We start from the raw sequence: 55381 nt of genomic DNA, 5'->3' as shown, positions 1-55381 counted from the left end.
GCAGTTCAAGTTGGTTTTGAAAACAAACGCGAAAAGCTTTCTAACAAACCTGAAAAGGGCCATGTTGAAAAAGCAAATACTACTCCTAAGCGCTTCATTCGCGAATTCCGCGGAACGGATCTTACTGAATATGAGATCGGTCAAGAAGTCAATGTTAGTATTTTCGCTGAAGGCGATTTAGTAGATGTATCAGGAATTTCAAAAGGTAAAGGTTTCCAAGGCTCTATCAAGCGTCATGGACAATCTCGCGGACCTATGTCTCATGGTTCTCGTTACCACCGTCGCCCAGGTTCAATGGGTCCTGTAGCTCCAAACCGCGTATTCAAAGGTAAACTATTACCAGGACGTATGGGTGGAGAACAAATTACTGTTCAAAACTTAGCTATCGTTAAAGTTGATGTTGAACGCAACCTACTATTGATCAAAGGTAATGTACCTGGTGCTAGAAAAGCATTGATCAAAGTTAAAACTGCTGTTAAAGCAAAGTAATTTCTGAGAAAGGAGGAGCAATAGAATGCCAAAAGTTACATTGTTCAACCAAACAGGTTCACAAGTTGGAGACATCGAACTAAATGAATCCATCTTTGGTATCGAACCTAATAATCATGTATTATTTGAAGCAATCATCATGCAACGAGCTTCCTTACGTCAAGGAACTCATAAAGTTAAAAACCGTTCTGAAGTTGCAGGCGGTGGACGTAAACCTTGGAAACAAAAAGGAACTGGACGTGCGCGTCAAGGTTCTATCCGTTCTCCACAATGGCGTGGCGGTGGCGTTGTTTTTGGACCTACTCCAAGATCTTACGCTTACAAGCTACCTAAAAAGGTACGTCGTTTAGCTATTAAATCTGCATTGTCTGCAAAGGCATTGGAAGAGAACATTTTGGTACTTGAAAGCTTGTCTTTCGAAGCTCCAAAAACAAAAGAATTTGTAGCAGTACTTAAAAATCTTTCTGTTGATACTAAAACGTTAGTTGTTACTGACGGTTTAGATGAGAAAGTTGCTCTTTCTGCACGTAACATCCCTGGTGTTACTGTAGTTGAAGCTGTTGGTCTTAACGTTCTTGATGTTGTTTCACACAACAAATTGATCTTGACTAAATCAGCTGTCGAAAAAGTAGAGGAGGTGCTTGCATAATGGATGCACGCGATATCATTAAGCGCCCCGTAATCACTGAACGCTCTTCAGACGTAATGGCTGAAAAGAAATATACTTTTGAAGTTGATGTTAGAGCTAACAAAACTCAAGTTAAAGATGCTGTTCAAGAAATTTTCGGCGTTAAAGTTGAGAAAGTAAACATCATGAACTACAAAGGTAAATTTAAACGTATGGGCAAACATGCAGGCTATACTAACAAGCGCCGTAAAGCTATTGTTAAATTAACTGCTGACAGCAAAGAAATCGAGCTATTCGAAGCTTAATTCATTAGAGAAGGAGGGAAATACAAATGGCGATTAAGAAGTATAAACCTACCTCTAACGGTCGACGTAATATGACAACTTCGGATTTTGCTGAGATCACTACAGACAAACCGGAAAAATCATTACTTGCTCCTTTACACAGCAAAGGCGGCCGTAATAACCAAGGTAAGTTAACAGTTCGTCATCAAGGTGGCGGCCACAAGCGTCAATACCGTATCATCGATTTCAAACGGAATAAAGATGGTATACCAGGACGCGTTGCTACTATTGAGTACGATCCAAATCGTTCTGCAAACATTGCATTAATTAATTACGTTGATGGAGAAAAACGTTATATCCTAGCTCCGAAAAACCTAGAAGTAGGTTTGGAAATTATGTCAGGTCCAGAAGCTGACATTAAAGTGGGTAACGCTCTTCCTCTTATTAACATCCCAGTTGGTACAGTAATTCATAACATCGAACTTAAACCAGGAAAAGGTGGACAATTAGTCCGTTCAGCAGGAACATCTGCTCAAGTCCTTGGTAAAGAAGGTCGTTATGTACTTGTACGTTTAAACTCAGGTGAGGTTCGTATGATTCTTGCAACTTGCCGTGCTACTATCGGTCAAGTTGGTAATGAACAACATGAACTTATCAACATTGGTAAAGCTGGCCGTAACCGTTGGTTAGGTAAACGCCCAACAGTTCGTGGATCAGTAATGAACCCGAATGATCACCCACACGGTGGTGGTGAAGGTAAATCACCAATCGGACGTAAATCACCAATGTCTCCATGGGGTAAACCTACTCTTGGATTCAAAACTCGTAAGAAGAAAAATAAATCCGATAAATTTATCGTACGTCGTCGTAAAAAATAACGGGATTGAGCTACGGTTCATATATAGAACCGTAGAACAGTCACGAAGGGAGGTACTCGCATGGGTCGTAGCTTAAAAAAAGGGCCTTTTGTTGATGATCATTTATTGGTAAAAGTTGAAAAATTAAATGAAGCTGACAAGAAACAGGTAGTAAAAACTTGGTCTCGTCGCTCAACAATCTTCCCGCAATTCATCGGACACACAATCGCCGTTTATGACGGTCGTAAGCATGTGCCGGTTTATGTAACAGAAGATATGGTAGGTCACAAACTAGGCGAATTCGCGCCTACACGCACTTATAAAGGTCACGCAAGTGATGACAAGAAAACAAGACGTTAATGAGAGGAGGGCATCTCATGCAAGCTAAAGCTGTCGCTAAAACAGTTCGTATTGCTCCTCGTAAAGTGCGTTTAGTCGCAGATTTAATTCGAGGAAAACAAGTAGGTGAAGCAGTAGCGATTCTTCGCTTAACACCAAAATCTGCTTCTCCAGTCGTAGAAAAAATTCTGAAATCTGCTATCGCAAATGCAGAACACAACTACGAAATGGATATTAATAACCTAGTCGTTTCAGAGGCATACGTTAACGAAGGACCAACATTAAAACGTTTCCGTCCTCGCGCTCAAGGTCGTGCGAGTGCAATAAACAAACGTACTAGTCATATTACAATCGTTGTATCAGAAAAGAAGGAGGGGTAATCTGTGGGTCAAAAGGTAAATCCTATCGGTATGCGTATCGGGATCATTCGTGATTGGGAATCCAAATGGTACGCTGATAAAGACTACGCTACTCTTTTGCATGAAGACATTAAAGTTCGTGAATATATTGCGAAACGCTTAAATGATGCTTCTGTATCCAAGGTTGAAATCGAACGTGCTGCTAACCGCATCAATGTATCAGTTCACACTGCTAAACCAGGAATGGTTATCGGTAAGGGCGGTACTGAAGTCGAAGCACTACGTAAAGCTTTGAACCAGCTAACTGGCAAAAGAGTTCATATCAATATCATTGAAATTAAAAGAGCAGATCTTGACGCAAAATTGGTTGCTGAAAACATCGCTCGTCAATTAGAAAACCGTGTTTCATTCCGTCGTGCTCAAAAACAAGCTATTCAACGCACTATGCGTTCTGGCGCAAAAGGAATCAAAACACAAGTTTCTGGTCGTCTTGGCGGTGCTGATATTGCTCGTGCTGAACATTACAGCGAAGGAACAGTTCCACTTCACACACTTCGTGCTGACATAGATTATGCTCATGCTGAAGCAGATACTACTTACGGTAAGCTAGGCGTGAAAGTTTGGATCTACCGTGGAGAAGTTCTTCCTACTAAGAAGAAATCTGAGGAAGGAGGAAAATAATATGTTATTGCCAAAACGCGTAAAATACCGTCGTGAACACCGCGGTAAAATGAGAGGGATGGCTAAGGGCGGCACTGAAGTTCATTTCGGAGAATTTGGACTTCAAGCTCAAGAAGCTTCCTGGATCACGAACCGCCAAATCGAAGCAGCTCGTATTGCGATGACTCGTTATATGAAACGTGGAGGAAAAGTTTGGATCAAAATCTTCCCAAGCAAACCTTACACAGCTAAGCCGCTTGAAGTACGGATGGGTTCCGGTAAAGGTGCTCCTGAAGGTTGGGTAGCAGTAGTTAAACCGGGCAAAGTATTGTTTGAAATCTCTGGTGTATCTGAAGAGGTGGCAAGAGAAGCATTGCGCCTTGCAGCACACAAACTTCCAATCAAATGTAAGTTTGTAAAAAGAGAGGAAATTGGTGGTGAAACAAATGAAAGCTAATGAAATCAAAGATCTAACCACTGCTGAAATTGAACAAAAACTAAAATCTCTTAAAGAAGAACTATTTAATCTTCGTTTCCAGTTAGCTACTGGACAACTTGAAAATACAGCTCGCATCCGTGAAGTTCGCAAATCGATTGCTCGTATGAAAACAGTTGTTCGTCAAAGAGAGATCGGTGTCACTAATCGATAATGAATGGAGGTTTGCAGAATGAGCGAACGCAACCAACGCAAAATCTACACTGGACGCGTAGTATCCGACAAAATGGATAAAACAGTAACAGTTGTCGTAGAAACCTATAAAAAGCATTCTTTATACGGTAAACGCGTGAAATACTCTAAAAAGTTAAAAGCTCATGACGAGCTAAACGAAGCTAAAGCAGGCGACGTAGTACGTATCATGGAAACTCGTCCACTTTCAGCTACAAAACGCTTCCGTCTTGTAGAAGTAGTAGAAAAAGCAGTAATCATTTAATATAGTTCGGATTAAGCTAATTCCGAAGGGAGGTACCGTACATGATTCAACAAGAATCTCGTTTAAAAGTCGCTGACAATTCAGGTGCTCGTGAAGTGCTAACAATTAAAGTCCTAGGTGGTTCTGGCCGTAAAACTGCAAACATCGGTGATGTCATCGTTTGTACAGTTAAACAGGCAACACCAGGAGGCGTTGTTAAAAAAGGTGAAGTCGTTAAGGCTGTTGTTGTCCGTACAAAACGTGGTATGCGTCGTCCTGACGGTTCTTACATTCGTTTTGATGAAAACGCATGTGTAATTATCCGTGACGATAAGAGCCCACGTGGAACTCGTATTTTTGGACCTGTTGCTCGTGAATTACGTGACAATAGTTTCATGAAGATCGTTTCTCTAGCTCCAGAAGTTCTATAATATGTAAAATTTGTATAAAGCCTTTCAAGGAGGTGCCAAGCTAATGCATGTTAAAAAAGGTGACAAAGTCGTAGTCATCTCTGGTAAGGACAAAGGCAAACAAGGAACAATTCTTTCTGCATATCCGAAACAAAATCGTGTACTTGTTGAAGGAATTAACATCGTGAAAAAGCATTCCAAGCCATCTCAACTTAATCCACAAGGTGGAATTATCAGCAGAGAAGCTGCTATTCACGTATCCAATGTAATGCCACTTGATCCTAAATCAGGTAAACCGACTCGTGTTGGATATAAGATTGAAAATGGTAAAAAAGTACGCGTAGCTAAAATATCAGGTGAAACTTTAGATAAATAAGTCATAAATGAAGGGAGGTACACTAAGCAATGAGCCGCCTTAAAGAAAAATTAAAAAGTGAAATTACACCATCATTGATGGGCAAATTCAACTATCAATCAGTAATGCAAGTACCAAACATTGAGAAAATCGTTATTAACATGGGTGTGGGTGACGCAGTATCTAACTCGAAAGCTTTAGATACAGCTGTTGAAGAACTTACATTGATCACTGGTCAAAAACCTGTTATAACAAAAGCAAAAAAATCAATCGCAGGCTTCCGTTTGCGTGAAGGTATGCCTATCGGAGCGAAAGTTACATTACGTGGAGAACGTATGTATCAATTCCTTGATAAGCTAGTATCTGTATCTTTACCGCGTGTACGTGATTTCCGTGGCGTTTCAAAGAAATCTTTTGACGGACGTGGGAACTATACATTAGGCGTTAAAGAACAACTTATCTTCCCTGAGATTGATTACGATAAAGTGAGCAAAGTTCGTGGTATGGACATCGTTATCGTAACGACTGCCAACACTGACGAAGAAGCTCGTGAACTACTTACTCAAGTTGGAATGCCGTTCCAAAAGTAATCTCTAAATAAAGGGAGGCGAAATCGTGGCTAAAAAGTCTATGATCGTAAAGCAAAAACGCGAACAAAAGTTTAAAGTACAAGAATATACACGTTGCGAACGTTGCGGACGTCCACATTCTGTATTACGTAAATTTAAACTTTGTCGTATTTGTTTCCGCGAACTTGCATATAAAGGACAAATTCCTGGCGTTAAAAAAGCTAGCTGGTAAAACCCGAGTTTGGGAAGGAGGTAAAATATAATGGTCATGACAGATCCTATTGCAGATATGCTTACTCGCATCCGTAATGCGAATATGGTTCGTCACGAAAAACTGGAAGTTCCTGCTTCAAAGATCAAAAAGGAAATTGCTGAGATCTTAAAAAGTGAAGGCTTCGTACGTGACTTTGAATTAATCGAAGACAACAAACAAGGTATCATCCGTATCTTCTTAAAATACGGTGCAAACAACGAACGTGTTATCACTGGTCTAAAACGTATCAGCAAACCTGGTTTGCGTGTATATGCAAAAACTGGAGAGGTACCACGCGTTCTTAACGGTTTAGGTATCGCAATTGTTTCTACTTCTCACGGAGTTTTAACAGACAAGGAAGCTCGCTCTAAACAAGTTGGCGGAGAAGTTTTAGCATACGTTTGGTAATACATTTTCACAAGAATGGAGGTGCACATTATGTCTCGTATAGGTAAAAAACCTATTGAAATCCCTGCAGGCGTTACAGTTACTGTTACTGGAAGTGAAGTAACTGTTAAAGGACCTAAAGGTGAATTAACTAGATCATTCAATCCTGACCTTTCAATCGTTGTTGAAGAGAACGTGTTAACTGTTACACGTCCGTCTGACGAGAAGAATCACCGTTCTTTACACGGTACTACTCGCGCACTTATCTCTAACATGGTTGAAGGTGTATCAACAGGATTTGTAAAATCACTTGAACTTATTGGGGTTGGGTACCGCGCACAAAAGCAAGGTACTAAGCTTATCCTTAACGTTGGATATTCCCACCCTGTAGAAATAGAGCCAGAAGCTGGCGTTGAAGTCGAAGTTCCTTCTAATACAAAAGTAATCATCAAAGGTGCAAACAAAGAACGTGTAGGAGCTCTAGCAGCTAATATCCGTGATGTTCGCCCACCTGAACCGTATAAAGGTAAAGGGATTCGTTACGAAGGCGAATTCGTTCGTCGTAAAGAAGGTAAAACCGGTAAGTAATGCCGCATAAGTAAACGAAAGGAGTGACGTAAATGATTACGAAGCTTGATAAAAATGCTACTCGTCAGAAAAGACATGCGCGTGTACGTGCTAAGCTTTCTGGAACGGAAGCTCGTCCTCGTTTAAATGTGTTCCGTTCAAACAAACACATTTACGCACAATTAATTGACGATGCAAAAGGCGTAACATTAGCAAGTGCTTCAACTCTTGATAAAGAGATCAGTATCGAAGCTAGTAGCAATGCTGAAGCAGCTCAAAAAGTTGGCGAACTTATTGCGAAACGTGCTGTTGAAAAAGGTTTCAAAGCTGTGGTATTTGACCGCGGTGGTTACCTCTTCCATGGTCGTGTTAAAGCATTGGCTGACGCTGCTCGTGAAAACGGCTTAGAATTTTAATGGATAAGGAGGGACATAACAGATGCGTAGCATTGATCCTAATAAATTAGAACTTGAAGAACGCGTAGTTACAGTAAATCGTGTAGCTAAAGTTGTTAAAGGCGGACGTCGTTTCCGTTTCACTGCACTAGTTGTTGTTGGTGATAAAAATGGTCATGTTGGATTTGGTACTGGTAAAGCTCAAGAAGTTCCGGATGCTATCCGTAAAGCTATTGAGGATGCTAAGAAAAATCTAATTACTGTACCAATGGTTGGAACTACTATTCCTCACCTTGTGAACGGTCGCTATGGCGCAGGTCACATTCTATTGAAACCAGCTTCTGAAGGTACAGGAGTAATTGCTGGTGGTCCTGTTCGTGCGGTACTTGAATTAGGCGGAGTAAGTGATATCTTGTCTAAATCACTAGGTACTAATACACCTATTAATATGGTTCGCGCAACAATTGAAGGATTGAAGCAATTGAAACGTGCTGAAGACGTAGCTAAGTTACGTGGGAAATCAGTACAAGAACTGTTAGGATAAGGAGGGAAATCGAATTATGGCTAATAAATTAGAAATTACCCTCACTCGCAGCTTGATTGGTCGTCCTGAAGATCAACGTGTTACAGTTAACACTTTGGGTTTACGCAAAATGCATCAAACGGTTATTCAAGAAGATAACCCTGCGATTCGCGGTATGATTACCAAAGTATCTCATCTTGTTACTGTAAAAGAACAATAAAATAATTTTTAACTTAACAAGGAGGTGCCAACATGAAACTTCATGAGTTAAAAGCTGCAGAAGGTTCTCGTAAAGAACGTAAACGTAAAGGTCGCGGTATTGGATCTGGTAACGGTAAAACAGCAGGTAAAGGACACAAAGGACAAAACGCTCGCTCCGGCGGCGGTGTGCGTCTTGGATTTGAAGGGGGTCAAACTCCTCTATTCAGACGTTTGCCTAAACGTGGATTTACCAACATCAACCGTAAAGACTATGCTATCGTGAATCTTGATACGTTAAATCTTTTCGAAGACGGTACTGAAGTAACACCAGCTCTTTTACTAGAGACTGGAGTTGTAAGTAAAGAAAAAGCAGGAATCAAAATTCTTGCAAAAGGAAGCATTGAGAAAAAGCTTACTGTTAAAGCTCACAAATTCTCTTCTACTGCTAAAGAAGCTATCGAAGCTGCTGGCGGTAAAACAGAGGTGATCTAATGTTTCGCACGATCTCCAATTTTATGCGCGTGGGTGAAATAAGGAATAAGATTATTTTTACCCTTCTAATGTTAATCGTCTATCGCATCGGTACATTTATACCTGTACCGCATGTGAATGCCGATTTTCTCGCTGAACAGGACCAGCTGAGCGTCATCGGTCTTTTAAATACCTTTGGCGGCGGAGCACTGCAAAACTTTTCCATATTAGCGATGGGTATCATGCCATACATCACGGCATCTATCATCGTTCAACTATTACAGATGGATGTTGTTCCTAAGTTCACTGAATGGTCTAAACAAGGAGAAGCAGGGCGCCGTAAATTAGCTCAATTCACTCGTTACTTCACTATTATCCTAGGATTTATCCAAGCTGTGGGTATGTCTTATGGGTTCAATAATATGTCAGGTGGCCAGTTGATTGAAAATCCTGGAATTGCAACATACTTGCTTATTGCGACTGTCTTAACGGCAGGAACAGCTTTTCTTTTGTGGTTAGGGGAGCTGATCACTGCTAAGGGTGTGGGTAATGGGATTTCCATCATAATCTTTGCTGGTATCGTAGCTAGTTTGCCTAATACGGCAAATCAGATTTACGCCCAACAATTCGAAAATGCTGGGGATCAATTATTCTTACGAATCATAACGATTATCCTCATTATTTTAGCAGTATTAGCAATCGTGGTTGCTGTTATCTTCATTCAGCAGGCATTACGTAAAATTCCTATACAGTATGCGAAACGTGCTGCGGTAGGTCGTACACAAATGGGTGGCCAGTCTACTCATTTACCATTGAAAGTAAATGCTGCGGGGGTTATTCCGGTAATCTTTGCAATGGCATTTATCATTACTCCCACTACAATCGCTTCTTTCTTTGGAAAGAACAGCGTGACTAGTTGGATTTCAACAAATCTTGATTACACCAAGCCAATTGGGATGATCATATATGTTGCTCTTATCATTGCTTTTGCGTATTTTTATGCATTCATTCAGGTTAATCCTGAACAAATGGCTGAGAATTTGAAAAAGCAAGGTGGCTATGTGCCGGGGATTCGTCCAGGTAAGAGTACACAAGAATATTTAACACGTGTTTTATACCGTTTGACGTTTGTAGGCTCTATATTTTTAGCCATCATTGCCGTTTTACCGGTATTTTTCATTAAGCTTGCTGATTTACCTCAATCTGCACAGATTGGTGGTACCAGTTTGCTAATCGTAGTGGGGGTTGCCCTTGATACGATGAAGCAGCTGGAATCACAACTTGTGAAGAGACACTATAAAGGCTTTATAAAGTAATGAGTTTTGGGAACGGCTTGTTCCCTTTACCCATTATAGAGTTTGAGGGGGAAGAAAATTGAATCTAGTGTTAATGGGTCTGCCGGGTGCTGGTAAGGGCACTCAAGCTGAACAAATCGTAGAAAAATATAATATCCCTCATATCTCTACTGGAGATATGTTCCGAACAGCTATAAAAGATGGAACAGAATTAGGTCTAAAGGCAAAATCATTCATGGACAAAGGCGAATTGGTACCTGATGAAGTTACCATTGGCATTGTACGTGAACGTTTAAGCAAGGAAGACTGCCTAAAAGGATTTTTGCTTGATGGTTTTCCACGTACTGTGGCGCAGGCAGAGGCACTTGAAAGCATTCTTACTGATTTAGATCGAAAAATGAATTTTGTCATTAATATCGATGTTGATAAAAGCATCTTAATGGAAAGATTGACAGGACGTCGTATTTGCAAATCATGTGGTGCGACATATCATCTTGTTTTCAATCCGCCTGTTAAAGATGATGTATGCGACCGCTGCGGCGGAGAATTATATCAACGTGCCGACGATAATGCAGAAACGGTTCAAAATCGCTTAGATGTGAATTTGAAACAAACCAAGCCACTTCTTGATTTCTACGGAGACAAAGGATACTTGGTTAACATTGACGGACAGCAAGATATTAATAAGGTATTTGAAAATATCGATGTGTTGCTTGGTGCTTTACAAAATTAATCATTCGTATTGATTTATGAAATTCATACCATTTTTATAACTTACTAGTTAAACTTGGTGCATTCCTATATTACAAAGGGTATAATGGATTTCGCGAGAGCATTCGCACATTTATTAATCAGGTTCTTGTACTTGGTATTCCCTGAATTGGGCGATTACTTTTTAAGTGATCTTCATGGACATATCCGGTCGGCAAAATTGATGAAGAAATGCAGTGACTCTATTGGGATTCCTAAAGAGTCGTGATATAGAGGGTTGAAAGAAGCTATGTCAGGCGTGCGCCTTTCAAACATCTCCCATGCTATTCAAACCTATGTCGAGACTAATTGCTTCTCTATTTCGAGAGTATGTCGGTCACGGAATCGGTCAAGACTTACATGAGGACCCATAAAATCCTCATTTCGGTCCAACTGATAAAGGTCCTCAGTTTAAGCCTGGTTCTACAAAATGGTGAATACTTGATGCAGAATTGTAAGACTTATGAGGATAATTGGACTGTAGTAATGTTGACGGAAAGATGTGTACCTTTAATAGGTTCACGCATAGAGAAGGGAGAATCACTTTAATGGCGAAAGATGATGTAATTGAAGTAGAAGGCACAGTACAAGAGACTTTGCCAAATGCAATGTTTAAGGTAGAATTAGAAAATGGTCATACTGTTTTAGCTCATGTATCCGGTAAAATTCGTATGCACTTTATTCGCATTTTGCCTGGAGATAAAGTTACGGTTGAGCTTTCCCCGTATGATCTAACTCGCGGCAGAATCACATACCGGTTCAAATAATCCGGTTACGCTCCGATCTGTATAAGGAGGTTAGATAGCAATGAAAGTCAGACCATCAGTCAAACCAATCTGCGAAAAGTGTAAAGTTATCCGCAGAAAAGGTAAAGTTATGGTTATTTGCGAAAACCCTAAACATAAACAAAAACAAGGCTAAATAGAAGGAGGTGCACTCAAGCATGGCACGTATTGCTGGAGTAGATATTCCCCGTGACAAACGGATTGTTATCTCATTAACATATATATATGGTATTGGAAAACAAACTGCGATTAAGATTCTTGCAGAAGCAGGCATTTCTGAAGAAACTCGCGTTCGTGACTTAACGGAAGACGAATTAAACAAAATTCGTGATATCATTGACAAGCTTAAAGTAGAAGGCGACCTTCGTCGTGAAATCTCCCTAAACATCAAACGTTTAATGGAAATCGGTTCTTACCGTGGTTTACGTCACCGTCGTGGTCTTCCTGTTCGCGGTCAAAATACAAAAAACAATGCTCGTACGCGTAAAGGACCTCGTCGTACTGTAGCTAACAAGAAAAAATAATTAGTAAAGGAGGTTACTTTTCATGGCACGTAAAACTAATACACGTAAACGTCGTGTGAAAAAGAATATAGAAACTGGTATTGCACATATTCGTTCAACATTCAATAACACTATCGTTACGATCACTGACTCTCATGGTAATGCTATTTCTTGGTCAAGTGCTGGAGCTCTAGGATTCCGTGGATCTCGTAAATCCACTCCATTTGCTGCACAAATGGCTGCTGAAACAGCTGCTAAAACATCAATTGAACATGGTATGAAAACTCTTGAAGTTACAGTTAAAGGACCTGGTGCTGGACGTGAGGCTGCTATTCGTGCACTTCAAGCTGCTGGCCTAGAAGTAACTGCAATTAAAGATGTAACTCCAGTTCCACATAACGGATGCCGTCCACCAAAACGTCGCCGTGTTTAATTTTTCTGTATAGATTTTGTATTCCTGTCAATAATGGGATATAATACTGAGTTTGCGTTCTTACAGAGGATTAATTTTCAGTTGTTGCGCACAGCGGGAACGTATACATGGGGAATTTCGGTTTAAGTGACTTGGTTTACTTGCCGGGGTTTTGACGTTTTGAAGGAGGGTTTATTGATGATCGAAATAGAAAAACCAAAAATCGAAACGGTTGAAATCAACGACGATACCAAATACGGTAAATTCGTCGTAGAGCCACTAGAGCGTGGGTATGGTACTACATTGGGTAACTCCTTACGTCGTATCCTTTTATCCTCACTCCCAGGTGCTGCTGTCACAGCTATACAAATTGATGGAGTGCTACATGAGTTCTCAACAATTGAAGGCGTCGTGGAAGATGTAACATCTATCATTCTTAATGTGAAAAAACTAGCTCTTAAGATTTACTCTGATGAAGAGAAGACGCTGGAAATTGACGTTCAAGGTGACGGAGTCATCACGGCTGCTGATATCACTCATGATAGTGATGTAGAAATTCTTAATCCGGATTTATATATTGCTACAATTGGTAAAAACGGTCATATGCGTATGCGTTTATCTGCACGTCGCGGCCGCGGCTACACTCCTGCTGTTCAAAACAAGAGAGAAGACCAGCCAATTGGTGTAATTCCAATCGATGCTCTTTACACTCCAGTTTCACGCGTATCTTTCCAAGTTGAAAATACACGTGTTGGACAGTTGTCTAACTTTGACAAGTTAACGTTCGATGTTTGGACTGATGGCAGTACTGGTCCGCAAGAAGCGGTAGCACTTGGAGCTAAGATTTTAACAGAGCATTTAAATATCTTTGTTGGTTTAACCGATGAAGCTCAAAATGCTGAAATCATGGTTGAAAAAGAAGAAGATCAAAAAGAAAAAGTTCTTGAGATGACGATCGAAGAATTAGATCTTTCTGTTCGTTCTTACAACTGCTTGAAACGTGCTGGAATCAATACCGTTCAAGAGCTAGCTCATAAAACGGAAGAAGATATGATGAAAGTACGTAATCTAGGTCGTAAATCACTTGAAGAAGTGAAAGCGAAACTAGAAGAATTAGGCTTAGGTCTTCGTAAAGACGACTGATAACATGGCGGAATCAATCCATTATGTTGTGAGCCTTGTTTTAGACACACAATATAGAACTTCAACAAAGGAGGGAATCTCTAATGGGTTACAGAAAGTTAGGACGCACTAGCGCACAACGTAAAGCATTACTTCGTGATTTAGCTACGGATCTTATTATCCATGAGCGTATTGAAACTACTGAAGCACGTGCAAAAGAATTACGTTCTGTAGTAGATAAAATGATCACTCTTGGTAAACGTGGTGACTTGCATGCACGCCGTCAAGCTGCATCATTCATCCGTAACGAAATCGCTGACGCTGAGAATGGCACAGATGCCCTTCAAAAACTATTCAGTGACGTGGCTCCACGTTATGAAGAACGTCAAGGTGGATACACTCGTATCATGAAAGTTGGTCCACGCCGCGGTGACGGTGCACCAGTCGTGGTTATTGAATTAGTTTAATAACAACGATGAAAAAGGGCGGGACAAATGAATATACTCACTTGTTCTATGCCCTTTTTCTTTTTTTAAATAGAAATTCTGTCATTTAGAAATTCGCATTGAGTGTTACGATGGCTGGCGGAACCTGTATTATGCAGGGAGCCTTCACGTCTAGCTCAAGCATCCCTTCCCGCTTTTGATAAGCGATTATAAGATAACCTGTTTTTCGTAACAGGCCCGCTGTTAGCTGCTCTTAATTTACCGAAAATTCTTTCGGTGGAAGGGGTGCAGCGTTTTTTTATATTTTCAGAAGGAAAAACTACTATATTTATATTGAGTGAGCAGAGTTTAGATTAGACGAGTGCAGTCGAGGATGAGGAGGGCCACATAGTGAAGAAGCTGGTTTCTTTAAATAATATTGTTTTTAAATATGAGGGTCAGTCTCGAAACGCCTTGGATGATGTTTCTTTTGATATTCATCAGGGGGAGTGGCTTGCGATTGTCGGGCATAATGGTTCTGGCAAGTCGACATTAGCGAAGTTATTGAATGGTCTTCAGTTCGCTAACTCAGGTACCATTACTATTAATGATCAACTTTTGACTGAAAAATCTGTTTGGGATGTACGCCAGAGAATTGGCATGGTTTTTCAAAACCCAGATAATCAATTTGTAGGCACTACAGTTCAGGATGATGTGGCTTTTGGTTTAGAAAACGCCGGTGTTTCTCAGCAGGTTATGGTGGAGCGTGTTCATGGTGCGTTAAATAAGGTTAAAATGAATGCCTTTCTTAATCAAGAGCCGCACCATCTATCCGGCGGTCAAAAGCAAAGAGTGGCCATAGCAGGTGTAATAGCCTTGCAGCCAGACATAATCATCTTAGATGAAGCAACCTCCATGCTTGACCCAAGAGGCCGTGAAGAAGTGCTTGAAACAGTTAGGGAATTAAAACTGGAAAACGAGATTACTGTCATATCAATCACCCATGATCTTGAGGAAGCTGCGAAAGCTGATCGAATGATAGTAATGAACCAAGGTCGGTTATATCGTGAAGGACCGCCTCAGGATATTTTTGAGTTAGAGGAAGAATTGATTGCTCTTGGTCTGGATATTCCTTTTTCAGTGAAACTAACCAAGGAGTTACAAAAAAATGGTGTTCGTGTAGTTGATGGGCATTTGACAGAGGAAGAGTTGGTGAAGGATTTATGCGAATTACACTCGATGATGTAGAATACCGCTATCAGGTGAATACTCCTTTTGAACATCTAGCCCTTCATGATGTCAATATTTCAATGGAGCCGGGAACCTATACCGCAATCATCGGGCATACAGGGTCCGGGAAATCCACGCTACTGCAGCATTTGAATGCTCTATTAAAACCGACGAAGGGTCGGGTCTTCATTGGGGATCGGACGATTGAGGCCGGAAAAAAAGAGAAGGCGTTGCGGCCAATTAGACAAAAGGTCGGTATTGTTTTTCAGTTTCCGGAACATCAGCTATTTGATGAAACGGTTGAAAAGGATATATGTTTCGGACCCATGAATTTTGGCGTTTCTGAAATCGATGCTAAGAAACTGGCCAGGAAAGCCATCGCGCAAGTCGGATTGAATGAGGAAATTCTTGAAAAATCCCCATTCGATTTATCCGGCGGACAAATGCGACGGGTTGCCATCGCTGGTGTACTTGCCATGGAGCCGGAAGTATTGGTACTTGATGAGCCCACAGCGGGACTGGATCCGCGAGGACGCAAAGAAATCATGGATATGTTTTATGATTTGCATAAAGCAAGAGGCATTTCAATGATTCTGGTGACACATAGCATGGAGGATGCAGCCAAGTACGCGGATGACATAATTATCATGCATAAAGGTACGGTGTTCAAAAAAGGAACCCCCCAGGAAATTTTCTCAGAGCCGGAACAATTAATGGAGCTTGGTCTGGATGTTCCTGATACGGTCCGTTTTCAGCTAAAGCTCCAGAAGGAACTTGGTGTACGATTTGATCATCCATGTCTTAATATCGGTGATTTAGCGGTAGAAATAGATAAAGCCATGAAACGGGGGAACCGCTGATGCTGGATAAAATGATTATCGGGCGTTATGTCCCTGCAAATTCACTGATGCACAAGATGGACCCAAGGGCTAAATTGCTCCTCGTTTTCCTGTTTGTTTGTGTCATCTTTTTGGCGAATAATGTCGTTTCTTACGGTTTGCTTGCTGTATTCACCATCCTATTGATCAGTCTTTCCAAAATACCGCTTCGCTACCTTTATAATGGGTTAAAACCAATCTTTTTCTTGATCGTATTTACATTCCTTCTCCATATATTGTTTACGAAAGAAGGGGAATTGCTTTTTGAATACGGTTGGTTTGAAATCTATGAAGGCGGTCTGATTCAAGGTCTTTTCATATCCGTTAGATTTACTTTACTAATCCTTGTTACGTCACTTTTAACTTTGACAACTTCACCGATATCCATTACAGATGGCATGGAAGAGCTTTTGGGGCCCTTGAAAAAGTGGAAGATGCCTGTACACGAACTGGCATTGATGATGTCCATTGCCCTTCGATTCATTCCAACGCTAATGGAGGAAACGGAAAAAATCATGAAGGCCCAAACTGCAAGGGGCGTTGATTTTTCATCTGGCCCGATAAAGGACAGGGTTAAATCGATTGTACCGCTGCTTGTTCCTTTATTTGTTAGTTCATTCAAACGGGCGGAAGAATTGGCAACTGCCATGGAATCTAGAGGATACCGTGGCGGGGAAGGCCGCACGAAATATCGCAAATTGGACTGGAAGACGAGTGATAGCCTTTTGATGGTCTCAATAGGTGTTCTAACGGTCATGTTATTTTTATTACGTTCATAATAAGGAAGAGAACTATGCCAAAATATAAATGTGTGATCGCTTATGACGGCAAGGATTTTGCTGGTTATCAGGTGCAGCCTGAGAAACGCACCATACAAAGTGAATTCGAGGCAGTCTTGGCCCAAATGCATAAAGGCACAATTATAAAAGTGACTGCTTCAGGCAGGACAGATTCAGGGGTCCATGCAAAGGGGCAGGTACTTCATTTTGAATCGCCCCTTACATTTCCTACGGAAAATTGGGTAAAGGCGTTCAGCGCCCTCCTTCCGACCGATATCATCGTTCTGGAAGTTGAAATCGTACCTGACGATTTTCATGCGAGGTTCCATACGACTGGGAAAGAGTACCGTTATATCATAGCCCGCTCGAAACTACGGGATCCGTTCCAACGAAATTACGCCTATCATTATCCCTACCCATTAGATGGGGAGGCGATGAGGGAAGCAATCTCCTATTTGTTAGGGACACATGACTTTACAAGTTTTTGTTCGGCAAAAACGGAAGTGGTCGATAAAGTTCGAACGATACAAGAAATGGATTTTGAAGAGAGCGATGGTTTCATGGTTTTCCGCTTCGTTGGCGAAGGTTTTTTGTATAATATGGTGCGTATCTTGGTTGGGACGCTCCTGGATGTCGGCAGCGGCAAGATGTCACCCCGGGATATGATCGGGATATTGGAAAAAAAGGACCGCAGTTATGCAGGAAAAACAGCACCAGCCCAAGGCTTGTATTTATGGAAAGTATTTTACAAATAAAAATATTTTCGAAGTGATTCCAGTTTTTTTACAAATGGGAAACGGGATGAAGTCAGTAATGGAGCGGTTTGACGCTATACAGACCTTTTCATGGAGTTGCAGAGAGTGTTTTATAGACAACTTATCCTAGTGTAACATTCCCTTGACAATGAATCTGGGAGAAGTTAATATAATATGGTATGTATTTTAATCCCACGATAAGCCCCGGAAGTTTATTGTGATTGAAAATAAATATAAAAAATTAAAAAGTTTTTTAGGAGGTTAACCATGCGTACGACATTTATGGCGAAAGCTAATGAAGTAGAACGTAAATGGTATGTGATTGACGCTGAAGGCAAAACTTTGGGTCGCCTTTCTACTGAAGTAGCATCCATTCTACGTGGTAAACATAAACCAACTTTTACACCGAACATTGACACTGGTGATCATGTAATTCTTATCAATGTTGAAAAAATCCATTTGACTGGTAAAAAATTGACTGACAAAATTTATTACCGTCACACTATGCATCCAGGCGGTCTTAAAACTAGAACTGCTCTTGAAATGCGTACAAACTACCCTGAGAGAATGCTTGAACTTGCTATCAAAGGTATGCTTCCAAAGAATTCTCTTGGTCGTCAAATCTACAAAAAATTACACGTATACGCTGGAGCTGAGCACCCACACGCTGCTCAACAACCAGAAGTATACGAATTACGCGGATAATTACTAAGGAGGTTACTATCTTGGCACAAGTTCAATATTATGGTACTGGTCGCCGTAAGAGCTCAGTAGCTCGTGTACGTTTAGTACCAGGCGAAGGTCGCATCGTTATTAACGGTCGTGACATCAATGAATATATTCCTTTCGCAGCATTACGTGAAGTTGTTAACCAACCACTAGTTGCAACAGAAACTACTGGAAATTACGACGTTCTAGTAAACGTTAGCGGTGGTGGATACACTGGTCAAGCTGGAGCAATCCGTCACGGTATCGCTCGTGCATTGCTTCAAGTTGATCCAGAATACCGTCCATCTCTTAAAACTGCTGGTTTACTTACTCGTGACCCACGTATGAAAGAACGTAAAAAATACGGTCTTAAAGGCGCACGTCGTGCACCTCAGTTCTCAAAACGTTAATTCTATTACCGTTTCAAAGGCTCTCAACCATTTTGGTTGGGGGTCTTTTTTTTGTTCGGAAAAAGATTTTGATCACCTCATGCTCCGTGAACCTTTGAAAATTGGCAGCTTTTTGCGTATAGCAACTGTTATAGGTTCAAGAATAAAGTTACCATTCAGTGATGAATTGTGTGGAACTGAAAGATAATAAAAAAACAAAGCATATCTGAGATATCCCAGATATGCTTTGTTTTAAATATGTGATTCACTTTCGTTTTTTTTGATTGCGGCTTTTTTAGGCATGAAGCATGTAAAAATTAACGCCACAAAAGATAAGATTAACATAAAAACATAGGCATCACTTGAGCCAAAGATAGAAGCTAATGCCTCTAGTTGTATAGCTGAAATGTTTGCATTTTGCATTGATAGCTCTGAGGCATGTAAAGTTGCTTGCATTGTATACACTGTGATGACGACTGCTGTGCCAATAGCACCTGACAATTGGCGAATGGTATTATTAACGGCTGAACCATGGGAACCCAATTCTCTTGGTAAAGCATTTAACCCAGCAGTATTTAAAGGCATGGTAATAAAGCTTAATCCAATTCGTAAAATAATGGTACGAACCATTAAATAGATATAGGTTGTGGATTCGTTTATATCAATGACTCCCCACATCGAAACAATGATAAATAGTAAACCTGTAATAAAGAGTGGTTTAGCACCGTATTTATCATACATTTTACCTGTGATGGGGGATAAGAAGGCATTAATGACAGCTCCAGGTAATAACAGTAAACCTGCTTCAAATGCTGTAAAACCTCGTCCATTCTGCAAGTAAATTGGTAAAAGTATTAAATCGGCATACATAATCATTGTAATTAGTACATTGATGAATGATGTGAGAGTGAAAATTTTATACTTAAATACGGATAAATTTAATAATGGATCATTGGATTTCATTTGACGTATACAGAATAGAGTCGTCACTATTATTCCGGCGATAATTGTAGTAAGGACAACGAGATTATCCCATCCTTTGCTTCCTGCGCTACTAAATCCAAATAAAATACAGCCAAAACCAATCGTTGATAAAATGACACTTGTGATATCTAACTTTGCTTTTGTTGTCTCTGCAACATTCATTAAATATTTGAATGCTAGAACAATGACGATTAATATAAAAGGGGTTAACCCAATAAATAGCCATCTCCATGAAATATACTCAATGATAAAACCAGATAATGTAGGAGCGATGGCTGGAGCAAAAATCATCGCAAATCCAATTGTCCCCATAACACTTCCACGCTTTTCGCTAGGATATAAATACAAAATAACTGTCATCATTAGAGGCATAATAATCCCGGCACCAATTGCTTGAATCATTCTTCCCGTTAACAGCATGCCAAAATTCATCGCACATGCACAAAGTACAGATCCAATGAACAAAAAGAACATCGAGCTAATAAATAGCTGCCTTGTTGTATACCGTTTCATTAAAAAAGCCGTAATCGGCACTAAAACACCGTTTACTAGCATAAAGCCTGTTGATAACCATTGTACAGTTGCAGCCGTTACATGAAATACGTCCATTAATCCACTCAATGCAACATTTAATAAAGTCTGATTTAATGTTGATAAAAAACAGCCAGCAATCAATACAATTAATAAAACTTTTTTATTTCCTTCTGTTATGTCCATTTCTTTCGACAACCCCTTTATTTTCGACTTGCATTCTCAACATTGTGTCGATAAAATCGATGGTAACAAAAATAGGTGTTCCTTACCATGAACAGTTTTCTTGAAGATGTTCACTAATCGACATAGAAAATATATGCTGTTGTGAAAGTCAGGAAAAAATCTATAAAGGAGTTTAAAATGTCTATATCTAAAAAAGAAGATCCTCGTACAATTCGGTCAAGGGAAATGTTTAAAAATGCGGTCATTGCTCTCTTATGCGAGGATCCCGCAATTTCAAATTTAACGGTTCAGAAAATCGCAGCCAAAGCAGGATTAAATCGGACAACATTCTACTTACATTATCAAGATATTCAAGATTTACTAAAGCAAATCACCGATGAGATTTTAAATGAGCTTTCTGATAAAATTGTTGCTTTAATACATGCAAAAGATTTATCAGAAAAACAACAGCTAACACAATTGCTTGATTATTTATATATCCATCGAAATTATTTACTTATTTTATTTAAAACGAATCAGTTCGAGGACCAATTGTTTTCATTATTAAAGCAATTAGTAGAAATAAGAAGGAAGAATACCAAGAAGGATTTACCTGCTGATTATGTTGACATTGATATTAAAACTGCCTCATTGGTAGGCATTATAATATGGTGGTTAAGAAATGGGCTTCATTTTAGTTCAGATTATATTGCCAATCAAATTTATTTGATGTACAGAGTGCAATGATTCTAAATTCGTTTGTATGAACCTTGAATTTCATTAAGGTCGCAGTTTCGTTCAATAATTTGGTTGGGTGTGTGTTTTTATGCCCAGCAAAAGATTTGACCACATTTCCAGCATCGGATGCAAATGAAACGCCGCGGAGACGTTGGTGACAGTTGAGTTCCATTTGTTTACACATGAGTTTATTTGTGTAAAACAGAATTTTTTGTAAAATCCATATTTATTAAGTTTCCGATTAGGAGTATGATAATACTTAAAAAAAGAAAGAGGACTTCATATGAATTCAACATACTCACCGATTGAAACAACTAAAACAAAAGCCTTGGTCATCAATGCGCTATTCATTGCATTAACCCTTGTAGCGACAATGTTCATCAACATCAAGCTCCCAATAATGGGTAACGGAGGCCTAATCCATCTGGGTAACGTTCCCCTTTTTATAGCAGCTTTGGTATATGGCAAAAAAACAGGAGCGATAGCAGGCGCCTTCGGTATGGCCTTCTTCGATCTTTTCTCTGGTTGGGCAGCATGGGCACCGTTTACATTCGTCATCGTGGGAGCTATGGGCTTTCTAGCCGGCCTTATATCCGAAAAGGTACCGGGCAAAAGAGAATTAGTATACACTATCGCCGTTGCCGTTGCATTGATTATAAAAATCGTCGGCTACTATTTTGTTGAAGTTATTCTTTATGGTAACTGGATACAGCCATTTGGCTCCATCCCCGGAAACGTAATGCAGGTCGTGATAGCCGGTATAATTGTAGTGCCGCTTGCTGGACGATTAAAGAAAAGAGCTGGACAGATATAAAGTGAAACAAATATAGGAAGTCATTTCAATCTTTGAGTTGCACCACCGATTAAATGTTGTACTGCGCTCTGAATTTCAGGCAGTTAAAAAAGACATCCTGTTAAGTAAGCGGGCATTAAATGACTTTTGTTATATCATGTTAGAAAAGGACATCCGTTTACCATGGATGTCCTTTTTATCTTATAGATCACAAAGCTTGAAGGTGTCATATAGGATGGCTGCTAATTTAAGGATAAACACGACATGAATAATTAGTATTGAACAAAGTCCAAAGAGACATGCGCAGGGAGCGACCCAAGTCGGCATGGTCAGCCTCGGGTAGCAGCCTGAGTGGCGGGTTACGGGGGGGAATTGCAAGTTTTCCAGGACCATTATAACCCTTACAGGAGACTTTTATCATCCGAAATGTGTAGTCAGCACTTTAACAGGTTTCTTATAGAAGATAGCATATCGCATATCGATAGGCCTTTTTCAATTACCAGCCATTCCTATCCTCATTATTTTTTGCCAATGGAATAAATGAATGGTTTAAAATAGAACGCAAAAACTAAATTATGTCTTGGGAAATAATTTTGGGAAATGGGGAATCGCCCCGGAGGTGAAATATGGCTGTGATATTAGGTTTACAGGAGATGCAAAGGGAAAGGCAATTGAAGTTCGAACGTAGATTGCTCAGGGAACTTTCCATCGAGGATATGAAGGGAAGGATTCAGCGTTACTTCGGACAGGATTTGATGGATGTTTTGGAGGAAGGCTACTTTGATGTTGCTATCGAGGCTTATTTATTAGGAGCGAACTATAGTAAGTTTGGCTATTATGGTGAGTCGGAAGAAGATGTAAGGTCCAGGAGCTGGAAGGAAGAGAAGTTTTTGGTCGATACTCTTTTTAACTTTATTTTATATTGGCGGGAAGTTACAGTGAATAACGCTTTCGATGAAGGTTTGTTTTATTGCTGTGAAGGGTTTGTGGGGGATTGGTGGCTGGACGGCTTTAAGACTGGAGAAAAACGATATAAAATGAAACTGCATTAAGAAGGCAAAAATCCCATTCCTTGTTCTAATTCCATGGTTTGTCCCATACTTTTAAGTAGAGAGATCATGGAAGGGGAACGGTCATGCGCAGAAAGCTGAAATATACAGGAATCGCTATGGGATTGTTTGTCCTTTTTTTAATTGTGACTTTTAAATTTGTTGAAGATGATTCATGGGACTCCTGGAACCTTCCGTTGGCAGGTAAGGTCATCATTCTGGATGCAGGTCACGGAGGAATGGATGGCGGGGCAAATGTACAAGAGGTAATGGAAAAGGAAATTGCCCTTTCCGTTTCATTAAAGGTCAGGGACTATTTACAGGAACAGGGTGCCCTTGTCATCATGACCCGTGAGAAGGATGAGGATTTGGCACAGGGAAATACAAAGGGGATCCGCCAGCGAAAACAGGAGGACTTACGGAATCGGGTTGAAATGATCAATGATTCGGAAGCGGACTTATTCTTAAGCATTCATTTGAACTCTTTTCCATCAGCTTCATCGAAAGGTGCACAGACTTTTTATACAAGCAGGTTCGAGGAAAATGAACAGGTGGCAAAATTCATTCAGACTGAAATCATTAGAAACCTGGAAAATACAAAGCGTGATGCAAAAACGATTAATAATGTGTATTTGATGAATAATGCTAAGAAACCTGGAGCACTTGTGGAAATTGGCTTTCTTTCCAATTCTGAGGAAAGGGAACGCCTTATCAGTGATAAGTATCAAGAAAAGGTTGCCAGTTCGATATATATGGGTATTTTACGGTACTTTACAGAGGAAAAACTATCTGATGAAGAGTGATGTCTGGGTCTTGTAAGGTACAAGGCCTTTTTATTATGGGAAAATAATCTGGTTTCGCATGCAGGGTAGATAATAAGCTTTCTTTTCGTAATATGTTATACTGAAAAATGGGAAAATAAAATTCAAAGGGGTGCTCGACTTGTTAACAGAAGAGAAAGTGCTGAATTTATTAAAGGATCTTAAAGACCCTTTTCTACATAAAAACCTTGAAGAGACAAATGGAATTATAGAAATCAAAATAAAACCTGAAAAGAATCATGTAAGCGTTAAACTTGCGATTGCGAAAACGGGGTCTGCCGAACAAATGCAAATGCAATCGGAAGTTGTGGACTTGCTGAAAACGAACGGAGCGGAATCGGTAGGCATTCGTTTCACGGAACTTTCAGAAGAGGAGTTAGCTAAGCATCGTGAAAGCATTCCTCAGGATGAAGCGGACCAAGGTTTGCTTGGGCCTAACAGCAAGACACAATTCATCGCGATCGCCAGTGGTAAAGGCGGAGTGGGAAAATCTACGATTTCAGTTAATTTCGCTACTTCACTTGCTCGTTTGGGTAAAAAGGTCGGACTGGTTGATGCCGATATTTATGGATTCAGCGTACCTGATATGATGGGGATAACAAAAAGACCGGTTGTTCGCGGGGAAAAAATCATTCCTGTAGAACGCTTTGGCGTCCAAGTTATCTCCATGGGCTTTTTTGTAGAGGATAACGCGCCGATCATCTGGAGAGGACCGATGCTGGGTAAAATGCTTAACAGTTTCTTTAATGAAGTGGAATGGGGAGATTTGGACTATTTGGTCCTTGACTTACCGCCGGGTACAGGCGATGTTGCTTTGGACGTTCATACGATGCTCCCTTCATGTAAAGAAATCATCGTTACGACACCGCATCCGACTGCAGCCTTCGTTGCTGCAAGAGCTGGTGCCATGGCCATCAAGACTGAACACGAAGTCATTGGTGTCATAGAGAATATGTCATTCTTCGAAAGTAAAACGACTGGTGAAAAAGAATATGTATTCGGAAAAGGTGGCGGCGCGAAGCTGGCAGAAGAGCTTCGGACAGAAGTTTTAGGTCAACTTCCCCTGCAACAGCCAGATTGGAATGAAGAGGACTTTGCTCCATCGATTTACGCAGCGGACCATAGACTTGGCAGGATTTACGAGGACATTGCTAAAAAGGTCATTGAAAAACTACAATAAAATGAAGGCTGATTCCAATTGGAATCAGCCTTCATTTTATTCTTTTTCCTTTTTCTCCTTGTTTTCCTTCTCTACCGCTTTAGTGGCTGCTTTATCCAATCTCTCTTGCATTTTCGCTTGAACGAGAGGACTCTCCATTGTTTCGATGATCAGCTCTTTATAGACGGCCCGCATTTCCTTGGTTTTTAATAATTTATTCATTTCTTTTTCCATATCCGGTTCTTTCATTATTTCCATGAGCATTCCACGATACTGAGGATCAGCAGTTAAGTCCTTCAATACCTTTTTATGTTCATCTTCTAATGCTTTAGCATAAGCGGAGGCAAATTCAGGATCATTAAATGTCTTTTTCCAAAATTCCTTCCCTTTATCGGAAGTGACCATATCTTCAATGGATTTCTTAATGACATCGGAATCCATAATAAGTTCAGCTTTCGTTTTATCATCAGCAATGATATCCTGTATGGCTTTTTTTCCATCATCTGTCTTCAAGATATCAACGACCATTTTCTTTGTCTCTTCATACTCCATTTTTTCTGCGCCTGTTCCATTTTGTGCACAACCGGAACAAACGAGTAAGAATGACGTGAAAAGCAAAGCAACTCCCACTCTCATACGCAGGGCCCCTTTCATCCTTCATATTGTTAATATGGTTCCAATCGGCGATATTATTCCTTGGTGGAATAAGTGGATTTTTCCAAATTTGGTTGGTACAATTAAGGAAATGAAATAGAAATGTATGGAGGAAAACAATGAACAGCCGTAATTTAGTTAAATTGTTTTTAACAACATTGCTTATAGGTGGCGTAACCGGCGGAGTTGTAGGGTTCTTGGCTCGATGGAGTGAGTTTAAGCCTTATTTTTCTTCTTTTGAAGTCAGTGCCATCCTATCAACTTTTATTTGGTTATTCGGTGTTGGATTAATTTTCAGTGTCATAAGCCAAGCCGGCTTTTTTGCCTATTTAACGATACATCGTTTTGGTCTAGGGATATTTAAAAGCGCTTCCTTATGGAATGCCGTTCAGCTTGTACTCATTCTTTTTGTTGTATTCGATCTTGTTTACCTGCGATATCTTAGCTTTGGTTCAGGCGAGGGGATAAGTTCCTACATCGTGTTAGCATTGGTTGTATTGGCCGCAGGGCTTGTTACAGCTTATTTCAAAATGAAACAAACGAATAAACAGTCGTTTATACCGGCCTTATTTTTCATGGTCGTGGTCACGGTTTTGGAGTGGATACCTGTCCTAAGTGCCAATGATGAAAGCTGGCTTTACTTCATGCTGTTTCCGTTGCTAGTCTGCAATGCTTATCAATTATTGGTCCTGAGCAAATTGATTGAACGGTCACAAAAGGAATTGGCCAGTAAAAGAGGGCGTAAGCAAACTCCAGCAAAGGGCAAGATGAAGGCCGGTGAATTAGGTAAAGGCAGCTAGCCTATATGTAAGTCGGGCCATACATAGGGAAGTCAAAACATAAAAACTGCGTACTAAATGTTCATGGAGAACATTAGTACGCAGTTTTTTCATTCAGCGGATTTCCTCACTGCTTGCTGATGAATTGGAAATCATTTCTGAAACGTTAACGAAGTTTAAACTTTTTGATCGAAGTTCACTTATTAACTCTGGCAATGCCTTATTCGTTTGTTTTGCTGAGTCTGAAGCATGTAATAAGATGATATCACCCTTTTGGGCCTTGGTGATGTTCTGAACGATCCGTTCCACACCCGGATTGGTCCAATCCTTTGAATCGATGCTCCAATGGACAACGGTGTATCCGAATTTCTCGCTGATCTTTAAGAGGCGTTTATCAAAGTGACCGGTGGGAGCGCGTAAAAGTTCTATATTCTTTACGTTAAGCTTTTTAAATGCTTCCTGGGCTTTAGAAATATCCCGGATGATTTCTTGATCTTCCATTTCGGAATAATCCTTATAATCGTAACCAAGGATGCCGATTTCATATCCTTCTTTCACAATTTCGGCTACTATATCCGGATGACGTTCAGCCCAAGATCCCGAAAGGAAAAAAGTGGCGGATTTAATCTTTTCCTTTTTTAATGTCTCTATTATCGGAGCGGCTTTCTCATCACCCCAGCCAATATTGAACGTGATCGCAACATTCTTTTCCCCTTTATAAACCGCTTTCGGCCCATCCTCTGTAGAAAAAACGGGGGCATGAAGAATGTTTTGTACAAAAAGGAACCAAGCGGTAAAAAGTGCCGTAAGTAAAATTAACGAATAATATTTGATGTTCTTGGCTCGAAGCACCATGAAAAATTTCATTAATCCATCCCCTTGTCCATAAGACTCTTGTCTTCAAATTTATGCGCGAGGATTATTGTTATGCAAAAAAATCAGTTGAAAATTCATAAAATTGATGGGAATGGGGAAAGCTGTCTGGTGGAGGTGTGAACCATGTTGGGTTTATTGATTAATGACAAAGAAAAGATGGAATTGGAGTACCTTTTAAAAAGAGAGATGGATGAAATATTATTCGATTTACAGGATGACAGAATTGACCACTTAGTCAAAAGGGCAATAAACGAGAAATATAACATTCTTTTCAGTCTGTTTAAAAGGGTGAGCACCGAGGAGGAATGCCTAATGTATATGAGGGGAAAAACGGATTTATCCAAGTGGAATCAGTCATGATATTAAAAAGTGAATTATATTCAAAAAATCTATTGACTATTGATTTATACGCTGGTATATTATAAAAGTTGCTGCAACATAAAAGCTTTTGAAAAAGAATGAAAAAAACTTTTTTAAAAAAGTTATTGACGAAGCGGTAATAAGATGTTAAGATATTAAAGTCGCTAAGAGAGACGGCGAACAAATTGCTCTTTGAAAACTGAACAAAACAAAGCGCCAACGTTAAATTTTAAGTGAGCACACACTATTAAAAAAGCAAATGAGCAAGTCAAACATTTCTTCGGAGAGTTTGATCCTGGCTCAGGACGAACGCTGGCGGCGTGCCTAATACATGCAAGTCGAGCGAATCGATGGGAGCTTGCTCCCTGAGATTAGCGGCGGACGGGTGAGTAACACGTGGGCAACCTGCCTATAAGACTGGGATAACTTCGGGAAACCGGAGCTAATACCGGATACGTTCTTTTCTCGCATGAGAGAAGATGGAAAGACGGTTTACGCTGTCACTTATAGATGGGCCCGCGGCGCATTAGCTAGTTGGTGAGGTAATGGCTCACCAAGGCGACGATGCGTAGCCGACCTGAGAGGGTGATCGGCCACACTGGGACTGAGACACGGCCCAGACTCCTACGGGAGGCAGCAGTAGGGAATCTTCCGCAATGGACGAAAGTCTGACGGAGCAACGCCGCGTGAACGAAGAAGGCCTTCGGGTCGTAAAGTTCTGTTGTTAGGGAAGAACAAGTACCAGAGTAACTGCTGGTACCTTGACGGTACCTAACCAGAAAGCCACGGCTAACTACGTGCCAGCAGCCGCGGTAATACGTAGGTGGCAAGCGTTGTCCGGAATTATTGGGCGTAAAGCGCGCGCAGGTGGTTCCTTAAGTCTGATGTGAAAGCCCACGGCTCAACCGTGGAGGGTCATTGGAAACTGGGGAACTTGAGTGCAGAAGAGGAAAGTGGAATTCCAAGTGTAGCGGTGAAATGCGTAGAGATTTGGAGGAACACCAGTGGCGAAGGCGACTTTCTGGTCTGTAACTGACACTGAGGCGCGAAAGCGTGGGGAGCAAACAGGATTAGATACCCTGGTAGTCCACGCCGTAAACGATGAGTGCTAAGTGTTAGAGGGTTTCCGCCCTTTAGTGCTGCAGCTAACGCATTAAGCACTCCGCCTGGGGAGTACGGCCGCAAGGCTGAAACTCAAAGGAATTGACGGGGGCCCGCACAAGCGGTGGAGCATGTGGTTTAATTCGAAGCAACGCGAAGAACCTTACCAGGTCTTGACATCCTCTGACAACCCTAGAGATAGGGCTTTCCCCTTCGGGGGACAGAGTGACAGGTGGTGCATGGTTGTCGTCAGCTCGTGTCGTGAGATGTTGGGTTAAGTCCCGCAACGAGCGCAACCCTTGATCTTAGTTGCCAGCATTCAGTTGGGCACTCTAAGGTGACTGCCGGTGACAAACCGGAGGAAGGTGGGGATGACGTCAAATCATCATGCCCCTTATGACCTGGGCTACACACGTGCTACAATGGATGGTACAAAGGGCTGCAAACCTGCGAAGGTAAGCGAATCCCATAAAGCCATTCTCAGTTCGGATTGTAGGCTGCAACTCGCCTACATGAAGCCGGAATCGCTAGTAATCGCGGATCAGCATGCCGCGGTGAATACGTTCCCGGGCCTTGTACACACCGCCCGTCACACCACGAGAGTTTGTAACACCCGAAGTCGGTGAGGTAACCTTTATGGAGCCAGCCGCCTAAGGTGGGACAGATGATTGGGGTGAAGTCGTAACAAGGTAGCCGTATCGGAAGGTGCGGCTGGATCACCTCCTTTCTAAGGATAATTACGAGAGCGCTTTTGTTTTGTTCAGTTTTGAATGAGTAATTCATTCAAATAAGAAAGACAAGCATCACGATGTGATGGATTCTTTCTGCTTTGTTCCTTGAAAACTAGATAATAGATAGAAGGCAATTAATTTTTTTCAAAGCATCTGTAAGATCTTTTTTAACGGTTAAGTTAGAAAGGGCGCACGGTGGATGCCTTGGCACTAGGAGCCGATGAAGGACGGGACTAACACCGATATGCTTCGGGGAGCTGTAAGTAAGCTTTGATCCGGAGATTTCCGAATGGGGAAACCCACTGTTCGTAATGGAACAGTATCTTTACCTGAATACATAGGGTACTGAAGGCAGACCCGGGGAACTGAAACATCTAAGTACCCGGAGGAAGAGAAAGCAAATGCGATTTCCTGAGTAGCGGCGAGCGAAACGGAATTAGCCCAAACCAAGAGGCTTGCCTCTTGGGGTTGTAGGACACTCAACATGGAGTTACAAAGGAACGGGGTAAATGAAGCGATCTGGAAAGGTCCGTCAAAGAAGGTAAAAACCCTGTAGTTGAAACTTCGTTCCCTCCTGAGTGGATCCTGAGTACGGCGGGACACGAGAAATCCCGTCGGAAGCAGGGAGGACCATCTCCCAAGGCTAAATACTCCCTAGTGACCGATAGTGAACCAGTACCGTGAGGGAAAGGTGAAAAGCACCCCGGAAGGGGAGTGAAATAGATCCTGAAACCGTGTGCCTACAAGTAGTCAAAGCCCGTTAATGGGTAATGGCGTGCCTTTTGTAGAATGAACCGGCGAGTTACGATTTCATGCGAGGTTAAGTTGATAAGACGGAGCCGCAGCGAAAGCGAGTCTGAATAGGGCGAATGAGTATGAGGTCGTAGACCCGAAACCAGGTGATCTACCCATGTCCAGGGTGAAGTTCAGGTAACACTGAATGGAGGCCCGAACCCACGCACGTTGAAAAGTGCGGGGATGAGGTGTGGGTAGCGGAGAAATTCCAATCGAACCTGGAGATAGCTGGTTCTCTCCGAAATAGCTTTAGGGCTAGCCTCAAGATGAGAGTATTGGAGGTAGAGCACTGATTGGACTAGGGGCCCCCAACGGGTTACCGAATTCAGTCAAACTCCGAATGCCAAATACTTATTCTTGGGAGTCAGACTGCGAGTGATAAGATCCGTAGTCGAAAGGGAAACAGCCCAGACCACCAGCTAAGGTCCCAAAGTATACGTTAAGTGGAAAAGGATGTGGAGTTGCTTAGACAACCAGGATGTTGGCTCAGAAGCAGCCACCATTTAAAGAGTGCGTAATAGCTCACTGGTCGAGTGACTCCGCGCCGAAAATGTACCGGGGCTAAACGTATCACCGAAGCTGTGGATTGACACCGTATGGTGTCGATGGTAGGAGAGCGTTCTAAGGGCGTTGAAGTCAGACCGGAAGGACTGGTGGAGCGCTTAGAAGTGAGAATGCCGGTATGAGTAGCGAAAGAAGGGTGAGAATCCCTTCCACCGAATGCCTAAGGTTTCCTGAGGAAGGCTCGTCCGCTCAGGGTTAGTCGGGACCTAAGCCGAGGCCGAAAGGCGTAGGCGATGGACAACAGGTTGATATTCCTGTACCACCTATACATCGTTTGAACGATGGGGGGACGCAGAAGGATAGGGTAAGCGCGCTGTTGGATATGCGCGTCCAAGCAGTTAGGCCGGAAACGAGGCAAATCCCGTTTCCATTAAGGCGGAGCTGTGATGGCGAGGGAAATATAGTACCGAAGTTCCTGATTCCACGCTGCCAAGAAAAGCCTCTAGTGAGATGTAAGGTGCCCGTACCGCAAACCGACACAGGTAGGCGAGGAGAGAATCCTAAGGTGTGCGAGAGAACTCTCGTTAAGGAACTCGGCAAAATGACCCCGTAACTTCGGGAGAAGGGGTGCTTTTTAGGGTGAATAGCCCAGAAAAGCCGCAGTGAATAGGCCCAGGCGACTGTTTAGCAAAAACACAGGTCTCTGCGAAGCCGCAAGGCGAAGTATAGGGGCTGACACCTGCCCGGTGCTGGAAGGTTAAGGGGAGAGGTTAGCGCAAGCGAAGCTTTGAACCGAAGCCCCAGTAAACGGCGGCCGTAACTATAACGGTCCTAAGGTAGCGAAATTCCTTGTCGGGTAAGTTCCGACCCGCACGAAAGGTGTAACGATCTGGGCACTGTCTCAACGAGAGACTCGGTGAAATTATAGTACCTGTGAAGATGCAGGTTACCCGCGACAGGACGGAAAGACCCCGTGGAGCTTTACTGCAGCCTGATATTGAATTTTGGTACAGCTTGTACAGGATAGGTAGGAGCCTGAGAAGCCGGAGCGCTAGCTTCGGTGGAGGCGTTGGTGGGATACTACCCTGGCTGTATTGAAATTCTAACCCGCGCCCCTTATCGGGGTGGGAGACAGTGTCAGGTGGGCAGTTTGACTGGGGCGGTCGCCTCCTAAAGAGTAACGGAGGCGCCCAAAGGTTCCCTCAGAATGGTTGGAAATCATTCGTAGAGTGTAAAGGCACAAGGGAGCTTGACTGCGAGACCTACAAGTCGAGCAGGGACGAAAGTCGGGCTTAGTGATCCGGTGGTTCCGCATGGAAGGGCCATCGCTCAACGGATAAAAGCTACCCCGGGGATAACAGGCTTATCTCCCCCAAGAGTCCACATCGACGGGGAGGTTTGGCACCTCGATGTCGGCTCATCGCATCCTGGGGCTGTAGTCGGTCCCAAGGGTTGGGCTGTTCGCCCATTAAAGCGGTACGCGAGCTGGGTTCAGAACGTCGTGAGACAGTTCGGTCCCTATCCGTCGCGGGCGCAGGAAATTTGAGAGGAGCTGTCCTTAGTACGAGAGGACCGGGATGGACGCACCGCTGGTGTACCAGTTGTCTTGCCAAAGGCATAGCTGGGTAGCTACGTGCGGACGGGATAAGTGCTGAAAGCATCTAAGCATGAAGCCCCCCTCAAGATGAGATTTCCCATGGCGCAAGCTAGTAAGATCCCTGAAAGATGATCAGGTTGATAGGTCAGAGGTGGAAGCGTGGCGACATGTGGAGCTGACTGATACTAATAGATCGAGGACTTAACCAACGCTTTAAAAAAATGAAATACCTTCTTATTATTATCTAGTTTTGAAGGAATGAAAATTCTTCAAAAATGAATATAGTCTGGCAATGATGGCGAAGAGGTCACACCCGTTCCCATTCCGAACACGGAAGTTAAGTTCTTCAGCGCCGATGGTAGTTGGGGGTTTCCCCCTGTGAGAGTAGGACGTTGCCAGGCTATTCATTTAAATCTTTAAATGGGTTTTAGGAAACATTATATTATTCCGCAGTAGCTCAGTGGTAGAGCATTCGGCTGTTAACCGAACGGTCGTAGGTTCGAGTCCTACCTGCGGAGCCATATGCTTCCATAGCTCAGTAGGTAGAGCACTTCCATGGTAAGGAAGAGGTCAGCGGTTCGAATCCGCTTGGGAGCTTCCCAATCTATCTATGAACACAAAACAGTTCGGCCCGTTGGTCAAGCGGTTAAGACACCGCCCTTTCACGGCGGTAACACGGGTTCGAATCCCGTACGGGTCACCATTTCTTAATTCATTTAAATGGAGGATTAGCTCAGCTGGGAGAGCATCTGCCTTACAAGCAGAGGGTCGGCGGTTCGATCCCGTCATCCTCCACCATTTTATTCTTTACTTGCCGGTGTAGCTCAACTGGTAGAGCAACTGACTTGTAATCAGTAGGTTGGGGGTTCAAGTCCTCTTGCCGGCACCATTTACAACCATATATTGCGGAGGGGTAGCGAAGTGGCTAAACGCGGCGGACTGTAAATCCGCTCCTTCGGGTTCGGCAGTTCGAATCTGCCCCCCTCCACCATTTTAATAAAATCCTGTGGATCAGTTATATATTCTCTGTATTGGGGAAATATATGATTACCACCTTTTTATTTTGTTGACCATTAATCTTTTCATTTCATATATTGGGCTATAGCCAAGCGGTAAGGCAACGGATTTTGATTCCGTCATGCGAAGGTTCGATCCCTTCTAGCCCAGCCATTTGCGGAAGTAGTTCAGTGGTAGAATACAACCTTGCCAAGGTTGGGGTCGCGGGTTCGAATCCCGTCTTCCGCTTAATATATTTTAAATCCCTTAGGGGCCTTAGCTCAGCTGGGAGAGCGCCTGCCTTGCACGCAGGAGGTCAGCGGTTCGATCCCGCTAGGCTCCACCATCAACTACATACACCAAAACTTACGTCTTAAACCAAAACTGGTTTAAGACTTTTTTTGTTTAAGAAATAGTTGGGTAAACTAATCCCCATAAAATTTTTTTTTCAAAAAAAACATATGTGATAAGCAAACGTGCATCTTTATACATGAAAATGTCGAGTTGAACCACTCGGCATATACGATATAAAATGGTGGAAAGGGGGAATTGTATGTCTATTCAGAAAATTTCCGTCATCGGATTGCCTATGGACCTCGGTCAAGCAAGGCGAGGGGTGGATATGGGACCTAGTGCCATTCGCTGCGCAGAGATTGTCGAGCGTCTTGAAAAGTTGAATATAGAAGTAGAGGATTTAGGAGATATAATTGTAGGGCGTCCTGAAAATGCAGATGAGCCTGGGACAAATCTAAAAAACTTACAGCTTGTTGCAGAAGGGAACACCCAGTTAGCTACAAGAGTTGATGAAATAATAGAAGGAGGTTCCTTTCCGCTTGTATTGGGAGGTGACCATTCAATAGCTATAGGTACACTGGCAGGAGTCGCAAAGCACTATGAAAGTTTAGGTGTGATTTGGTACGACGCACATGGGGATTTAAATACGGAAGATACTTCACCATCAGGGAATATACACGGAATGCCCCTAGCTGTCAGTATTGGGGTTGGACATCCGGACCTAATCAATATCCATGGTTTTGCTCCAAAAGTGAAACCGGAAAACATCGTAATAATTGGAGCAAGGTCATTGGACGAAGGAGAAAAAGAACTTATCCGTGAGAAAGGGATTAAAGTATTCACGATGCATGAGATCGACCGTTTGGGAATGACGCGGGTCATGGAAGAATGTATTGATTATTTAAGGGAAAGAACGGATGGAGTCCACCTTTCATTGGATTTGGATGGAGTTGATCCAGCAGATGCACCCGGAGTGGGGACACCGGTGATTGGTGGTATAAGTTATCGGGAAAGTCATTTGGCCATGGAAATGCTTGCGGAATCCAACTTGATTACATCCGCTGAATTCGTTGAAGTGAATCCCATTTTAGATGAGCGAAATAAAACGGCGATCGTTGCCGTGGCCCTAATGGGTTCGCTATTTGGAGAAAAGTTATTATAACTAATAAATAAAAGAAACAGTAACCGGCTTGTAATGGGTTACTGTTTTTTATATGCTATAAGACGTAGGTTTATTTTCCAGGGTGTATGTAAAAGGAACATATCTATAGATAGATGGTTGCAATCGTATTTCCATATTCACTTAAGAGCACGACTGTCTGTAAGATCTCCATTTTTAGTTAAATGGATGTATTGGATGATTAAAGAATCCAGTTTGCTGCTAACTTCAACAACTTCATTATCCACCATCGAAGAACGGGAAGCCAAAAACATCATTTTTTGTCTGTATTGTTCAATATGGTCTAAAATTTGTTCTGCAGTCATATAGAGAATCACTCCCTTGAATTTTACAATTTCTTACTATATAGCCCTGTTTTTTTTTTCTTAAACATAAAATGTAAAACTTTGTTAAAATTAATGTATTAAATTTTTGAAACCTTTTAGCTTACGATTCGTAGTAATCGTATAGCCGCATGAGCGGGGGTAATACCGGAAAATGGATGCACTCATTAAAGAGAGAATTAATCAAGTATTAAAGGGAGACCATAATGCATTTGGGGAAATTGTCGAAATTTACAAGGACAAAGTATTCCAAATATGTTTTAGGATGCTCGGAAACAGGCAAGAAGCAGAAGATTTGGCACAAGAGGCCTTTGTAAGGGCCTACGTGAATATTCGAAGTTTTAATATACAAATGAAATTTTCTACATGGTTATATCGGATTGCGACCAATCTTTGTATTGACCGGCTTCGGAAGAAAAAACCGGATTACTATTTAGATGCAGAGGTGGCAGGAACAGAGGGATTGAATATGTATTCCCAAATTGCATCGGATATGGCGAAACCTGAGGAAGAGGTTGAATCTTTAGAACTACAGGAAACCATTCAAGTGGAAATAATGAAATTGCCCGAGAAATACCGATCGGTAATCGTATTGAAGTATATTGAAGAGTTATCTTTAAAGGAAATCAGTGAGATACTCGATTTGCCGGTCGGTACGGTTAAGACGAGGATACATCGCGGTCGGGAAGCCTTGCGTAAACAACTACGCCATTTATAAAAAGAAGGTGAGAAAAATGAACTGCCATGAGGAAATCATTGAATATATGCATGATTATTTAGATGAGGACATCAAACCGGAGCATAAAGAAGTTTTACGGGAGCACTTGCATAACTGTGCTGAATGCCGGGATTACTTTCATGAAATGAAAAAGGCGGTCGCTCTTGTACAAAGTACTTCCCATATAAAGGCCCCGGATGACTTTACAGCAAAGGTTATGGCTCAATTGCCAAAGGAAACGAAAACAACAGGTGCCAAACGTTGGTTCAAAAGCCATCCCTTCATGACAGCGGCAGCGATGTTCATCATATTGATGACAGGATCTGTTTTTTCCACTTATAATCAGGACGAACATTTTTCAGTATCAAAGCAGCCTAACTTAGTGGTCGAAGGTGAAACGGTGATTGTTCCTGAGGGTGAGACAATCAAGGGAAATGTGGTAGTTCAAAATGGTAACATTCAAATAGATGGTGAAGTAGAGGGAGATGTGACAGTCATAAATGGGCATAAATATATGTCTAAGGCAGGGAATGTGACTGGGAGCATCCATGTTATTGACCAAGCCTTTGAGTGGATGTGGTATAAAGTAAAGGACACTGCAACCTCGTTGGTTCCTGCTAAAGAGGAGAAAAAGGAATAAGGAATGGAAGCTGGGAGGGGGCATCGTTTTTCATTTACGGTGACTTCGCTCAGCTTTATTTTTTTTAGGGAAGGGAACCATTTTTCATGATACGTTTTTCCTATGTAAATTTCTCACACTAGTTTTTAGATGTATCATTTAAAAAATGGTATACTATTAAGGTTATCGTATAAAGATTGTAATTGGTATTTGGAGTAATACTGACTGGAGGAAACAACATGTCTTTAACCAATTTGACTGTTTGGGACTATGTAGTAAATTTCATTGATATTCTCCTTGTATGGTTTGTGATATATAAATTGTTAACTATTATTCGAGGCACGAAGGCTATTCAGCTGCTAAAAGGAATTTTTGTAATTGTCATTGTAAAAAGCTTAAGCAACCTGTTTGGTTTCAATACACTCGGATGGTTAATGGCACAAGTCATGAATTGGGGAGTATTGGCGATTCTCGTCATTTTTCAACCTGAACTGAGAAGGGCACTTGAACAATTAGGACGCGGGAAGCTCTTTGCAAGGGGCACCGTTCCAGAAGAGAATCAGCAAGAGCGTTTAGTCGAAGAAATCCTAAAGGCGTCCACTTATATGGCAAAAAGGCGGATTGGGGCCTTGATTACGATAGAGAAGGGTACGGAGCTGGGGGATTATGTTGAAACGGGGATACCCCTAAAATCCTATATTTCTTCAGAACTGCTCATTAATATCTTCATCCCTAATACGCCGCTCCATGATGGCGCAGTTATTTTACAAAATAACCAGGTGGCGGCTGCAGCTTGCTACTTGCCATTATCAGAGAGTCCATTCATATCAAAGGAGCTAGGCACACGGCATAGGGCAGCCATAGGCATGAGTGAAGTTACGGATAGTCTTACGATTGTCGTTTCAGAAGAAACGGGAGGGATATCCGTCACTAAAAACGGGGAACTTTACCGGGATTTGAATCAAGAATCATTTAGGGCCATGCTTACAAGTGAACTGGTAGTGGAAAACATCAAATCAACTTCCTCAAGCATCTTTAACTGGAGGGGGAAAAAGAATGGATAAATTCACCAATAGCGCTTGGTTTATGAGAATCGTAGCTTTTGCCTTGGCAGCACTTTTGTTCATTTCCATTAACTTTGAGATGGAGTCGGATAAAAAATCCCTTGGTTTATCGACAGCCCCTGAAATCAGTACGGAGACCATTGAAAATGTACCGGTTGAAGTGTACTATGACCGTGAGAATCTAGTGGTGAGCGGAGTACCGGAGACGGTTGATGTTACTCTAAAGGGAGCAAAAAGCCTATTGATAAATGCGAAAAATCAAAGGGACTTTAAAGTGTATGTAGACCTTTCTGATCCTGCAATCTCAATGGGGGACAGAACCGTCACATTTAAAATAAGTGAGTTGAATGAAAAGTTAGTGGCGACGATCGATCCGGAATATGCGGAAGTCAACGTTCAGGAACGGGTGACGAAGGAATTCTCCGTTGAAGCCGAGTATAATAGCTCTTTACTTGAAGAGGGATATACCGCTGGTCAGCCAACAGTCAACCCGAAAACTGTCAAAATAACGGGTGCTAAAGATGCGATTGAACAAATTTCCTATGTAAAGGCAAACCTTGAAATAAGTAAGGGACTTAACGAAACGGTGAACAGCAAGGCAACCGTTAAAGCCCTGGACAGGGACTTGAATAAGCTGGATGTGACGATCGAGCCATCTTCTGTTGCAGTTTCCTTAGAAGTGAGCATACCTTCCAAGACGGTGTCGATAGCACCGAAGCAAACTGGTAAGGCAAAGGATGGCATCAGGATCACGAGTATAAGTGTAGATCCAAATGAGGTCACCTTATTTGGTTCGGAAACGAGCCTGGAGAAAATAGATGGAATAAATCTTCCTGTAAATATCTCGAAAATTGATGGTGATACAGAACTGGAACTCGATCTTAATAAACCGGAAAGTGTACAAAAAATGTCCTTGGGTAAGGCAAAGGTCAAGATTCGCACAGAGAAAGTTGATGTAGATGAAGATGAAGAGAATTCAGAGCCAGTCGTAGAAGAGGAAGAACCGGAAACTGAACAAAAACAAGAAGAACAAGTAGTCGAAGAAGAAGCAGAAGAAGATGAACCGGCTGCCATTGAGTCTAAAACTTTCAACAATATACAAATAGTGCCTGTGGGCATACAGGATGACCAAAATGCCGAATTGGAATCCGATGTAACAAGTATCACTTTGCTTGGTGAGGCGGATGATTTGAAGAAAATAACTAAAGACGACATTAACCTTACAGTAGATGTGAGTAATTTAGATGAAGGTACGCATGATGTGGATGTGGCGGTAACAGTGCCTGAGGGAGTGGAATGGGAACTGGATTCTAAAACGGTTTCGGTCACCATCACACAAAAAGACGAAGAGACATGACCTTCCTTTAACATCATCATTAAATTCAGTAAGGATTCGAAGAAGGAGCGATAAAGATGGGTAAATATTTTGGAACAGACGGAGTCAGGGGTATAGCGAATAGCGAATTAACACCGGAGTTGGCATTTAAACTAGGCCGTTTTGGTGGCTACGTTCTTACTAGAAATACAGAAAAACCCAAAGTGCTGATAGGGCGCGATACTCGTATTTCAGGTGAAATGCTGGAAGGTGCGCTTGTTGCCGGTCTTTTATCCATTGGGGCTGAAGTGATGCGCCTGGGTGTCATTTCGACACCGGGAGTTGCCTATTTAACAAAGGCCTTAAGTGCTGAAGCAGGTGTCATGATTTCCGCTTCGCATAATCCGGTAGCGGATAATGGCATTAAATTCTTTGGACCGGATGGGTTTAAGTTATCCGATGATCAAGAAGCTGAAATTGAAACACTATTAGATATGGAAAAGGATGAACTTCCACGTCCGGTTGGCGGAGATTTAGGTCATTTGAACGATTATTTCGAAGGAGGGCAAAAGTATCTCCAGTACTTGAAACAATCAGTGGATGAAGATTTTACAGGCATTCATGTTGCTCTTGATTGTGCTCATGGGGCGACATCTGCCTTGGCCATGCATTTGTTTGCAGATCTTGATGCAGACATCTCTACAATGGGGGCATCGCCAAATGGCTTGAACATTAATGATAAGGTAGGTTCAACCCACCCTGAAGCACTTGCTGAATTCTTAAAAGAAAAAGGTGCGGATGTTGGACTTGCTTTCGATGGTGACGGAGACCGCGTCATTGCGATAGATGAAAAAGGAAATATAGTGGACGGCGACCAAATCATGTATATCTGTGCGAAATACTTGAAAGAAAATAATCGTCTGAAACAGGGAACAGTGGTTTCTACGATCATGAGCAACCTTGGTTTTTATAAAGGTCTTGAAGAGCATGGTATACAAAGCGCCCAGACGGCAGTGGGGGATCGCTATGTGGTCGAGGAGATGAGAAAAGGCGGCTATAACCTTGGCGGCGAACAATCAGGACATATCATCTTCCTGGACTATAACACGACAGGTGATGGCTTATTGACGGGCTTACAGCTTGTGAACATCATGAGTGACACCCAAAAAACCTTATCGGAGCTCGCTGGCGAGATGAAGAAATATCCTCAAACGCTGATCAATGTCAGAGTTACCGATAAACACGCTGTAACCGATAATGAAAAGGTACAGGAAGTCATCAAGGCAGTCGAAGGGGAAATGAACGGAAACGGTCGTATTTTGGTGAGACCATCCGGTACTGAACCGTTAGTCCGTGTTATGGCTGAAGCACCGACAGCTGAGGAATGCACTAATTATGTAGAACGCATCGTCGCAGTTGTAAGAGCGGAAATGGGTATGAACGAATAACCAATCCTATGCATAAAGGGAACGAAAATTCCTTTTATGCATATTTTTATAAAGAAGTTCTTTTTTGTAGGTAAAGGTAATAAAGAATTGACCTATGTCCCTTGTTTAAGGTATGATTATCCTGATTTACAACTCATTTTCTGAAAATGGTTGTGTTGAAAAGGAGGGTAGGCAAGGCAAGGAGAAACGGATTCACAAAAGCGCCTGAACTAAGTCTGGACGAGAAATGGCTTAGTTGACGAGGAGGAGGTTTATCGAATGATCGGCGGATACCTCCCGGCTGAAGTGCACAGCCGCAGTAATTCTAATCTTAAAACAGTAGGGCAACTTACTGCACAAAGGATTGGAAATGCACAATGGGAAAAAGTGCTTTAGGGCATTTCCTTTATAAAAATATATATCAGAGATGAGGGGGCAGGGATGCCCCCGTGCATTCCTGTTCCCTCGAATCGGTTGGAGGAACAGAAATTATGTGTGGAATTGTTGGATATATTGGACTTAACGATGCAAAGGAAATTTTATTAAAAGGTCTTGAAAAACTTGAATACCGCGGTTATGACTCTTCAGGGATTGCTGTGAGAAATGAAGCAGGCGTGACAATCTTTAAGGAAAAGGGAAGAATCGCAGACTTACGTGGAGCCGTGGATGAAGATACCATGGCACATACCGGAATAGGACATACGCGCTGGGCCACCCATGGTGTGCCAAGCCGTGAAAATGCCCATCCCCACCAAAGTAATTCAGGTCGATTGACTTTAGTTCATAATGGGGTCATTGAAAACTATGCGATTCTAAAACGTGAATATTTGAAGGATGTTGCCTTTAAAAGTGAAACGGATACGGAAGTCATCGTTCAACTCATAGAGAAGTTCGTGAACGAAGGTATGGAAGTGGAAGAGGCGTTCCGTCAAACACTCACTCTTTTAGAAGGTTCATATGCCATCGCCCTATTGGATGCTGAAAATGATGAAACCATCTTAGTCGCAAAAAATAAAAGCCCGCTGCTAATCGGCGTCGGAAAAGACTTTAACGTTGTCGCTTCGGATGCAATGGCCATGTTGCAAGTCACAGATCAATTCCTTGAACTGATGGATAAGGAAATGGTTATCGTGACAAGTGAAAAGGTAACGATCAAGAACCTTTCCAACGAAGAAGTTATGCGTACTCCATATACTGCTGAACTGGATGCAAGTGATATTGAAAAAGGTACGTATCCTCACTATATGCTCAAGGAAGTCGACGAGCAGCCAGCTGTCATACGTAAAATCATTCAAGCATACCAAAATGAAGAAGGTAAACTTGCAATCGATTATAGTATTACTGAAGCTGTAAGTGAGGCTGACCGTATTTATATCATTGCTTGCGGAACCAGCTATCATGCAGGATTGATTGGTAAGCAATTCATCGAAAAAATGACGGAAATTCCGGTTGAGGTCCATGTGGCATCGGAATTCACTTACAATATGCCGTTATTATCGAAAAAACCGTTATTCATCTTCATTTCACAAAGTGGTGAAACTGCAGATAGCCGTGCCGTGTTAGTGTCCATCAAAGCGCTTGGCCATAAAGCCCTGACCATCACGAACGTACCTGGCTCTACATTGTCACGTGAAGCGGATTATACGCTCTTGCTGCATGCTGGCCCTGAAATTGCCGTTGCATCAACAAAGGCCTACACAGCTCAAGTGGCAGTCTTATCCATCTTAGCGAATGTAACTGGCCAATTCCGTAACATGGAGTATGATTTCGACCTTGTAAAAGAGCTTGGAATCGTTGCGACAGCTATGGAAGCCCTTTGTGATTCGAAAGAAGAGATGGAAGACATTGCCCGTGAATATTTGTCCGTTACGAGAAACTGCTTCTTCATTGGCCGTTCCCTTGACTACTATGTTGTTCTTGAAGGGGCCCTTAAGCTGAAGGAAATCTCATACATCCAGGCGGAAGGCTTTGCTGGCGGAGAGCTTAAACATGGAACGATCGCCTTGATTGAAGAAGGTACACCTGTCGTAGCCCTTGCTACGCAAGCAGGCGTCAACCTAAGCATCCGTGGTAATGTAAAGGAAGTGGTTGCCCGAGGCGCCAACCCTTGCATCATTGCCATGAAGGGGCTTGAAGAAGAGGATGACCGTTTCGTCATCCCGGAAGTGAATGAACTATTAACACCCCTTATCTCTGTTATCCCGCTGCAGCTCATTGCTTACTATGCTGCCTTGCACCGCGAATGTGACGTGGATAAACCACGTAATCTTGCGAAAAGTGTAACGGTTGAGTAAGTTTGGAATGAATGCAATGTATGTTATGTAGAATTGAAATAAAGTTTAACTGTTTATAAAAAAGTTGCGAAGCTTTACCCCTTTGGCTATGATTAGCCAAAGGGGTGTTTTTTTATGTCTAAAAGAACGAGAACCTCTCAAGTTGACAAGTGGATTAAAGAAGGCCGAGGAATAGGCATCGGTGTGCAGTGTAATAAAGTCGTTTAATGCAATCTATCAAATCAATCGGTAGGTAATCGCGGCAGCTTTAAGAGCAAAGTTAAAGATTTGGATAAGGCGCTGACTTACAAACGATTGTGGTAGATGGCGATTTAATTCGTATGGGCATGAAAAATAACATCTTCAAAAATAATTTTAAATTTTAGGAGAGAATGACATGGAAGTTTTTGCAGAATTTTTAGCGAATATTGATAACCCGCAACATAGGGACCGAACGGAAGAAGTTTTGGCTTGGGTAACTAAGAAATTTCCAAATTTAATGCCGAAAATTGCGTGGAATCAGCCTATGTTTACCGATCATGACACATATATTATTGGCTTTAGCGTAGCCAAACATCATTTGGCTGTTGCCCCTGAAAAGGCAGGGATTGATCATTTTTCTGATGAAATCGTGCAGGCTGGCTATGATCACACCAAGCAGTTGGTACGTATCAAGTGGGACAGTCCGGTCGATTACTCATTACTTGAGAAAATGATCGAGTTTAATATTTTTGATAAGGCAAACTGTTCAACTTTTTGGCGGAAATAAAAAATTGGATTATTAAGGGTGAAATTAATTTTAATCAAACTTTATACTAAACCATCAAATAGATTTTAAAAACAGCTGCCATTGCAGCTGTTTTTTATTACTATGGATTTAAAATAAACTTCAAAATCACAAAGTCCTTCACGAAATAGGAAGCAGAATGGTGAAAGTCGTTCCCTTTTCGAGTTCGCTTTTCACGGAAATGGTCCCTTCATGCATCTCTATAATTCTTTTCACGATGGATAGGCCTAGACCGCTGCCGCTTTTTGAGCGTTCCCTTGCCAGGTCGGCTTTATAGAATCGCTCAAATATATGGAACTGGTCGGTTTCGGAAATGCCGATTCCATTGTCGGATATCGTTATGGATGCCAGGTCATCTATCTGTTGTAATCGAATCGTGATCTTTCCGCGATGGCGGGTGAATTTGATACTATTGTGTATTAAATTTGTCCATACTTGGCTCATTAAATCCTGGTCTGCAACTATTGGAACTTTTTCTAAGGATATATCCAATTCGAGTTCTTTTTCCAACCAAGCGGGTTCACAAGCCAAAATAATGGTTCGTATTTGCTGATCCAGCCGGAAATCTGTCCTTTCAAAAGGATGATGCTCGGATTCAAGGGATGTAAGTTTTAGAAGGTTATCACTTAATTTAGATAATCTCCTGCTCTCTGTCTCTATTATATGAAGATAATGATTTCGTTCTTTGGTTGTCAGCTTATTAAATCGAAGAGCTTGGGCAAATCCTACAATGGAGGTAAGGGGCGACTGTATTTCGTGTGAGACGTTAGAGATGAATTCCTGCCGCATTTCTTCCATTTGCTTCAATTGCTTGGCCATGTGATTGAAGTGGTTAATGATATCCGTCATTTCGTTTTTCTTTTCCATTTTAAAATCCAATTGTACATTATAATCGCCATTTGCTATTTTCCTTAAGGCATCTATGATCTCGAGGTAAATATTTACCCGTTTATTGTGATGGATAGCGCGGATAAGATAACCGATGGATATCATGATTGCGATGCTTGTCATGATAGTGGCCAGAAACCGAACATAATCGGTTAACCTTAAGGGCAATAGTTCAATGATATAATAACCGGCGGAAAAGCAAATTGAAATAAACGTAACAAAAAACAGCGTGCCGAACATTTGTTTAAAAAATCGATTGCTTCTCATCTCGTTATCTCCAAACGGTAGCCCAATCCCCAAATCGTTTTAATCCGGAAGGGGAATTCCGATTCTGGAAACCGTTCTCGCACTCTTTTAATATGAACATCGACAGTTCGTTCATCACCTTCATAATCATAGCCCCAAATGTCTTCGATAAGATCTTCCCTGGAAAAAGTTTTTCCAGGATAGCTTGCTAATTTAAACAACAATTCGAATTCTTTTAAGGGAATCGTATATTCCAGTTCTTTGAATGAAATTTCATGTGTGTTGCGATTCATCTTTAATTCGCCGATATTTAATGTTTGTGAAATAGTGATTTTATACCGTTTTAGTAATGCCTTTATTCTCAGAACCAATTCGATCGGTTCAAATGGCTTTACAAGATAATCATCTGCCCCAAGCCCGAAACCTTTTACTTTCTGTGTTGTTTCCCCTTTTGCAGTCAGCATTAAAATGGGGATATCACTAAATTCCCGTAACTCCTTGCATAATTGCCATCCATCCATGTTAGGCATCATAATGTCGATGACTGCCAAATCGATTTTCACTTTCTCCATTAGTTTCAATGCTTGCAGTCCATCTGAGGCTTCATATAGATCAAAGCCTTCTTTTCTTAACAACAAGTTTATAAGTTCGCGAATATGTGCATCATCATCGACAATCAATATTTTTGTCATCCTTCTTCTTTCCTTTCGGTGAATTAGGCCAGTTCAAGTTTGTGTAACTGCTGTTCAGCAAATTCGCGATATAATGAATGCGTATTATACAGCTCTTTATGTGTACCGCTGCCTGTTATTTTCCCTTTTTCAAGGAAGATGATTTGATCTGAACCGATAACGGTCGATAGGCGGTGGGCGATAACTATTGTTGTTCGGCCTTTCATTAAATCATTCAATGCCTGTTGAACCACTTTTTCTGATTTGCTGTCTAGGCTGGAGGTAGCTTCATCAAGCATTAATATTTTGGGGTTTCTTAAAAATGCACGAGCGATCGCGATTCTTTGTCTTTGACCGCCTGATAATTTCATGCCCCTTTCACCAACCTCTGTATCATATCCGTTCGGAAGCTCAGAAATGAACTGATCTGCATACGCCATTTTAGCCACTTGATTTAATTCCTCATCCGTTATATCCCGTTCGATGCCATAACAAATATTATCTCGAATTGTACCTGATACAATCGGGCTTTCTTGTGAAACATATCCAATCTGGCTTCTCCATGAAAGCAGTGTGAAATCATTTATGTTTTTCCCGCCTATGGATATGGACCCTTGCTGTGGTTTGTAGAAACGCTCGAATAACGAAAAAAGGGTCGTTTTTCCGCTGCCGCTTGGGCCGACAATTGCAGTAACCTTTCCGGCTTCAACGTAAAAGCTTATATCTTTAAGTACCTGTTCTCCATTATTATAACTATAGTTCAGGTTCTCCACGCTGATTGATTGACTTATATTTTGAACTGGCTGCATCGCATCTTCTTCCTCCACTGAATCCAGAATGGAAATGATGCGCTCTGTTGCACCCGTTGCTTTTTGGAATTGTGTAAAGAAACTGGCTAATTGAGCCATTGGCATGATTATTTGGAAAAGATACATGATGAATGCAACTAGAGCTCCAGCTGTCAGGGCTCCTGAAGAAACGCGCATTCCACCATAACCTAAAATCAGCACGAGTAATGCCATCATCACAAAACTCATTAGCGGCGCAATCAACGCTTGGATTTTTGCCTCTTTTAATCCGAATTGAAATAATTTATGGATTCCTTTTTTTCCATTTTGATATTCCAAAGCTTCTGCATTCGAAGCTTTAACAAGGCGTATTTCCGTTAGCACCTGCTGAAGGACTGCGGTGAAGCTTGCTGTCTCGTCCTGCATCCCTTTTGAAATTTTATGCATTTTTTTCCCTAATGGCATTAATATCAAAACAGAGAGTGGAATTGCAGTGAACATCAATAATGTCATTTTCCAATCCAGTACGAATAACACGATCATGGAACCTACGATGGAAATGATTCCTGTAACGAAATTAGAGAGGTGTTCAGAGATTAATCCCTTCACTACAGTTGTATCATTTGTCATTCGGCTGACTGTTTCGCCCGATGGATGTTCATCAAAATAACTCACGGGTAATACGAGTAATTTTTTCCATAATTGATCGCGGATACCCGCTACTACAGACTGACCGATCCGATTTAATAAATAGATGGAAAATCCACTGGCCAATGCTTGAACAATAATGGCAAGAACGAGAAGTGTGATCCTTTCGGTGCTTAATGAACTGATTGAAAAATCATTAATTAGATTTTTTGTGAATAAAGGGACTAATAAACCTACACCTGTTGTACCTAGGCTTAATGATAATGCAATCCCTATCATTAGTTTAGAAGGCTTCGTTTGTTGAACTAACCGAATGAACTGGCGCCATCCTTTTTGTTTTTTATCTTTTGACATATGTAAATACATCCTTTCTTGATCTTTATTACAGGGCAAGTATATAAAGAAGTTATGAATTGAATATGAACTCCTAAGTATTTTTATATTTAGTCTTAGTTATTCCACGAAAATACTGGTGAACCTTTTCTTTCTATTTTTCTTCAATACTACCGTCACTGTTTCTTAATGAAAAAGTTTTAAAAATATGAAATGTTAAAGCTGATCAATAGTGTGTGGCTTTTTCTTATTAAGATACAATAAAAAAATTGGCCTGAAATATTCAGGGGACTATGAAGGTAAAGGTATATGAAATTCATGGTTAATGGCAAGGCATATCAGTTATGGTGGGTCACCGGTAGCAATTTGGAAAATCGGAATGGAATGGAGTACAATTATAGTAATGGGAATATGTAAAAGGGAGTAAGATACAGATGAAGCGGATTACCATATTGATAGCTGATGATGAGGTGGAAATTGCTGACTTGGTCGCTATGCATTTGGAGAAAGAGGGATATAACTATATCAAGGTATCGGATGGGAAAGAGGCCATTCGTGTTATTAGCGATCAGAAGATAGACTTGGCCATCTTGGATATCATGATGCCGGAGTTGAATGGCTATGAAGTTACCCGTCAAATTAGAGAGAAATATCAAATGCCTATCATTTTTCTTAGTGCAAAAAGTTCCGATCTGGATAAAATCTCCGGATTGGTGATGGGGGCGGACGATTATATGACCAAGCCTTTCAACCCAATGGAATTGGTCGCACGCGTGAATGCGCAATTGCGACGGGCAATGCAGTTGAATCAAGCCTCAAACGAATCTATATTGGAAGTCGGCGGTTTGACCATTTATCCGGATCAGCGCAAAGTGATACTATATGATGAAGCCATCGAACTAACTCCGAAGGAATTCGATATTTTAGTTCTCTTAGCCGGTCATTCCCAAAAAGTATTTAGTGCGGAAAGTATTTTTCAGAATGTATGGGGCGAAGCGTATTATGAAATGGGCAATAATACTGTCATGGTTCATATTCGTACGCTAAGGAAAAAGCTTGGCGAGGATAAAAATAAAAACAAGTTCATCACGACAGTTTGGGGAGTGGGATATAAATTCAATGGCTGACATGTTACGAAGCTTCCGGGCTAAAATGATTGTATTGCTTGCATTGAGTATGTTGATAGCCGGAACCATTACCTTCCTGATATATAAAGGCCTTCAACTTTATTATCATACGAATGTAAAGGTCGAAGATCCATTGTTCCGTTTGCGTTTGATCATGAATATATATGGAGATCTAAACTTCTTTTTAATCATTTTTATCCCACTTTCGATACTATTCTTCTTTTTCCTTACAAAACCTTATGCGACATACTTTAATAAGATTTCCAATGGAATCAATGATCTCGCAAATGGTGACTTTAAAAGCAGAGTCGACATCTTATCAAAAGATGAGTTCCAGGATATAGCGGAAGATATTAACCGGGCAAGTGAGAAATTACAAGAAGCCGTAGAAAGAGGCGATTTTGCAGAAAGCAGTAAGGATCAATTGGTTCTGAACTTGGCCCATGATTTACGTACACCTCTAACTTCCGTTTTGGGATATTTGGACTTTATCCTTCGAGAAGAAGATTTACCTGCAGAACGAATCAGGCATTTTACGAAGATTGTTTATACGAAATCCCAACGTTTAGAGAAACTTATTGATGAACTTTTTGAAATAACCAGAATGAACTATGGCATGCTTCCATTAGAGAAAAAATCCCTCAACTTAAGTGAATTGCTCATTCAATTAAGTGAAGAACTATATCCACTCTTCGAAAAAAACCACTTGAGTGCAAGATTGACTCTTCCATCGCATTTAGATATTTCAGGTGATGGCGACCTATTGGCACGTGTATTCGAAAACTTATTGACCAATGCCGTACGTTATGGAAACGATGGACAGTTCGTGGATATCCTTGGTTTCACTGATAAAGGGGAGGTTGTGGTGCAAGTTATCAACTATGGAACTTGTATACCTGAGGAAGAACTACCTTATGTTTTTGATATGTTCTACACAAATGATAAGGCGCGGTCCCATAAAGATGGAAGCACGGGTCTCGGTTTATTCATCGCAAAAAATATTGTCGAACAGCATAATGGAACGATATCCGTTAAAAGCGATTCTGTACAGACTCTATTTGAAGTGCGATTACCGCAGTGATTTAAGAAAAATTTTATAATTTCCCCACTATTTTTTTAAACTATTTTTCCTAACCTATAGAAAGAAGGTAAGGAGGACTGTTCATGAAGAAGTGGGTTTTTTTGTTTGTTTTATTTTTGCTGTTTGCACGTGAAGTAAACGAATATAAATCTGACAGTGATTTTCAAATTATTGATGAAAGACATGGTCTAAGGGTTCCGAAGGAGAGTGTAACGTTAGAAATAGCTATGGATCAGGTTTACCAAGGGAATTTGTTATTGGTCAATAAGGAACATCCTGTACATCGGGGAGGGATCAAATCTGATGTGGTTAATCTATTTCAACACAAAGAACTAATAGAGGGATATGGTCTGTTGGACGAAAGGATTCGCTTGTCACAGGGTGTGGCAGAGAAATTCTTGAAAATGGTTCGTGCGGCTGAAAAAGATAATGTCCGTCATTTCATGATTAGCAGCGGGTATCGGAATGAAGAGGAGCAAAGTCAGATCTATCAAGAAAAGGGGTCTGCATTTGCTTTACCAGCTGGCTATAGTGAGCACAACTTAGGGTTATCACTTGATATAGGCTCCACCTTATCAGGTATGAATGAAGCCCCGGAAGGAAGGTGGCTGCAAAAGAATGCCTCGAAATACGGTTTTATTTTACGTTATCCGGAAAATAAAAAGGCTATTACAGGAATTGAATATGAGCCATGGCATTTCCGCTATGTTGGTCTTCCCCATAGTAGAATCATGCAGAAAAAGAATTTTACTTTGGAAGAATACCTTACTTATATAAAAGAGAAAAAGAAAATTGGGGGAACCATAGCGGGTGTGGAATATGAAGTCTCTTATTATCCTGTATCCTCAAAAAAGACGGTTAAGGTACAGGCCAACGCGTATGAAGTATCTGGAGATAATATGGGTGGAGTCATCGTGACTGCTTTTTCTTCTGTGCATGCACGTGATGGGCAAGAGAAATGAAGAAAATAATAATACAGGATATCATTATTCCAGCTTTGTTTGCTAGTTATATATTTTTGCTAACCAAAGTCATTTTATTTAAGTTTGGCCATATTGATATAACTTTTCTTCTGGAACAGCTTCAAAGTAATCTAAAAAACCCAGCAAATATGAAGGATAGATTATTATTGTTCGGTAACTTCATACCGCTTAATGAAATAGTGAGTGCTGTCCAAAATAGGACATATCACAATATATTCAATTTGCTAGGAAACATCGCATTATTCATTCCTTTTGGTATATTTCTACCCCTCGTTATTGGAAAGGGATATATAAATCTAAAGAGGGTATGCTGTATTTCCATTATAGTAAGTCTTTGTTTTGAAGTCTCTCAGGCTGTCTTTAATATCGGCATCTTTGATGTGGATGATCTTCTATTAAATACGTTTGGCGGAATGCTAGGGTATGCCCTATTCAAGTTCGGCATCAAATCTTGTAGATGTACAAGAATGAAAGGAGTTCCTTCAACATGAGCATAGGAAAAAGGAGAGCCCGGGGCTAGATCCGGGCTTTTCCCTTGTCCTCAAATAATTTTCAGCTTAGGTCGAATAGGTAAAAAGATATATTTATATATTTATTTTTAATGCATTTTTAATAATAAATACCTATATAAGCTAAATACTTACAGCTTTTGACCGATTAAATATGGAGATACAAAAACAGTATAAGTTAGGTGGAAAAAATGATTATTTTGAATGAGTCCATTGTGTCGCCAATTCTTCTAAAGGTGTTGGAGGAACAGCAAATTCCAGTGCTGGAACAAGGGCAATGGGGAGTCACATTAACATCAGAAAAGCTAAACATTCAAAAAGATACCGAATTTTTCAAGTCCATGGAAATGGACAAAAGAATTCTTACAAACTCTGAAAATGGCATAACATTATTAGGTCATTTCCAACCGAATAGCAATGAATACATTTGGTCAAAGTTATTGAAGGATAAGAGTCAGGTGCGAAATTTGATGAAATCTTTATATCCCGATTTCTATTTCCAAGATATTGATTTATCCATAATAAGTGACCTGGATAAAAATCAAATACCGTTTCCGGCAGTTATCAAACCCAATATTGGCTATTCGAGTGTAGGGGTGCACAAAGCCAAGAATGAGCAGGATTGGGATATAGCCGTGAACCAGCTTAAAGCGGATTTACTTCATTCGGATGGATTATATGATTCAGAAGTGGTCGGTTCCCAGACCGTTTTAATAGAAGAGTGGATTCAGGGTGAAGAGTATGCCATTGATGGCTATTACAATCAAGATGGTGAACCTGTCATTTTGAATGTCTTCAAACGATTATTCAAGGATGATTACGATACTTCCGATCGAATTTATTATACTTCGAAATTGGCCATTAACGAAATCTATCATGATGCACTAAAGTTCATGAAGAATATTCTAACGGTCCTTCCACTTAGGAATTACCCTGTACACTTTGAAATTCGCAAAAAAGGAAACCGGGTGATACCCATTGAAATCAATCCCCTGCGTTTTGCTGGAGCGGGTACAACGGATCTGGGTTACCATGCCTATGGAATGAATATGTATGAACACTATTTTTCAGGAACGAAACCCGATTGGAATCGGATATTGGAAGAGATGGACGATCATATATATAGCTTTTTCTTTGCAGAGGTTCCACTGGAAATAAATCTGGAAGATGTTGCACGTATTGATCATGCTGGACTTCGTCATGAATTCGAACATGTTTTGGAATATAGGCAGCTTCCTTTCCAAAATGACCGGAGCATGGCAATCATCTTTTATAGAAGTGAGAATTTGAATAAAAATCTCCAATTGCTTCAATTGGATTTAATACCATATTTGACTATAAAACACCTGGTTTTCAACTAAGGGGGCATGGAAATGAGATTTTCAAAGCTGAATCCTAAAAAATCTCTATTGGCAAAACTATTCTTGTTTTATATTATTCCTTTCGTACTTTTCGCAGGGGCCATGGGCCTTTGCTTTTCCTATATTACTAATAAAGTGATCAATGAGAATGTCCTTCCGCAGTTCGATGATCGCCTTTCTGAAAATGCCCACAGTTTAGCAGCAAGCCTCAATCCCACTTTGATAAACAAAGCTTCGGTACGGGGAGAAGAGATTAAGCGGAAGTTAGATGCCTTTGTTAAAGATAAAAAGGGAATCGAATATGTTTATGTTTTGAAGCGGGAGAACGATGCCGACATGATTGTAGCCTTGAACGGCAGCGAGGACTACATGGTGGAATCCCCTTTCACCCTGGAACAGGCAAAATCGATAAATGGAAAAGAAGATGTATTAAGTGAAATATATAAAGATAAGTGGGGTACACACAAGTCATACTTTACGCCAATCGAAGGAACGGATGCGATTGTCGGAATCGATATGGATGCAAAATTCATTGGTGAATTGAAAAGCAGAATGATATTCTATAATATCTTATTTCTTGCTAGTGCCATTATATTAGGGGTACTGTGCGCCGTTGTCATCGGGAAAAAGATCTCGGGCCCCGTCAATGAACTTGTTGGTTACACGAATGAAATGGCAAAAGGGGACTTAAGTAAATCGATTCCCGTTGGTAGACAGGATGAGATTGGCGATCTTTCAAATGGATTCGAAGATATGAGATTAAGTTTGGCCCATATTATCCAAAATGTCCGTGAACACGCTCAAACGATGAATCAAACGACAGTGTCCATTCAGCAATCCTTTGAAGAGATGGTGGAATCCTATGGCCAGATAGTGACGGGGACAACGGAAGATGCAAAAGCTTCAGAAGAACGTGCCCATCATATTGACCGAATTTCCAATATGATCAGTAACTTATCGGATACAATCCGTTTAATGAACGAGCAAACGAATGAAATGAATGAATTTACCATGCATACGAATACACTTGCTGAACAAGGAAGTAAGCAAGTGCAAGATGTAACGAGCCAGATGGATAAAATCATGGAAAACGGCCAAGCCAATAAAGCCAATTTGGTGAGCCTGGAAGAGGATGTAGTGAAGATAAATGAAGTGATTGGTTTAATAAGGGTGATTGCTTCTCAAACGAACTTGCTATCCCTGAATGCTTCCATTGAAGCGGCACGGGCGGGAGATGCCGGCAGAGGCTTTGCCGTAGTTGCTCAAGAAGTGCAAAAATTGGCTGTGCAAACAGATGAATCCATCGATATCATTTCAGAATCCATTATGCGGATTAATGAACAAACAGCCAAAGTCATCCAAAATAATGATGAGAGTTTTCAGGATATATTAAATGGTGTTTCCTTAGTGGAAAACAATGGCGAGATTTTCAATAAGATATTTGAATCCGTAGAGAAATTGCTGAAAGGCACAGAACAATTAGCCGCCCATTCGAAAAAAATCAATGATTCTTCGGATGAAAGCCTGGCATCCATTCAGGAAATTGCGGCGATTTCAGAAGAAGGAGTCGCAACAACGGAGCAAATCTCGGCAGCTGCAATTCAACAAAATATCATTATGACTGGATTGAAGGACCAAAATGAAGACTTAGCAAATGAATCGGCGATTTTAGAAGAAATGGTAGAAAAGTTCATTACTGAAAAATGAAAAAAGTAAACATCTACAAAAACCTCTCATTAACTTTGTTTACGGGAGGCTTTTGTTTGTATAAATGCATGTGAGCCGTCAAGTGAGCCATTAGCTGTAATAGATAGAGCCACTTTGGTTACTGCTTAATATTAAGCGAATTTAGAGAGTATTAAAAATTGCTGGAAAAAAGTTTCCCCAAACTATTTGCAATCGCTACCATTTAATGTTATGCTTAGTCTTAATTATTTTTGTTCGGTACTAAGGATACTAAAAGTACTACTTTTCGTTTTCGATGATGACTTAGAGCAAGGATAGTAATACATTGTGCTTAGATGCACTAGGAGGCAACAACAATGGAACAAGGTAAAGTAAAATGGTTTAACGCAGAAAAAGGTTTTGGATTCATCGAACGCGAAAACGGAGACGACGTATTCGTACATTTCTCAGCTATCCAAAGCGAAGGTTTCAAATCTTTAGACGAAGGCCAAGAAGTTACTTTTGAAGTAGAACAAGGTCAACGCGGACCTCAAGCTTCTAACGTTCAAAAAGCATAATTTCAAAAACAAAAAAAGACGGACCCTTGTTATAGGGTCTGTCTTTTTTTGTTTTGTGAAAATACATAACAAAAAACCCTGCTCAACGATAAGCAGGGTAAATGGTACAAGTAAAGTAAAACGCTAAAAAGGTTTGACTAAGTATATCATAGTTTCTAAAAAATACTAAATTAAATATATTATACTTATCAAGGTATCGATAGGTAATTACTGAAATCATTGGATTGAAGGGACGTGAATTTATGTCCCTTCTTTTTTTTCGCATGAAGATAGAAGTTTGGATATCAGGAGATTCATGGGGTTCCTGGAAAGAGGACAGCATGACCTTTTTGTTCAGCAAAATTCCAGGGGAGCAACTCCGAAGTGAAACAAAAAACGATGGCCCACATATAAAGACATATGGGCCCTTTCACTAACTTGGAGGAAGGAGAAAAGATGCTTATACATTCAAATATAGATTTGAATATTCAGGGAATTATGTTATATTATAATCAAACGAAGATTTGAATGAGAGGTGTGAGAAGATGACGGAACTGAAAGATATATGTGATGTCCACCTGCATGATGAAGTGAAGGTTAATCGCATTCAAGAGGAAATGAGCCAGGTGAATATATCAAGCATGTCGAAGCTGTTTAAGGTTATAGGCGATGAAAATAGGGCGAAGATAGCTTATGCGCTCTGTACGGATGAGGAATTGTGTGTGTGCGATCTGGCCAATATCATTGGTGCTTCGATGGCGACAACGTCACATCATCTTCGTACCCTTTATAAACACGCAATCGTAAAATACCGAAAAGAAGGAAAGTTGGCTTTTTATTCTTTGGATGATCACCATATAAAGCAATTAATTCTCATTGCATTAGAACATCAGCAGGAGGTAAGGGTCGATGGCTGATTCCCCATTAGTGAAAACATATCGTATCCAGGGTCTATCCTGCACGAATTGTGCGGCTAAATTTGAGAACAATGTCCGTGAACTAGAGGGTGTGAAGGATGCCAAAATCAACTTTGGCGCCTCGAAGATTTCGGTACAGGGCAGCGCGACTATCGAAGAGATTGAAAAGGCGGGGGCTTTTGATAACCTGAAGATCCGCGGTGACCAGGAACAGGTAAAGCAAAGGGAACCATTTTGGAAACAAAAAGAAAATATTAAAGTGGTGTTCTCGGTTATCCTTTTGCT

Annotated in this window: 65 protein-coding genes, 9 tRNA genes and 3 rRNA genes (2 of these 77 running past the window's edge); 70 read left to right on the top strand and 7 right to left on the bottom strand. The window is 41.1% G+C overall.

The window, feature by feature from the left end; all coding sequences use genetic code 11:
* The 34 genes from rplC to rpsI form a co-directional block, all read left to right on the top strand.
* On the top strand, positions 1-489 hold the 3' portion of the coding sequence (gene rplC / locus BS1321_RS11620; protein ID WP_034305028.1) for a 50S ribosomal protein L3. It extends 141 nt beyond the left edge of the window; 489 of the gene's 630 nt are visible here — the last part of the coding sequence; the start codon falls outside the window, past its left edge; it ends in the stop codon at positions 487-489.
* Positions 490-514: 25 nt separating this feature from the next.
* Positions 515-1138 carry a 50S ribosomal protein L4 gene (rplD, locus tag BS1321_RS11615; RefSeq protein ID WP_053349064.1) on the top strand — a complete coding sequence of 208 codons (624 nt, stop codon included), beginning with the start codon at positions 515-517 and terminating at the stop codon, positions 1136-1138.
* Entirely contained in the window at positions 1138-1422 is a 285-nt protein-coding gene (rplW, locus tag BS1321_RS11610) for a 50S ribosomal protein L23 (protein WP_057915217.1), read from the top strand. Before rplD ends, rplW begins: the two co-directional genes overlap by 1 nt.
* A 26-nt stretch (positions 1423-1448) precedes the next feature.
* Positions 1449-2279 (top strand): 50S ribosomal protein L2, encoded by an 831-nt coding sequence (gene rplB, locus BS1321_RS11605; RefSeq protein WP_053349063.1) that lies wholly within the window; start codon positions 1449-1451, stop codon positions 2277-2279.
* Positions 2280-2339: 60 nt separating this feature from the next.
* Positions 2340-2618, top strand: a complete 279-nt coding sequence (rpsS, locus tag BS1321_RS11600) for a 30S ribosomal protein S19 (RefSeq protein WP_034305018.1) — start codon at positions 2340-2342, stop codon at positions 2616-2618.
* Between the two features lie 17 nt (positions 2619-2635).
* A complete protein-coding gene (rplV, locus tag BS1321_RS11595) occupies positions 2636-2977 on the top strand; it encodes a 50S ribosomal protein L22 (RefSeq protein WP_034305017.1) in 342 nt (113 codons plus the stop codon).
* 3 nt (positions 2978-2980) lie between these two features.
* Positions 2981-3637, top strand: coding sequence for a 30S ribosomal protein S3 (rpsC, locus tag BS1321_RS11590; protein ID WP_063235795.1), 657 nt, complete (start codon positions 2981-2983; stop codon positions 3635-3637).
* Between the two features lies 1 nt (position 3638).
* Entirely contained in the window at positions 3639-4073 is a 435-nt protein-coding gene (rplP, locus tag BS1321_RS11585; protein WP_053349061.1) for a 50S ribosomal protein L16, read from the top strand.
* Positions 4063-4266 carry a 50S ribosomal protein L29 gene (gene rpmC / locus BS1321_RS11580; protein WP_034305010.1) on the top strand — a complete coding sequence of 68 codons (204 nt, stop codon included), beginning with the start codon at positions 4063-4065 and terminating at the stop codon, positions 4264-4266. The genes rplP and rpmC overlap by 11 nt, the downstream gene beginning before the upstream one ends.
* Positions 4267-4284: 18 nt before the next feature.
* The gene (rpsQ, locus tag BS1321_RS11575; protein WP_034305007.1) at positions 4285-4548 is read left to right on the top strand and encodes a 30S ribosomal protein S17; all 264 of its coding nucleotides are present in this window, start codon (positions 4285-4287) and stop codon (positions 4546-4548) included.
* Between the two features lie 41 nt (positions 4549-4589).
* A complete protein-coding gene (gene rplN / locus BS1321_RS11570) occupies positions 4590-4958 on the top strand; it encodes a 50S ribosomal protein L14 (RefSeq protein WP_061440386.1) in 369 nt (122 codons plus the stop codon).
* A gap of 43 nt (positions 4959-5001) precedes the next feature.
* Positions 5002-5313, top strand: a complete 312-nt coding sequence (gene rplX / locus BS1321_RS11565; RefSeq protein WP_063235796.1) for a 50S ribosomal protein L24 — start codon at positions 5002-5004, stop codon at positions 5311-5313.
* A 29-nt stretch (positions 5314-5342) separates the two neighbouring features.
* The gene (gene rplE / locus BS1321_RS11560; protein ID WP_063235797.1) at positions 5343-5882 is read left to right on the top strand and encodes a 50S ribosomal protein L5; all 540 of its coding nucleotides are present in this window, start codon (positions 5343-5345) and stop codon (positions 5880-5882) included.
* Between the two features lie 25 nt (positions 5883-5907).
* On the top strand, positions 5908-6093 hold the full coding sequence (locus BS1321_RS11555) for a type Z 30S ribosomal protein S14 (RefSeq protein WP_034304998.1): 186 nt from the start codon (positions 5908-5910) through the stop codon (positions 6091-6093).
* Between the two features lie 30 nt (positions 6094-6123).
* A complete protein-coding gene (rpsH, locus tag BS1321_RS11550) occupies positions 6124-6522 on the top strand; it encodes a 30S ribosomal protein S8 (RefSeq protein ID WP_034304995.1) in 399 nt (132 codons plus the stop codon).
* 30 nt (positions 6523-6552) lie between these two features.
* Positions 6553-7089, top strand: a complete 537-nt coding sequence (gene rplF, locus BS1321_RS11545; RefSeq protein ID WP_063235798.1) for a 50S ribosomal protein L6 — start codon at positions 6553-6555, stop codon at positions 7087-7089.
* 32 nt (positions 7090-7121) lie between these two features.
* The gene (gene rplR, locus BS1321_RS11540) at positions 7122-7484 is read left to right on the top strand and encodes a 50S ribosomal protein L18 (RefSeq protein WP_063235799.1); all 363 of its coding nucleotides are present in this window, start codon (positions 7122-7124) and stop codon (positions 7482-7484) included.
* 22 nt (positions 7485-7506) lie between these two features.
* Positions 7507-8007: a 30S ribosomal protein S5 gene (gene rpsE / locus BS1321_RS11535; RefSeq protein WP_034304987.1), complete on the top strand. Its 501-nt coding sequence runs from the start codon at positions 7507-7509 to the stop codon at positions 8005-8007.
* Positions 8008-8023: 16 nt separating this feature from the next.
* Positions 8024-8206, top strand: a complete 183-nt coding sequence (gene rpmD / locus BS1321_RS11530; protein WP_063235800.1) for a 50S ribosomal protein L30 — start codon at positions 8024-8026, stop codon at positions 8204-8206.
* A gap of 32 nt (positions 8207-8238) precedes the next feature.
* Entirely contained in the window at positions 8239-8679 is a 441-nt protein-coding gene (rplO, locus tag BS1321_RS11525) for a 50S ribosomal protein L15 (protein ID WP_063235801.1), read from the top strand.
* Entirely contained in the window at positions 8679-9974 is a 1296-nt protein-coding gene (secY, locus tag BS1321_RS11520) for a preprotein translocase subunit SecY (protein WP_063235802.1), read from the top strand. The genes rplO and secY overlap by 1 nt, the downstream gene beginning before the upstream one ends.
* Positions 9975-10032: 58 nt before the next feature.
* Complete coding sequence (locus BS1321_RS11515; RefSeq protein ID WP_063235803.1) at positions 10033-10686, top strand: adenylate kinase; 654 nt, start codon at positions 10033-10035, stop codon at positions 10684-10686.
* 565 nt (positions 10687-11251) lie between these two features.
* On the top strand, positions 11252-11470 hold the full coding sequence (gene infA / locus BS1321_RS11510; RefSeq protein WP_028390440.1) for a translation initiation factor IF-1: 219 nt from the start codon (positions 11252-11254) through the stop codon (positions 11468-11470).
* Between the two features lie 40 nt (positions 11471-11510).
* Complete coding sequence (rpmJ, locus tag BS1321_RS11505) at positions 11511-11624, top strand: 50S ribosomal protein L36 (protein WP_003156543.1); 114 nt, start codon at positions 11511-11513, stop codon at positions 11622-11624.
* 22 nt (positions 11625-11646) lie between these two features.
* Entirely contained in the window at positions 11647-12012 is a 366-nt protein-coding gene (gene rpsM, locus BS1321_RS11500; RefSeq protein ID WP_063235804.1) for a 30S ribosomal protein S13, read from the top strand.
* Between the two features lie 22 nt (positions 12013-12034).
* A complete protein-coding gene (rpsK, locus tag BS1321_RS11495) occupies positions 12035-12424 on the top strand; it encodes a 30S ribosomal protein S11 (RefSeq protein ID WP_028390438.1) in 390 nt (129 codons plus the stop codon).
* A gap of 177 nt (positions 12425-12601) precedes the next feature.
* On the top strand, positions 12602-13546 hold the full coding sequence (locus BS1321_RS11490) for a DNA-directed RNA polymerase subunit alpha (RefSeq protein ID WP_034304976.1): 945 nt from the start codon (positions 12602-12604) through the stop codon (positions 13544-13546).
* Positions 13547-13629: 83 nt separating this feature from the next.
* Positions 13630-13992 carry a 50S ribosomal protein L17 gene (gene rplQ, locus BS1321_RS11485; protein ID WP_034304973.1) on the top strand — a complete coding sequence of 121 codons (363 nt, stop codon included), beginning with the start codon at positions 13630-13632 and terminating at the stop codon, positions 13990-13992.
* Positions 13993-14358: 366 nt separating this feature from the next.
* Complete coding sequence (locus tag BS1321_RS11480) at positions 14359-15198, top strand: energy-coupling factor ABC transporter ATP-binding protein (protein ID WP_063235805.1); 840 nt, start codon at positions 14359-14361, stop codon at positions 15196-15198.
* Positions 15174-16040 carry an energy-coupling factor ABC transporter ATP-binding protein gene (locus tag BS1321_RS11475; RefSeq protein WP_063235806.1) on the top strand — a complete coding sequence of 289 codons (867 nt, stop codon included), beginning with the start codon at positions 15174-15176 and terminating at the stop codon, positions 16038-16040. The genes BS1321_RS11480 and BS1321_RS11475 overlap by 25 nt, the downstream gene beginning before the upstream one ends.
* Positions 16040-16837, top strand: coding sequence for an energy-coupling factor transporter transmembrane component T family protein (locus tag BS1321_RS11470; RefSeq protein ID WP_063235807.1), 798 nt, complete (start codon positions 16040-16042; stop codon positions 16835-16837). Before BS1321_RS11475 ends, BS1321_RS11470 begins: the two co-directional genes overlap by 1 nt.
* A gap of 14 nt (positions 16838-16851) precedes the next feature.
* The gene (gene truA, locus BS1321_RS11465) at positions 16852-17592 is read left to right on the top strand and encodes a tRNA pseudouridine(38-40) synthase TruA (RefSeq protein WP_063235808.1); all 741 of its coding nucleotides are present in this window, start codon (positions 16852-16854) and stop codon (positions 17590-17592) included.
* A 267-nt stretch (positions 17593-17859) separates the two neighbouring features.
* A complete protein-coding gene (gene rplM / locus BS1321_RS11460; RefSeq protein WP_034304960.1) occupies positions 17860-18297 on the top strand; it encodes a 50S ribosomal protein L13 in 438 nt (145 codons plus the stop codon).
* Between the two features lie 20 nt (positions 18298-18317).
* Entirely contained in the window at positions 18318-18710 is a 393-nt protein-coding gene (gene rpsI, locus BS1321_RS11455) for a 30S ribosomal protein S9 (RefSeq protein ID WP_034304957.1), read from the top strand.
* A 231-nt stretch (positions 18711-18941) separates the two neighbouring features.
* On the opposite strand, the gene BS1321_RS11450 is transcribed toward rpsI, so the two are convergent.
* Positions 18942-20390, bottom strand: a complete 1449-nt coding sequence (locus tag BS1321_RS11450; RefSeq protein WP_063235809.1) for a DHA2 family efflux MFS transporter permease subunit — start codon at positions 20388-20390, stop codon at positions 18942-18944.
* 177 nt (positions 20391-20567) lie between these two features.
* Here BS1321_RS11450 and BS1321_RS11445 point away from each other — a divergent pair, with 177 nt between their 5' ends.
* The 5 genes from BS1321_RS11445 (at position 20568) to BS1321_RS11425 (ending at position 24950) form a co-directional block, all read left to right on the top strand.
* Entirely contained in the window at positions 20568-21116 is a 549-nt protein-coding gene (locus BS1321_RS11445; protein ID WP_063235810.1) for a TetR/AcrR family transcriptional regulator, read from the top strand.
* Between the two features lie 274 nt (positions 21117-21390).
* Entirely contained in the window at positions 21391-21921 is a 531-nt protein-coding gene (locus BS1321_RS11440) for an ECF transporter S component (protein ID WP_063235811.1), read from the top strand.
* A gap of 605 nt (positions 21922-22526) precedes the next feature.
* Complete coding sequence (locus tag BS1321_RS11435; protein WP_063235812.1) at positions 22527-22952, top strand: DUF2521 family protein; 426 nt, start codon at positions 22527-22529, stop codon at positions 22950-22952.
* Positions 22953-23035: 83 nt separating this feature from the next.
* A complete protein-coding gene (gene cwlD, locus BS1321_RS11430; protein WP_063235813.1) occupies positions 23036-23752 on the top strand; it encodes an N-acetylmuramoyl-L-alanine amidase CwlD in 717 nt (238 codons plus the stop codon).
* Positions 23753-23891: 139 nt separating this feature from the next.
* Positions 23892-24950, top strand: a complete 1059-nt coding sequence (locus BS1321_RS11425; RefSeq protein WP_063235814.1) for an Mrp/NBP35 family ATP-binding protein — start codon at positions 23892-23894, stop codon at positions 24948-24950.
* Between the two features lie 36 nt (positions 24951-24986).
* Here the strand turns inward: BS1321_RS11425 and gerD are convergent, their stop codons facing one another.
* Positions 24987-25565 (bottom strand): spore germination lipoprotein GerD, encoded by a 579-nt coding sequence (gene gerD, locus BS1321_RS11420; protein ID WP_063235815.1) that lies wholly within the window; start codon positions 25563-25565, stop codon positions 24987-24989.
* 137 nt (positions 25566-25702) lie between these two features.
* On the opposite strand from gerD, the gene BS1321_RS11415 reads away from it, so the two are divergent.
* Positions 25703-26383: a KinB-signaling pathway activation protein gene (locus BS1321_RS11415; protein ID WP_063235816.1), complete on the top strand. Its 681-nt coding sequence runs from the start codon at positions 25703-25705 to the stop codon at positions 26381-26383.
* 93 nt (positions 26384-26476) lie between these two features.
* Here BS1321_RS11415 and pdaB read toward each other — a convergent pair whose 3' ends face one another.
* Positions 26477-27229 carry a polysaccharide deacetylase family sporulation protein PdaB gene (gene pdaB, locus BS1321_RS11410; protein WP_063235817.1) on the bottom strand — a complete coding sequence of 251 codons (753 nt, stop codon included), beginning with the start codon at positions 27227-27229 and terminating at the stop codon, positions 26477-26479.
* A gap of 132 nt (positions 27230-27361) precedes the next feature.
* Between pdaB and BS1321_RS11405 the strand changes: the two genes are divergently transcribed.
* From BS1321_RS11405 to rocF, 14 genes are all read left to right on the top strand, one after another.
* Complete coding sequence (locus BS1321_RS11405) at positions 27362-27598, top strand: hypothetical protein (RefSeq protein ID WP_063235818.1); 237 nt, start codon at positions 27362-27364, stop codon at positions 27596-27598.
* A 277-nt stretch (positions 27599-27875) separates the two neighbouring features.
* Positions 27876-29426 (top strand): 16S ribosomal RNA (locus BS1321_RS11400).
* A 176-nt stretch (positions 29427-29602) separates the two neighbouring features.
* Positions 29603-32535, top strand: a 23S ribosomal RNA gene (locus tag BS1321_RS11395).
* A gap of 76 nt (positions 32536-32611) precedes the next feature.
* Positions 32612-32727, top strand: a 5S ribosomal RNA gene (rrf, locus tag BS1321_RS11390).
* The 16S, 23S and 5S rRNA genes sit together here with 9 tRNA genes alongside, the layout of an rRNA operon.
* 45 nt (positions 32728-32772) lie before the next feature.
* A tRNA-Asn gene (locus tag BS1321_RS11385) sits at positions 32773-32847 on the top strand.
* 3 nt (positions 32848-32850) lie between these two features.
* Positions 32851-32923: transfer RNA gene (locus tag BS1321_RS11380), tRNA-Thr, on the top strand.
* 31 nt (positions 32924-32954) lie between these two features.
* A tRNA-Glu gene (locus BS1321_RS11375) sits at positions 32955-33029 on the top strand.
* A gap of 19 nt (positions 33030-33048) precedes the next feature.
* Positions 33049-33124 (top strand) — tRNA-Val (locus tag BS1321_RS11370).
* Positions 33125-33139: 15 nt separating this feature from the next.
* A tRNA-Thr gene (locus BS1321_RS11365) sits at positions 33140-33215 on the top strand.
* Positions 33216-33233: 18 nt separating this feature from the next.
* Positions 33234-33317: transfer RNA gene (locus BS1321_RS11360), tRNA-Tyr, on the top strand.
* A gap of 104 nt (positions 33318-33421) precedes the next feature.
* Positions 33422-33496: transfer RNA gene (locus BS1321_RS11355), tRNA-Gln, on the top strand.
* 3 nt (positions 33497-33499) lie between these two features.
* Positions 33500-33571: transfer RNA gene (locus tag BS1321_RS11350), tRNA-Gly, on the top strand.
* A gap of 21 nt (positions 33572-33592) precedes the next feature.
* Positions 33593-33668 (top strand) — tRNA-Ala (locus BS1321_RS11345).
* 207 nt (positions 33669-33875) lie between these two features.
* On the top strand, positions 33876-34778 hold the full coding sequence (gene rocF, locus BS1321_RS11340; RefSeq protein ID WP_063236213.1) for an arginase: 903 nt from the start codon (positions 33876-33878) through the stop codon (positions 34776-34778).
* A gap of 137 nt (positions 34779-34915) precedes the next feature.
* Here the strand turns inward: rocF and BS1321_RS11335 are convergent, their stop codons facing one another.
* Entirely contained in the window at positions 34916-35101 is a 186-nt protein-coding gene (locus BS1321_RS11335; protein ID WP_063236212.1) for an aspartyl-phosphate phosphatase Spo0E family protein, read from the bottom strand.
* Positions 35102-35273: 172 nt separating this feature from the next.
* Between BS1321_RS11335 and sigW the strand changes: the two genes are divergently transcribed.
* From sigW to BS1321_RS11300, 7 genes are all read left to right on the top strand, one after another.
* Positions 35274-35837, top strand: coding sequence for an RNA polymerase sigma factor SigW (gene sigW / locus BS1321_RS11330; RefSeq protein ID WP_063236211.1), 564 nt, complete (start codon positions 35274-35276; stop codon positions 35835-35837).
* Positions 35838-35853: 16 nt separating this feature from the next.
* Positions 35854-36477, top strand: coding sequence for an anti-sigma factor family protein (locus BS1321_RS11325; protein ID WP_063236210.1), 624 nt, complete (start codon positions 35854-35856; stop codon positions 36475-36477).
* A 218-nt stretch (positions 36478-36695) separates the two neighbouring features.
* On the top strand, positions 36696-37520 hold the full coding sequence (gene cdaA, locus BS1321_RS11320; protein WP_034304935.1) for a diadenylate cyclase CdaA: 825 nt from the start codon (positions 36696-36698) through the stop codon (positions 37518-37520).
* Positions 37513-38877: a CdaR family protein gene (locus tag BS1321_RS11315; protein ID WP_063236209.1), complete on the top strand. Its 1365-nt coding sequence runs from the start codon at positions 37513-37515 to the stop codon at positions 38875-38877. The genes cdaA and BS1321_RS11315 overlap by 8 nt, the downstream gene beginning before the upstream one ends.
* A gap of 56 nt (positions 38878-38933) precedes the next feature.
* Entirely contained in the window at positions 38934-40283 is a 1350-nt protein-coding gene (glmM, locus tag BS1321_RS11310) for a phosphoglucosamine mutase (protein ID WP_063236208.1), read from the top strand.
* Positions 40284-40753: 470 nt separating this feature from the next.
* Entirely contained in the window at positions 40754-42556 is a 1803-nt protein-coding gene (gene glmS, locus BS1321_RS11305; protein WP_063236207.1) for a glutamine--fructose-6-phosphate transaminase (isomerizing), read from the top strand.
* 376 nt (positions 42557-42932) lie between these two features.
* Positions 42933-43304, top strand: a complete 372-nt coding sequence (locus tag BS1321_RS11300; protein ID WP_063236206.1) for an iron chaperone — start codon at positions 42933-42935, stop codon at positions 43302-43304.
* 138 nt (positions 43305-43442) lie between these two features.
* On the opposite strand, the gene BS1321_RS11295 is transcribed toward BS1321_RS11300, so the two are convergent.
* Genes BS1321_RS11295 through BS1321_RS11285 form a run of 3 tightly spaced genes read right to left on the bottom strand, consistent with a single transcriptional unit; the run spans position 43443 to position 46917 of the window.
* A complete protein-coding gene (locus tag BS1321_RS11295) occupies positions 43443-44477 on the bottom strand; it encodes a sensor histidine kinase (protein WP_063236205.1) in 1035 nt (344 codons plus the stop codon).
* Positions 44474-45148 (bottom strand): response regulator transcription factor, encoded by a 675-nt coding sequence (locus BS1321_RS11290; protein ID WP_063236204.1) that lies wholly within the window; start codon positions 45146-45148, stop codon positions 44474-44476. Before BS1321_RS11290 ends, BS1321_RS11295 begins: the two co-directional genes overlap by 4 nt.
* A gap of 23 nt (positions 45149-45171) precedes the next feature.
* Positions 45172-46917: an ABC transporter ATP-binding protein gene (locus tag BS1321_RS11285; protein ID WP_063236203.1), complete on the bottom strand. Its 1746-nt coding sequence runs from the start codon at positions 46915-46917 to the stop codon at positions 45172-45174.
* A gap of 413 nt (positions 46918-47330) precedes the next feature.
* Between BS1321_RS11285 and BS1321_RS11280 the strand changes: the two genes are divergently transcribed.
* The 9 genes from BS1321_RS11280 to BS1321_RS11240 form a co-directional block, all read left to right on the top strand.
* Positions 47331-48023: a response regulator transcription factor gene (locus BS1321_RS11280; RefSeq protein ID WP_063236202.1), complete on the top strand. Its 693-nt coding sequence runs from the start codon at positions 47331-47333 to the stop codon at positions 48021-48023.
* On the top strand, positions 48016-49104 hold the full coding sequence (locus BS1321_RS11275; RefSeq protein ID WP_063236201.1) for a HAMP domain-containing sensor histidine kinase: 1089 nt from the start codon (positions 48016-48018) through the stop codon (positions 49102-49104). The genes BS1321_RS11280 and BS1321_RS11275 overlap by 8 nt, the downstream gene beginning before the upstream one ends.
* A gap of 83 nt (positions 49105-49187) precedes the next feature.
* Complete coding sequence (locus BS1321_RS11270; RefSeq protein WP_063236200.1) at positions 49188-50066, top strand: M15 family metallopeptidase; 879 nt, start codon at positions 49188-49190, stop codon at positions 50064-50066.
* Complete coding sequence (locus BS1321_RS11265; RefSeq protein ID WP_063236199.1) at positions 50063-50578, top strand: VanZ family protein; 516 nt, start codon at positions 50063-50065, stop codon at positions 50576-50578. Before BS1321_RS11270 ends, BS1321_RS11265 begins: the two co-directional genes overlap by 4 nt.
* Positions 50579-50787: 209 nt before the next feature.
* Positions 50788-51957, top strand: a complete 1170-nt coding sequence (locus tag BS1321_RS11260; protein WP_069981790.1) for an ATP-grasp domain-containing protein — start codon at positions 50788-50790, stop codon at positions 51955-51957.
* 12 nt (positions 51958-51969) lie between these two features.
* Positions 51970-53664 (top strand): methyl-accepting chemotaxis protein, encoded by a 1695-nt coding sequence (locus BS1321_RS11255; RefSeq protein ID WP_063236198.1) that lies wholly within the window; start codon positions 51970-51972, stop codon positions 53662-53664.
* Between the two features lie 335 nt (positions 53665-53999).
* Complete coding sequence (locus BS1321_RS11250; RefSeq protein WP_034304915.1) at positions 54000-54200, top strand: cold-shock protein; 201 nt, start codon at positions 54000-54002, stop codon at positions 54198-54200.
* Between the two features lie 524 nt (positions 54201-54724).
* Positions 54725-55096, top strand: a complete 372-nt coding sequence (locus tag BS1321_RS11245) for an ArsR/SmtB family transcription factor (RefSeq protein WP_063236197.1) — start codon at positions 54725-54727, stop codon at positions 55094-55096.
* Positions 55089-55381 carry the start of a heavy metal translocating P-type ATPase gene (locus tag BS1321_RS11240; RefSeq protein WP_063236196.1) on the top strand. Its footprint extends 1834 nt past the window's final position, so the window shows 293 of its 2127 coding nt (coding positions 1-293); its start codon is at positions 55089-55091; the stop codon falls past the right edge of the window. Before BS1321_RS11245 ends, BS1321_RS11240 begins: the two co-directional genes overlap by 8 nt.

Source organism: Peribacillus simplex NBRC 15720 = DSM 1321, assembly GCF_002243645.1.
Classification (GTDB): domain Bacteria; phylum Bacillota; class Bacilli; order Bacillales; family DSM-1321; genus Peribacillus; species Peribacillus simplex.
This window is presented reverse-complemented; position numbering and strand designations above follow the sequence as displayed.

Bases quoted from the DNA above. Each gene is read 5' to 3' on its own strand.
- rplD (WP_053349064.1), top strand. From the start codon at position 515: ATGCCAAAAGTTACATTGTTCAACCAAACAGGTTCACAAGTTGGAGAC.
- rplW (WP_057915217.1), top strand. From the start codon at position 1,138: ATGGATGCACGCGATATCATTAAGCGCCCCGTAATCACTGAACGCTCT.
- rplB (WP_053349063.1), top strand. From the start codon at position 1,449: ATGGCGATTAAGAAGTATAAACCTACCTCTAACGGTCGACGTAATATG.
- rpsS (WP_034305018.1), top strand. From the start codon at position 2,340: ATGGGTCGTAGCTTAAAAAAAGGGCCTTTTGTTGATGATCATTTATTG.
- rplV (WP_034305017.1), top strand. From the start codon at position 2,636: ATGCAAGCTAAAGCTGTCGCTAAAACAGTTCGTATTGCTCCTCGTAAA.
- rplP (WP_053349061.1), top strand. From the start codon at position 3,639: ATGTTATTGCCAAAACGCGTAAAATACCGTCGTGAACACCGCGGTAAA.
- rpmC (WP_034305010.1), top strand. From the start codon at position 4,063: ATGAAAGCTAATGAAATCAAAGATCTAACCACTGCTGAAATTGAACAA.
- rpsQ (WP_034305007.1), top strand. From the start codon at position 4,285: ATGAGCGAACGCAACCAACGCAAAATCTACACTGGACGCGTAGTATCC.
- rplN (WP_061440386.1), top strand. From the start codon at position 4,590: ATGATTCAACAAGAATCTCGTTTAAAAGTCGCTGACAATTCAGGTGCT.
- rplX (WP_063235796.1), top strand. From the start codon at position 5,002: ATGCATGTTAAAAAAGGTGACAAAGTCGTAGTCATCTCTGGTAAGGAC.
- rplE (WP_063235797.1), top strand. From the start codon at position 5,343: ATGAGCCGCCTTAAAGAAAAATTAAAAAGTGAAATTACACCATCATTG.
- rpsH (WP_034304995.1), top strand. From the start codon at position 6,124: ATGGTCATGACAGATCCTATTGCAGATATGCTTACTCGCATCCGTAAT.
- rplF (WP_063235798.1), top strand. From the start codon at position 6,553: ATGTCTCGTATAGGTAAAAAACCTATTGAAATCCCTGCAGGCGTTACA.
- rplR (WP_063235799.1), top strand. From the start codon at position 7,122: ATGATTACGAAGCTTGATAAAAATGCTACTCGTCAGAAAAGACATGCG.
- rpsE (WP_034304987.1), top strand. From the start codon at position 7,507: ATGCGTAGCATTGATCCTAATAAATTAGAACTTGAAGAACGCGTAGTT.
- rpmD (WP_063235800.1), top strand. From the start codon at position 8,024: ATGGCTAATAAATTAGAAATTACCCTCACTCGCAGCTTGATTGGTCGT.
- rplO (WP_063235801.1), top strand. From the start codon at position 8,239: ATGAAACTTCATGAGTTAAAAGCTGCAGAAGGTTCTCGTAAAGAACGT.
- secY (WP_063235802.1), top strand. From the start codon at position 8,679: ATGTTTCGCACGATCTCCAATTTTATGCGCGTGGGTGAAATAAGGAAT.
- infA (WP_028390440.1), top strand. From the start codon at position 11,252: ATGGCGAAAGATGATGTAATTGAAGTAGAAGGCACAGTACAAGAGACT.
- rpmJ (WP_003156543.1), top strand. From the start codon at position 11,511: ATGAAAGTCAGACCATCAGTCAAACCAATCTGCGAAAAGTGTAAAGTT.
- rpsM (WP_063235804.1), top strand. From the start codon at position 11,647: ATGGCACGTATTGCTGGAGTAGATATTCCCCGTGACAAACGGATTGTT.
- rpsK (WP_028390438.1), top strand. From the start codon at position 12,035: ATGGCACGTAAAACTAATACACGTAAACGTCGTGTGAAAAAGAATATA.
- BS1321_RS11490 (WP_034304976.1), top strand. From the start codon at position 12,602: ATGATCGAAATAGAAAAACCAAAAATCGAAACGGTTGAAATCAACGAC.
- rplQ (WP_034304973.1), top strand. From the start codon at position 13,630: ATGGGTTACAGAAAGTTAGGACGCACTAGCGCACAACGTAAAGCATTA.
- BS1321_RS11475 (WP_063235806.1), top strand. From the start codon at position 15,174: ATGCGAATTACACTCGATGATGTAGAATACCGCTATCAGGTGAATACT.
- BS1321_RS11470 (WP_063235807.1), top strand. From the start codon at position 16,040: ATGCTGGATAAAATGATTATCGGGCGTTATGTCCCTGCAAATTCACTG.
- truA (WP_063235808.1), top strand. From the start codon at position 16,852: ATGCCAAAATATAAATGTGTGATCGCTTATGACGGCAAGGATTTTGCT.
- rplM (WP_034304960.1), top strand. From the start codon at position 17,860: ATGCGTACGACATTTATGGCGAAAGCTAATGAAGTAGAACGTAAATGG.
- BS1321_RS11450 (WP_063235809.1), bottom strand. From the start codon at position 20,390: ATGGACATAACAGAAGGAAATAAAAAAGTTTTATTAATTGTATTGATT.
- BS1321_RS11445 (WP_063235810.1), top strand. From the start codon at position 20,568: ATGTCTATATCTAAAAAAGAAGATCCTCGTACAATTCGGTCAAGGGAA.
- BS1321_RS11440 (WP_063235811.1), top strand. From the start codon at position 21,391: ATGAATTCAACATACTCACCGATTGAAACAACTAAAACAAAAGCCTTG.
- BS1321_RS11435 (WP_063235812.1), top strand. From the start codon at position 22,527: ATGGCTGTGATATTAGGTTTACAGGAGATGCAAAGGGAAAGGCAATTG.
- cwlD (WP_063235813.1), top strand. From the start codon at position 23,036: ATGCGCAGAAAGCTGAAATATACAGGAATCGCTATGGGATTGTTTGTC.
- gerD (WP_063235815.1), bottom strand. From the start codon at position 25,565: ATGAGAGTGGGAGTTGCTTTGCTTTTCACGTCATTCTTACTCGTTTGT.
- BS1321_RS11415 (WP_063235816.1), top strand. From the start codon at position 25,703: ATGAACAGCCGTAATTTAGTTAAATTGTTTTTAACAACATTGCTTATA.
- pdaB (WP_063235817.1), bottom strand. From the start codon at position 27,229: ATGAAATTTTTCATGGTGCTTCGAGCCAAGAACATCAAATATTATTCG.
- BS1321_RS11405 (WP_063235818.1), top strand. From the start codon at position 27,362: ATGTTGGGTTTATTGATTAATGACAAAGAAAAGATGGAATTGGAGTAC.
- rocF (WP_063236213.1), top strand. From the start codon at position 33,876: ATGTCTATTCAGAAAATTTCCGTCATCGGATTGCCTATGGACCTCGGT.
- BS1321_RS11335 (WP_063236212.1), bottom strand. From the start codon at position 35,101: ATGACTGCAGAACAAATTTTAGACCATATTGAACAATACAGACAAAAA.
- sigW (WP_063236211.1), top strand. From the start codon at position 35,274: ATGGATGCACTCATTAAAGAGAGAATTAATCAAGTATTAAAGGGAGAC.
- BS1321_RS11325 (WP_063236210.1), top strand. From the start codon at position 35,854: ATGAACTGCCATGAGGAAATCATTGAATATATGCATGATTATTTAGAT.
- cdaA (WP_034304935.1), top strand. From the start codon at position 36,696: ATGTCTTTAACCAATTTGACTGTTTGGGACTATGTAGTAAATTTCATT.
- BS1321_RS11315 (WP_063236209.1), top strand. From the start codon at position 37,513: ATGGATAAATTCACCAATAGCGCTTGGTTTATGAGAATCGTAGCTTTT.
- glmM (WP_063236208.1), top strand. From the start codon at position 38,934: ATGGGTAAATATTTTGGAACAGACGGAGTCAGGGGTATAGCGAATAGC.
- glmS (WP_063236207.1), top strand. From the start codon at position 40,754: ATGTGTGGAATTGTTGGATATATTGGACTTAACGATGCAAAGGAAATT.
- BS1321_RS11300 (WP_063236206.1), top strand. From the start codon at position 42,933: ATGGAAGTTTTTGCAGAATTTTTAGCGAATATTGATAACCCGCAACAT.
- BS1321_RS11295 (WP_063236205.1), bottom strand. From the start codon at position 44,477: ATGAGAAGCAATCGATTTTTTAAACAAATGTTCGGCACGCTGTTTTTT.
- BS1321_RS11290 (WP_063236204.1), bottom strand. From the start codon at position 45,148: ATGACAAAAATATTGATTGTCGATGATGATGCACATATTCGCGAACTT.
- BS1321_RS11285 (WP_063236203.1), bottom strand. From the start codon at position 46,917: ATGTCAAAAGATAAAAAACAAAAAGGATGGCGCCAGTTCATTCGGTTA.
- BS1321_RS11280 (WP_063236202.1), top strand. From the start codon at position 47,331: ATGAAGCGGATTACCATATTGATAGCTGATGATGAGGTGGAAATTGCT.
- BS1321_RS11275 (WP_063236201.1), top strand. From the start codon at position 48,016: ATGGCTGACATGTTACGAAGCTTCCGGGCTAAAATGATTGTATTGCTT.
- BS1321_RS11270 (WP_063236200.1), top strand. From the start codon at position 49,188: ATGAAGAAGTGGGTTTTTTTGTTTGTTTTATTTTTGCTGTTTGCACGT.
- BS1321_RS11265 (WP_063236199.1), top strand. From the start codon at position 50,063: ATGAAGAAAATAATAATACAGGATATCATTATTCCAGCTTTGTTTGCT.
- BS1321_RS11260 (WP_069981790.1), top strand. From the start codon at position 50,788: ATGATTATTTTGAATGAGTCCATTGTGTCGCCAATTCTTCTAAAGGTG.
- BS1321_RS11255 (WP_063236198.1), top strand. From the start codon at position 51,970: ATGAGATTTTCAAAGCTGAATCCTAAAAAATCTCTATTGGCAAAACTA.
- BS1321_RS11250 (WP_034304915.1), top strand. From the start codon at position 54,000: ATGGAACAAGGTAAAGTAAAATGGTTTAACGCAGAAAAAGGTTTTGGA.
- BS1321_RS11245 (WP_063236197.1), top strand. From the start codon at position 54,725: ATGACGGAACTGAAAGATATATGTGATGTCCACCTGCATGATGAAGTG.